This is a genomic window from Pseudomonas sp. H1_D04, from assembly GCF_054683855.1.
In genome coordinates, this window is record NZ_CP162826.1 from 6,218,059 (window position 1) to 6,274,443 (window position 56,385).

The window sequence follows — 56,385 nt, forward strand, 5'->3', positions numbered from 1 at the left end:
TGAGGCTGGCGGCGACTTCATTGCCACGGGTGGTGGAACGCTCGTTGCCCGCCGTGCCCACCCCTTTGCGAATGTAAAAGCTGTCACCGGCCGCCAGGGTGGTCTGGCCCTTGGCGGTGATGATCGTGCCGGCGTTTTCCACTTCGGTGCCGAGCAGCAAGGCATAGCCGCCCGCGTCGGTGGAGGTGGCGGCGTTGTGGGTCTGGATCAACGCACCGCGCTGCACCTCGACCTTGCCCGCCGCATCGGTGAACGTCGGTTGAGTGCCATTGGTGTCGACATAAAGGCCGCGCTGGATGAACTGGTCATCGGTGATCGTCGCGGCAGCCGCCACCAGGTTGCGCACATTGACCTGGCTGGTGCCACTGAAGACAACGCCGTTACGGTTCATGATCATCACCGTGCCCGCGCCCTGAATCTTGCCCTGGATTTCGCTGGGGCGTGCCTCAGGGTCATTGACGCGGTTGAGCACCGCCCAGGTGGACTGCTGCTGGAAATCCACCGTGGTGTTGCGCCCGACGTTGAATGTCTCCCAGTTGAGGATCGCCTTGTCGGCGGTCTGCTCAATGCTCACCGTGGTCTTGCCGCCCGCCTGGGTCTGGGTCGGCGCCTTGGCATTGGTCCAGCCCTGGGTCAGGCTGTTGTCCACCTGCAAGCCGCCCTTGCCGAGGCCATCGGGAATCGTCGAGACCTGACCGAACGCCGCCTGCCGACCGGCCGCCTGCGCCGCCTGCTGCGCCGCAATCGCCGCGACCGTGTTGTTGAGCGTGCTGATGGACCGCGCCAACTGCTGGTTGACCCGCGCCTGCTGGTTCAGCGTCGGCACCGACGGCATCTGCCCCGCATTGATCCGCGCCGCCGTCGTCGCCTGGGTCGCCCCCTTGGCCGCGAACCACGCTGGGCTGAACGCCGTCGCCGCATGGGCATTGCCCGCCACCACCAACAAGGCAATGACCTGAGCCAGAGGCTTGAGGCGCAACACAGTCTGGGCGTGCGAGCCCTGGGCATTCAGCTTGAGCGTGGGTTTGCAGCGGACCATCGGGAATCTTCCTTCTTTGTAATCGCCAGGAGCAAGACAGGCTCACGTATGAGGGTTAGGCGGTTGGCGAGGGGCGGGACTGAACTTCTGTCATGCAAAGTTCATAAAGGGCTGCTAACGCAAAAAAAATCAGCAACGGCACAGGCCGTTGCTGATCGGGGTTGCGGGTCGTTGAAAGCCTGGGTTACAGCGGACGACCGATGGCGTTGCAGACGCTGGTGTTACCGATGCCTTGAGCGCTGGAAGCGGTGGCAAAGGTGTCACGCACGGCTTTTTTCCAGTTGGCTGGCAGCGGCACGAAGCGGTTGTTGTTGATGGCGGTGTCGTTGTTGATCAGGTTGCCGTAGTGGCGGTTGAAGAACGCACGGACCTGGGTGGTCTGGGTGGCGTCGGCGTAGCACTGGCTGAAGATCACGTTAGTGAAGCCCAGGATCGGGTAGCCGCTGGATGGGTAGGCGAACGTCGCCGGGCCGCTGGCGGCGGCAGCGAATACCGGTACCCAGTTGTCCGGGTTAGTGGCGTCGATGAACGAACCATCGGCACGGGCTTCGGTTGGCGCAGGGATCTGGCCAATGGCGGTGGAAACGTTGGCAGGCGCTGGCGAAACACCGCCAATCTTGGCCACTTTGGTGGCGTCATCCAGACCGGCCAAGGTGGTCGCCGCGTAATCCGGGCTCATGTAGGTGATCGCGCCATCTTGAGCGTTCAACGCGGTCATTACGCCTTGACTGCCGGTAGCGGCCACTGCGCCAGCAGGCAAGCCTGCACCGTAGCTGGACGAAAAGGTGGTGGTCACGGCGAACGGTTGCGTCTCAGCGCACTTGGCGTTGAGGAAGCGCGTGAACAGTTCGGTGGTACCGCTGGACTCGCTGCGGTAGATCACTTTGATCGCGCCAGTGCGACCCGAACCAGTGATCTGGCTCCAGTCGGTCAAGCGGCCCGAAAACACGCCGCACAGTTGGTTGACGCTCAGATCAACCGGGTTGGCGCCAGCCTTGTTGAATGGAATGGCGACCGAAGTGGCCACCGAAGGCGCCTGGATCAACTTGCCCCAAGTCGCTTGTTTGTTGGTTTTGTAAGCCAGCAGCTCAGCAGCCGTCAGCTTGGAATCGCTGCCTGCCCAGTGCACGTTCTTGTTAGTCACGCCCGCCACGAACTTGGTGTAATCGTTGTTCAGGAAAGCCGCCTTGCCGTTGCCGCTGCCCACGCCGATGTAGGCGGCGAAGCCAGTGGTGAGGACGCCGGAGGTTTGGTACAGCGGCTGTGGCAAGGTTGCGCCGCCGCCGTTGATGTCAGCCATTGCAGCCTGGGCCGAGCACAGTGCAGCGAGGGTCATGGATACCGCGAGAACGTTGCGCTTAAACATGAAGAATCTCCTTTCGTCGTGTTTGTACGTTTGGGGTAGATGGCTCTTGCATGACGCCATGGCTTCGGTCCCAAGCCGTGATAAAGGGGTGGCCGGGGGTGAAAACCATGGAAGAGAAAGTCGCAGTTTCCGATGACAGATGTAGGAAAAAACCTCGGGAGGAAACACTTGATTTTTAAAAAGATTCTCGGGTGTTTTGGTCATGATTCTGAGCGATTTCAGCCCAGGTGACAGCGAGGTTTCAGAGGCCCTGCCGTGGAGGCGGCAGGAACCGTTGGCAGATGACGGAATGAGGAACCCGAGGTTGGGACCCGGACATCGGGATACCAAAAAAACAACTGAAAAACGCTTTGAGTGGTGGAGGACGTTCGCCCCCCAATAGAACTGGATTTCCACGCAATGGATCTGCCCCCCGACAAAACGCGGTGTCTCAGAGAGGGTGCCGTGTCAGGTTTTGGGGTGGCTTCACCACCCAGCGCGGGGCAAGCCCGCTCACCACAGTAAGCCCGCTCACGCCGTTTGATCAGGTAACGAGTTGGTTGATCTCGATGATCGGCAACAGCACCGCCATCACAATCACCAGCACCACCGCCCCCATCACCACGATCATCAGCGGCTCCAGCAGCGCGGTCATGCCCATGGCCCGGCGTTCGATATCCCGCGACAGCGTCTGCGCTGCACGTTCAAGCATCGGCGGCAGCGAGCCGGTTTTTTCGCCGCTGGCGATCAGGTGGATCAATACCGGCGGAAAGACTTTCTCCACCGCCAGCGCCGGCGCCAGGTTGACCCCTTCGCGTACCTTGGCAGTGGCGTCGTTGACGCACTGGCTCAGGCGCTCGTTGGACAAGGTTTGGCGCGCCGCCTCCAGCGCCCGCAACAGCGGCACGCCAGCACCACCGAGGATCGCCAGGGTCGAGGCAAACCGCGCCGTGTTCAGACCCAGTACAAAGCGCCCGATCAGCGGCAGGCGCAGCACGCGACTGTGCCAATTCAAGCGCGCCACCGGGTTGCGCAGGTACAAACGCCAACTCCAGAAACCGCCGACAATCCCGGCGAAACACAGCCAGCCCCACGCGCGGATAAAGTCGCTGGCGTTGAGCATCGCCAGCGTCAGCCCCGGCAGGTCCTGACGCGCCTGGGAAAACGCACTGACCACCTGGGGCACCACGTAACTGAGCAAAAAAATCACAATGCCGATGGACACCAGCCCCACCACACCGGGGTAGATAAACGCGGTGAGAATCTTGCCGCGCAGGTTGTTGCGTTCCTCGATGTAGTCCGCCAGGCGCTCCATCACCTGGGCCAAGTCACCGGACTCCTCCCCCGCCGCAATCAACGCACGGTAGATCGACGGAAAGTCCCGTGGCCGCGCCGCCAACGCATCCGCCAGGCGCATGCCGCCGCGCACATCCCCACGCACGGCCGCCAACGTCTGGGCGATGTGCTTTTTCTCGGCCTGCTCCACCGTGGCACTCAGCGCCGCCTCCAACGGCAGGCTGGCGCCGAGCAGGCTCGCCAGTTGCCGCGTGGCCCAGGCCAAGTCGTTGTCCGAGAGCTTGGGCGTGAACAGGCTACTGCCCGCCGCCGCTGGCTGGCCGCCTTCGATCTGCACCAACAAGGCCGTCAAACCCCGCCCGCGCAAGTGGGCAAACGCTGCGCTCTGGCTGTCGGCCTCCACATGCCCGACCTCGACTTTGCCGCTGGCATCCGCGGCTTCATAGCGATAGCGATTCATCAGGCGTCCCGTGTCACGCGCAGGATTTCTTCGGGGGCCGTGGCGCCGCTGCGCACCCAGCGCTCACCGTCTTCACGCATGCTGAACATCCCGGCCCGCCGCGCGGCCAGGCGCAAATCCTGCTCGCCGGCGCCCTGATGAATCAGGCTGCGTACATCGTCGTCGACGCAGAACAATTCATGGATACCGGTACGCCCGCTGTAACCGACCTGGTTGCAGTGCGAGCACCCCACCGGACGCCAGGTGCCCGGCGCGGCAGGATCTTCCTGCTTGCAATGGGGGCACAGGCGGCGCACCAACCGCTGGGCCAACACACCCAGCAATGACGACGCCAACAGGAACGGCTCGACGCCCATGTCGATCAAGCGGTTCACCGCCGACACCGCATCGTTGGTGTGCAACGTGGCGAGTACCAAGTGACCGGTGAGCGAGGCCTGCACGGCGATCTGCGCGGTCTCCAAGTCGCGGATTTCACCAATCATGATGATGTCCGGGTCCTGACGCAGAATGGCCCGCAGCGCCAGGCCGAAGGTCATGTCGATCTTGGCGTTGACCTGGATCTGGCTGATGCCCGGCAAGTCGTATTCCACCGGGTCTTCCACGGTAAGGATATTGCTGGTGCTCGCGTCCAACCGCGCCAACGCCGCGTACAGGCTGGTGGTCTTGCCACTGCCGGTGGGCCCGGTGACCAGCACAATGCCGTGGGGCTGGCGGATCAAGGTATCGAGGCGCGCGAGCAACTGCGGCTCCATGCCCAGAGTCTCCAACTGCAAACGCCCGGCCTGCTTGTCGAGCAAACGCATCACCACCCGCTCGCCATGCCCGGTGGGCACCGTCGACACTCGAATATCAATCGGCCGCCCGGCCACACGCAACGCAATGCGCCCATCCTGGGGCAGGCGTTTTTCGGCGATGTCGAGCTGGGCCATGATCTTGATCCGCGACACCAACGCGCCATGCAGCGCCTTGCGTGGCGACACCACATCGCGCAGCGTGCCGTCGACGCGGTAGCGCACCACGGAATGGGTTTCGTAGGGCTCGATATGAATATCACTGGCCTCGTCCCGCGCTGCCTGGGTGAGCAAGGCGTTGATCATGCGGATCACCGGCGCACCGTCCTGGGTGTCGAGCAGGTCGGTGATCTCGGGCATGTCCTGCATCAGGCGGTCGAGGTCGACCTCGTTTTCCGCCGCGCCCACCACGGCCGCGGCGCTGCCGGTGTCGGCGTAGGCACTGGCCAGGAGACCGTCGAGTTCGTCATCGCGTATCTGCTCAATCCGCGACTGGCCGAACTGGCGCTGCACTTCGCTGATCGACCAGCCGGGGGTTGAGGGGCAGACGGTCAGCAACATGCCGTCCTCGCCGGGGCGCAGGAGGATGCGTTGGGATTTGGCCCAGGCGTAGGGGAGCAGGCTCACAAGGTATCTTCCTGACCGAGCACGGTCCACATGTGGGAGGGGGCTTGCCCCCGATAGCGGTGGGTCAGTGTGTACATCTGTGGCTGACACACCCTCATCGGGAGCAAGCCCCCTCCCACATTCAAATCTTCATTTGGATTCATGGCCGTGCACCTACCGGTACAGCCCGAATCACCGCCCTCGGCCCCGGCTGCTGCCCGCCCCGGAATCGCCTTCTCCACCTGCTCAATCCGCGACTGGCCGAACTGGCGCTGCACTTCGCTGATCGACCAGCCGGGGGTTGAGGGGCAGACGGTCAGCAACATGCCGTCCTCGCCGGGGCGCAGGAGGATGCGTTGGGATTTGGCCCAGGCGTAGGGGAGCAGGCTCACAAGGTATCTTCCTGACCGAGCACGGTCCAAATGTGGGAGGGGGCTTGCCCCCGATAGCGGTGGGTCAGTGTGTACATCTGTGGCTGAAACACCCTCATCGGGAGCAAGCCCCCTCCCACATTCAAATCTTCATTTGGATTCATGGCCGTGCACCTACCGGTACAGCTCGAATCACCGCCCTCGGCCCCGGCTGCTGCCCGCCCGGAATCGCCTTCTCCACCTGCTCAATCCGCGACTGGCCGAACTGGCGCTGCACTTCGCTGATCGACCAGCCAGGGGTTGAGGGGCAGACGGTCAGCAACATGCCGTCCTCGCCGGGGCGCAGGAGGATGCGTTGGGATTTGGCCCAGGCGTAAGGGAGAAGGCTCACAAGGTATCTTCCTGACCGAGCACGGTCCAAATGTGGGAGGGGGCTTGCCCCCGATAGCGGTGGGTCAGTGTGTACATCTGCGGCTGACACACCCTCATCGGGAGCAAGCCCCCTCCCACATTCAGATCTTCATTTGGATTCATGGCCGTGCACCTACCGGTACAGCCCGAATCACCGCCCTCGGCCCCGGCTGCTGCCCCCCTCGGAATCGCCTTCTTCACCTGCTCAATCCGCGACTGGCCGAACTGGCGCTGCACTTCGCTGATCGACCAGCCGGGGGTTGAGGGGCAGACGGTCAGCAACATGCCGTCCTCGCCGGGGCGCAGGAGGATGCGTTGGGATTTGGCCCAGGCGTAGGGGAGCAGGCTCACAAGGTATCTTCCTGACCGAGCACGGTCCAAATGTGGGAGGGGGCTTGCCCCCGATAGCGGTGGGTCAGTGTGTACATCTGTGGCTGAAACACCCTCATCGGGAGCAAGCCCCCTCCCACATTCAAATCTTCATTTGGATTCATGGCCGTGCACCTACCGGTACAGCTCGAATCACCGCCCTCGGCCCCGGCTGCTGCCCGCCCGGAATCGCCTTCTCCACCTGCTCAATCCGCGACTGGCCGAACTGGCGCTGCACTTCGCTGATCGACCAGCCAGGGGTTGAGGGGCAGACGGTCAGCAACATGCCGTCCTCGCCGGGGCGCAGGAGGATGCGTTGGGATTTGGCCCAGGCGTAGGGGAGCAGGCTCACAAGGTATCTTCCTGACCGAGCACGGTCCAAATGTGGGAGGGGGCTTGCCCCCGATAGCGGTGGGTCAGTGTGTAAATCTGTGGCTGACACACCCTCATCGGGGGCAAGCCCCCTCCCACATTCAAATCTTCATTTGGATTCATGGCCGTGCACCTACCGGTACAGCCCGAATCACCGCCCTCGGCCCCGGCTGCTGCCCGCCCGGAATCGCCTTCTCCACCGAAGGCAACTGCGGCGCCTGCACATCCGGCATCGCCCAACTGTGTTCCGGCTGCAACCCACCCTGCGCCCGACGCATAAACTCATAGCGGTTCAAGGTAATACTGCGCCCCGCCCCACTGTCGCGAATGATGTAAGGCCGCAAAAACACCATCAGGTTGGTCTTGCTCACACTGCGCTTCTCATTGCGAAACAACGCCCCCAACCCCGGAATATCCGATAGCCACGGCACCGCGTCGTTGCTCTGGCTATAGCCATCCTGCAGCAACCCACCCAGCACCATGATCTGCCCGTCATCCAGCAGGATGCTGGTATCGATCGCGCGCTTGTTGGTCACCGTGCCCGCTGCCACCGACGCCCGGGAATCCACACTGCTGACTTCCTGATAGATATCCAGCTTCACCGTGCCGCCCTCGGAAATCTGCGGGCGCACGTTCAGCTTGAGCCCCACTTCTTCGCGCTGCACGGTCTGGAACGGGTTATTGCTGGTGCCCCCGCCGCCGGTCACATAACTGCCGGTGACAAACGGAATCGTCTGCCCCACAAAAATGCTCGCCGCTTCGTTATCCAGGGTCAGCAGGTTGGGCGTGGACAGCACGTTGGTGCCGCCCTTGCTCTTCAAGGCGCGGGCCAGCACCTTGAGGTCGAGCACCTTGCCGATTCCTGGAATATCCACGGTGCCGTTGACCAGGCCGATGTTCAGGCCCTTGGGCAACACATCAATGCTAGTGGGACTGGTGGGCGTGCCATTCACACCGCTGCCGCCGAGGTTGACGCCGCCAAACCCGCCTTTGCCCGCCAGGTTGCCGGCCTGCCATTGCACGCCGAATTCCGTGGCGTCGTCCTCGCCAACTTCGACGATCAGGCTTTCGATCACCACTTGGGCGCGGCGTTGATCGAGCATGTCGATCACTTCCCGCAGGTTGCGGTACAGCGGGTCCGGCGCGGAGATCAGCAAGGTGTTGGTGGTGGCGTCGGCCTGGATGGTTACGCCGCCGGCGCTGAACGCAGTGTCCTGATCCTTGGACGGGCTGGCGGTGGAGGGTGAATCCTGGCCATAGCTCGATTGCACGCCACTGCCGGTGGGCGTACCACTGCTGTTCTGCGCATTGCTGGCTGGGGTGGTGTTCTGGCCATTGCCGCCCATGGCGCTGAGTTTGCTGCGCGCCTCGTCGCTGACCCCGGCGTCACTCTCGCCGGTCAGCAACCCGCGCAGCGACTGGGCCAGCTTGCCCGCCTGGGCGTTGCGCAGGTACACCACGTGCATGTTGCTGGGGTTGCTTTGGGCGTTGTCGAGCTTGTAGATCAAGTTGCGCGCCAGCTCCGTGCGCTCGGGGCTGCCGGAGCGAATGATGATGGAGTTGGAACGCGGATCGCCAATCACATTAATCTTCTGGGTCTGGTCGGCCCCCTGGGTTTCCAGGAGCTCGGCGACCATGGCCGCGATATCGACAGCAATGCCGTTCTGGATCTGCACCACGTCAGTGTCGATGGCGCTGGGCGTGTCGATGCCACTGATGATCTGCGCGACCCGCGCGAGGTTTTCCGCGTAGTCGGTGATGACAATGCTGTTGTTACCGGGATAGGCGTTGATCGGGTTGTTTGGCGACACGATGGGGCGCAGCACCGGGATCAGGTTCACCGCGTTTTCGTATTGCAGGCGGAAGGTACGGGTCTGCATGCCGCTGCTGCCGGCGCTGTAGATCGGCCCGCCGAGCAACTTGGCATCGGCCTCCGGCACCACCTGGGCCACGCCGCCGACATCAACCACGCTGAACCCCTGCATGCGCAGCGCCGCCAACAGCATGTCGTAGGCCTGATGCGCGGGGACCTGGCCTTCGCTGACCAGGGTCAGGTTGCCTTTGACACGTGGGTCCACCAGGAACTGCTGACCGGTAGCACGGGACAGTGCGCGCACCACGGCCTGAATATCGGCGTCGACAAAATTGAGCTGCACCGGTTGGTCGCCCAGCGGATTACGTGCCTTGACGGTCGTCGGGGCCTGGCCTCGGGCGCTGTTGGTCACCCGGTGCTGTATGGCGGGTTTGGGGACAAGTTCGCGCTGGCGATCCAGCACGGTATCGCCGCCGCGGCGGGTCTCGGCCAACGGCTGGCCGAGTTCGCTGTCCACCAACAACGGCTTGGTGGCCTGCTGGGTGCTGCACGCACTGAGCGCCAGCAACAGCAGTGGCGCGGCCATACGAAAAGGGGGGACTGACCACTTCATGAAGCTTCCTTAGCGCCAAGCGCCTGATCCATGCGAACGGTCCCGGACACAGTGCCGGCCGAGGTGTCGACGGTGTCCGGGGCACGCTGCAAACGTGCCTCGGACACTTCCAGAGAAAAGGTTCGGGGATTGCCCAACAACCAGCCCACCACAGCGTCCGCCGGGGCGTTGTCGAAGGTCAGGCGCCAACCGCCAGCATCCAGCGCCTGCAACTGGTAATGCTCGCGCAGACCGGCGCTGTCCAAGGCCTGGCGCAGCGCAGCTTCGTCGGCGGGCCGAGGTGCTGTGACGTCCTGCAACAGCACCTGCAACGCGGCAGCCTGGGCGCGCAGCTTGGGGGTTTCGGCTTGCCAATAGTCGATCTTTTTAAGCGCGGGCTGGACCAGAATCAGCCAGGTCAACAGGCTCGCCAGCACCAGACCGGCCCCCACCAGCATGCGTTTTTCACGCAGGGCCAGGCCGTTCCAGAACACATGGGTCTGGCTGCGTACGCGGTGCCATTTATTCATCGCCGGCTCCAGGTTTTTCCGCGACCTGGGCGGGCGCAATGCTCCAGCCATGGTCGTCCCGTGTGGCGGCAAACCCTGCCTGGGCCAACACGGCTTGCCACTCGCCCTCGGCCGCCGGGCTGCGGCTGTCAGCCAGCAGTTCCAGGTGCAATCGCCCCTGCTCGAAGGTCAGGGTGTCGACGCTGCCCACCATAAACGGCAGATGGCTGCCCACCAGTTGCAGCAGGCTGGGAAAGCGCTGGCCGGGGTCGGCGGCGGCGCCAGTCTGGCGTGCAGTCAGTTGCTGACGGGCCTGCTGCAACGGGTTGAGCACCACCGGCAATTCAGGAAACGCCTGGCGTACCTGCTGGCTCATCAACGCCTTGAGCCGCTGGCCTTCATCCGCCTGGCGGGCGGCGTACAGGTTGAGGCCGACCGTCCACACGACGGCAGCCAACGCGACACAGCCCAGCGCCCTGCCCCAGCCACCGCTGGACGCTTGGCTGAGACGCGCGTGCAGGCCCCAGCTCGGCACGGCACCGGCCCAACGCTGCGCCGCGGCCACCAGCGGTACATCGAGCGCCTGCAAACCCAGCGGGTGCACCGCTGCTTGTTGCAGGCTGTCGCGGGTCAACAAATAGCCTTCATCCAACGCCGCAGCCCCTACCGGCAAGGCATAGGGCGCGGGATACAGGCCGCGCAGTTTGAGTGGCGCCTGCGCCAGGACCTGGCTGAGTCGTTCCAGCCCAGCCTTCGGCACCCAACCAACCTGCACGCGGCCATCGCTTTCGCGCGGGCCGTGAGCCACTTGCATCTGTTCCACTGGGCCGAGGATCAACGCCTGGGCCGCGCAGGCCACGGCGGCATGGGTTTTGGCGGCAGGCAGTGGCGGCAATTCGAGGCTTGTCAGCAGGCTGTCGCAGGGGTGCAGAAAGCAGTCCACCGCGTGGCGGCCCTTGCCCAATTGCGCCAGGCTCTCATGGCCTTCAGAGACCACCGTGCCACGCTCCCACCAGGCCCATTTCACCCGGCTGTCCACACTCAATTCAGCCAGCGGCGGCAAGGCAATGCGCAAGCGTTTCATACGCCCACCCGCGACCAGATCACCTGGGGCCGGCGATTTTCCGGACGGTGCAGCAGCGCATCGAGGGTCACCCGACGTTGCTCCTGCCGCGCCTGGCCTTGCAGGCGAAACCACTCGCTGGTGATGCCGACCTGCACTGAGTCCACCGCCACCTGGGGCAAGTGCAGGCGATTGACGAAATCCCCCCGGTTGATAAACCAATGCCCGCCGTCACGTTCAGCCACCAGCGCCTGGGCCTGGGACAGACTCAGTTGGGGCACCACGGCGCTGAGCACTTCGGCGCGGGCGGTGTTGCCGTTGACCCAAGTCATGTCGGGCAGCACGCTGATATAGGTCTGCATGCGCTGCAACACCGCGGCGTCGAGGCCTTCCACACCGCTCAAGTCATCCAGGCTGCGCAGCATCGGGTACTTGGCGGGCGTATCGAGTTGCGCATAGGACGCGATGACCCGCTGGCTGATACGCCGGCTCACCGCCGGGTCAACACCGATCAGGCGGCACAGGCGTTCAAAACTCTGCAGTTGCTCGGCATCCACCCGCTGGCGATTGACCAGGTTGCGCAGGTTGAACTTGCCCTGCTCGTCTTCAACCCGACCTTCGAATGTGCCGCCCTGAGCGCGGGCCCAAGGTTGGTCAAGGCGGGTCAGCACGTCTTTCTGGCGCGCCTCCCACAGCATCTGTCGGCTGCGTTCAAGCCCCCCTGCAACAGCCACTGACCCTGCGTGCGCATCTGCTCGGCTTCCAGGCTGCGGGTAAACACGGTCTGGCGCGTGAGCATGGCGCCGGCGATCACCGCGACCACGGCGGCGATCAGCAACGCGCTGATAATCGCCATGCCGCGCTGCTTCGCCGCTGGGGGCGAATACTGTTTCATGGCGCGCCTTACAACTGCCAGGAGCCAATATCGGCATTCACGCCATCGCCATCCGGCTGGCCATCGGCGCCGAGGGAGAACACATCGACTTCACCATTGGCGCCCGGGTTGAGGTAGTGATACGGGTGGCCCCACGGGTCATTCGGCAATCGGTCAAGGTAGGCGCGCCAGGTGTTGGTCTTGGCATCCGCCGGGCGTTCCACCAGCACTTTCAGGCCCTGGGTCATGTTCGGGTAAGTGCCGTGGTCGAGGCGGTAGAGTTTCAGCGCCTGCATCAAGCCGCCGATGTCCTGCCTGGCCGCCGTGGCCCGCGCCTGGTCCGGCCGGTCGAGCACCTTGGGCACCACCATCGCCGCCAGAATCCCGAGGATGACCACCACCACCATGATCTCGATCAAGGTAAAGCCACGCTGGCCGCGAGGGCCTGGCAATGGGGACGTTAGGCGCGCGATATCCATCTCGACATTCCTTGGGTTGGGTGCATTTCGTGGCGCAGTGTTGCAAGAACATATGTCAGTCGTATTGAAAATCCTCGGGAGGTTCGGTCGCCAATCGGTCAACTCGCGGCGCTAGTCTGCGGGCCTGTTTACGGGCTTTGAGAGCGCCATGTACGGCCATCGCAACGAGCAAGGATTTACCCTGATTGAAGTGCTGGTGGCGCTGGCGATCATTGCCGTGGCCATGGCCGCCGCTGTGCGTGTGGCCGGATTGATGACCCAGAGCAACGGGCTGCTGCGGGATAAGTCGATGGCGTTGCTGGCGGCCCAAAGTCGCCTGGCAGAGGTGCGCCTGGAGGGCGGCCTGCGCAGCGGCAAGAAGACCTTCGAGTGCGACCAGGGCCGCTTGAAGCTGCGGTGCGAACAGACCGTCAGCGCCGATGGCCCGCTCTTTCAAATCAGCGTGTTGGTGCTCGACGCCAGCCGTGAGGCGCCGCCCCTGGCGCGGCTCGCCACCCAGGTCATGGCCGAGTGAGGCGCGGCAACGCAGGGGCATCCGGCAACTTATCGAGGTTGACGCGCAGCTTCTCGCCACCGCGCTCAATCTCCACGCCATCGCCTTCGATAGCCGTCAGCCGCACGCCAGGGCTGAGGCGTTCACCCAAAAGAAAACTGCGCGGCGGGCCGTCGTTGAGGCTGAGGATCGCCACCGCACCGCGCGCGCCAGCGAGTACGCCAGTGACCTTGACCTGCAACGCCGTCGGCGCATTGGCAAACCATTGCAGCGCCGGGTTATCGCTGCGTGCCGCCAGAGCCTGCGGGGTGGCCTGGGGCGTGTGGGATTCGGCGGACGTGAGTAGCAGCGGCGTCCACACCACCCCGCCAGCCAAAGCCGCCAGCAACGCACCGATCTGCACGCCCTGGGCGGGTGAAAATCGCAGGGAAAAAGCCATGAGTGGGACCTCCTGTTTGTCCGTGTCTCCAGCGTACAGGCCAATTCGCACGTTTTTATTTCACAACCTCGCCAGTTCAGCAGGTGCCCTACGATGAAACAGCACGGCTTCACCCTGATCGAGCTAATGGTGGTGCTGGTAATCATCGGCATCGCCAGCGCGGCCATCAGCCTGAGCATCAAGCCTGACCCGCTGCACCTGCTGCGCAAAGACGCCGAGCGCCTGAGCCAATTGCTGCAAGTGGCCCAGGCCGAAGCCCGCGCCGACGGCCGCCCGATTACCTGGCGCGCCGATGCCAAGGGGTTTCGCTTCAACCGTCGCCGTGATGACGGGATGGGCACGGAGGCGTTCCAGAGCGATGCCCAATTGCGCCCACGCTTATGGGAGAGCACGCCGATGCAAATCAACATCGAACCCCGGCAAACCCTGGTGCTCGATGCCGAGTGGATCAACCCACCCGTGCGTGTGGTGCTGTCCGACGGGCAACACAGCCTAAGCCTGCAACGCGATGCCGCCGGTTTGATGCGCGTGGTGAGCCAGCCATGAGTTCATCGCAGAAAGGCTTCACCCTGATCGAAGTGATGGTGGCGATCATGTTGATGGCGGTGGTCAGCCTGATCGCCTGGCGCGGCCTCGACAGCGTGACCCGCGCTGATCATCACCTGCAGGCGAGCACGGAACAGACTGAGGCGTTGTTGCGAGTGCTGAACCAGCTGCAGCGGGACATCAGCCTCAGGGCCAGCGTCGAACTGACCGCACCGACAGACGACGCCGACGGACTGGCCGCGGTGACGGTGCGCAGCTCTGACAGCAAGGGGTTTGAGTTGGACGTGATTCGTCGTGCACCGGTCGCTGGGGATGGGCTGCAACGGGTGCGCTGGTGGCTCAAGGGCGACAACCTGTATCGCGCGGCGGCGCCTGCGCGGGATCGGTTTCCGTTGCCGGCGGCCAAGGATGGCGTGGTGGTGTTGACGGGGGTGAGCGATTTGCAGGTGCGGGTGTGGGAGACGGATAAGGGCTGGCGGCAGTTGAGTGGGAATCGGCGGGGGGATCCTTTGGGGTTGGAGGTTAGGCTGGTCAGGCAGACCGCTCAGGGGGTTGAGCGGTATCGGCAGGTTTTGGGGCCTTTGCGGGTGGGGGAGTGATTGGGGGCATATCCGTTATTTGGGTGATGGCCGCTTAGGGTTCCGCCCTTACGGCGGCTCACTTTGGAAAAGCCCCAAAGTAAGCAAAGGGCTCTTGCCCCAACACTCGGCACCTCGCCTAGGCTCGGTGTGCCCGCACTCCGGCTTGAATCCGTGGGCCGCCGCGATGGGCCATCCATGGCCCAGCGCGGCTAACCCGGCGTCCTGCCGGGTTACCCACGGATTCAAGCCTGCGTTCGGCCAGCGTGTTTGACGGGGCGCCTGAGATCAAGATCAAAAGCGCAGATCAAAAGACCGCTGACTTCGTCAGCGAAAAGGATGTAAGAGCCAAATCAAAAGCAGATCTAAAGCAGATCTAAAGCAGATCTAAAGCAGATCTAAAGCAGATCTAAAGCAGATCTAAAGCAGAGCAAAAGCAGAGCAAAAGCAGAGCAAAAGCAGAGCAAAAGCAGAGCAAAAGCAGAGCAAAAGCAGAGCAAAAGCAGAGCAAAAGCAGAGCAAAAGCAGAGCAAAAGCGGGACAGCAGGCTAGAACCTATCTGTCTGATCTATGGAGATCAAACTGTGGGAGGGGGCTTGCTCCCGATAGCAGTGGGTCAGTCACAACTGCATCAACTGACACACCCTCATCGGGAGCAAGCCCCCTCCCACATTTGGAATGCGTTCGGCTTAAGAACCCGGTCGGCTCTAAGGCCGCCGCGCTCTTGCTTTTGATCTGAAATCGCCCCGTCAACCACGATGGCCGGAATCCGACGTTGATTTGGGGGGTAAACCGGCAGGGATGCCGGTTTAGCCGCCCTGCGCCATGGATGGCGCGTGGCGGCGGCCCCCCAAATCAATGTCGGATTACGGGCATGCCGAGCCTAGGCGAGGCACCGAGTGGTGGGGCGAAGGCCTTTTGGTTACTTTTGTGCCTTTACAAAAGTGACCCGCTGTAAGAGCGGAACCACAAGCAGCCGTTACCTAAATAACGGATATGTACACCCACAACCCTCAACTCAACAAAACAACCCCCCCAGGCAACTCCGTACACTTAGCCCCATAAGCATCCCGTATCAACAACGCCACGCCCGCCAACTGCTGCAAACTAAACCGCGCCTGCACCCGCCGCTGCCCCAGTTCCTTGTTAAGCAACACCAACATCCCAGGCCGATAGCGGTTGATCTCATCCACCACCGTCGCCAACGTCGCGTTGTCAAACACCAGCACCTGCTCACGCCAGGCCACCACCGACTGCGTATCCACGGTGATCACGTCACTGACCCCGGCAGCGCCGTAGCTCATTTGCCGACCACGGCCCAAACTCACGCTGTTGCCGCCCACGTCCACCGACAGCGACCCTTCGATACAGGTGACACACACCCTGTGATCGGTATGACGCACATTGAACCGCGCCTGCGCCGCACTGACCCAGCCCTCCCCGGCCTGGACCTTGAGCGGCTGCGCGATATGGGCGACGACCTCGACCTCGCCTTCGAGCAATTCAATCCCCTGACCCACCCGGCTGATGCGCGTCTGGGTATTGAGTTCCAGGCTCACGCCGTCACTCAACAGCACTTGGCGCTGCTCGCCGACCTCAGTGCGATAGTCCGCCGTCAGCCCGGAAAACCCGCCCGGCACGCCGACGCGCACCATCACCACCGCCGCCGACGCGGCAATCGCGGCCCCCAGAAATGCGCGACGCCCGAACTGACGCGGCGCAGACGGTTGCTCAAGCGCCGGTGCCAATTGCTGCCACAACCCCTTCGCCTGCTCAAACGCCTGGGCATGCTCCGCGCTCTGGGCGCACCAGGCTTTGAGGGCCTTGGCATCGGCCACGGTGGCGCGGCCCGAGGTCAGCAGGAGCAGCCAGTCGCGGGCTTCATCGTGCAAGGGGCTGGCGGCGGATTGCCGGGCGATGGAGAGGCTAAAAATGTTCAAGCGCGCACATACTCACGGTTTTATCAGGGACTCAACACTAAGACGGTTTTCCGGCGCCGGGACCGAACCGCTGGATCACTTTTCTTTCCAGACGTTTGGCGCAATGACCCAGTGCGGCCTTGATTTCCTTCTCGACCATGCGCGTGGAAATGCCGAAGCGCTGGGAGATTTCCAGGTGCGGCGCCTCTTCCAGGCGGGCGGCGATCAGGATCTTGCGTCGGCGCGAGGGCAGTTCATACAGGGCTTTGACCAGGGACTGGATTTCACGTTGACCGCCCACCACCCGCGACGGGTCCTGGGCTTCGTCGGCGCTTTGCAGCAGTTCTTCCACTTCGCTGCCGGTCAGCAAACGGGCGTCGGCCTCGCGGCGGTCGGCAGCGATGTTCAGGGCCATGCGGTACAGGTAAGCATTGGGTTGCGCCAGGTTCGGCGGCATCTCCATGCGGTCGACTCGCAGGTAGGTTTCGTGCAACACGTCATTGGCCAGGTCCTCCGAGCCCAGACGCTTGCGCAAACGCACCTTGAAATCTTCGTAAGAGGCCAGGAACAAGCTGACCATCGTGCTGTGCCCGGTATTTTTCATCCGCCCGAGGCTCCTTTTACGGCTGTGCATTCCATGCGTGTTCCTGTGGTGTCGGGCATCAAGAGCAAAGTCACCGGTTGACGCAGTGAACTCGGCGCCGGGCGTTCCACCCGTGCAGCGCCCAAGCTGCGGACCAGTGCTTCATCGCGTTGTTCATCGCCGGTGGAGCTGACCAGCCGGCTGTGTTCGATCATGCCGTCGCGGTTGACCCACACCTGCACCAGCGCACGAAAACTGCCGGGCCGAGTCAGGGGCGAACGGCACAGGCTGGTCTCGATGGCCTGCTGCAAGGCCGTGGCGTAGCTGTTATTGATCCGCGCAGCACTGCGGGCCGCCGCACCATGCGCCGGGGGCGGTTGGCTGACCTCGGGCAACTGCAAGGTAAACGCATCGCTGCGTGCATAACGTGCCATCAGGCCGCTCCCTGTCAGCAACATCGCCAGAGCCTCCTGCGCCGTGAAGCGACCGCGCACGGCGAGGGAGCGTCGGCCCTGCGTCAACTCGCGGTCCACGAGCACCGCTATCCCCGTCGCGCGGCTATAGGCCTGCAGGGCGTGTTCAAGGTCTTGCGCGGGCAGGTTCAGCAGCAACAGCGGCGACTGCGCTCGCGCAACCCCGCCGCCGGCCAGCAGCAACAGCAAGACCAGGGCGCATACGGCGCGCCTCCAGGCTCCCTGTTCACCCCCTGCGTAGCATCGCTGCACGGCCGACGCGCCCTAGAAAACCGTCATCCTGAGGCCCGTTTATGAACCTGATGTTACGGTGATAGCAAAAAAAACATCACGGTGACGAGAAGCCCGCTGCACTAGACTCTCAAGCCATACCGGCCCACTCCTTCGGGCCTGCCAGGAGGCCATGATGAAGCTGCTCCCGACCCTCGCCAGCCTGTTGCTGTGCGCCGCCCTGCCCTTACTCGCCCACGCCGACAATGCGCCAGGCGGTTGCACCGAGGTCACGGTGGATGGGTACAAGGCGCCGGACTACGGCTGCCTGGGCCAACAAATGGGCAATGACACGAATGCAACCAAGGCGGCGAAGAAAAACCGTGAGGCGCAGCATCTTTCTATCGAGCAGCGGCCGCCGAACGCCGTGGGCTTATCCACCCCGGCGGCAACCAGCGTGCGCATGGGCAATACGTTTGGTACGTCGGTCAAGCCGCAACGGCCGTGAGCCTTTTGACGAAATTTTCATCTTTGCCCCCCTATGATCGGCCACCTCGTTGGGGAGTAACCGGCTTCTGACCCCGTTGGAAGCGTTCGTATCAACATATTCGGCAACCTGCCTTGGTGCGAACACCGTTTTTCGGTTGGTGAGACCAGCGACACATCCATGCCTAAAGTCGGGCGCGTGGTTGTGTCGTTGTGTCCTATAGCCCGACTGGAAGCCTCACCGTGAACCCCATTTCCCTGATTCTTCTCGCCCTGGCCATGTCCACGGACGCCTTCGCGGCGGCCATCGGCAAAGGCTCCAGCCTGCACAAACCGCGTTTGACCGAAGCCCTGCGTGCCGGTGTGATTTTTGGTGTGATCGAAGCCATCACCCCGATGATCGGCTGGGCGATCGGCCACGTGGCCACCCGTTGGGTGGAAAGCTGGGACCACTGGATCGCTTTCACCCTGCTGGTCGGTTTGGGCCTGCACATGATCTGGAACGGGCTCAAGGCCGATGACGAAGAAGCCGAGAAACCGACCCAGCACTCGTTCATGATCCTCGCCGTCACGGCGTTTGCCACCAGCATCGATGCGATGGCAGTGGGTGTTGGCCTGGCGTTCGTCGACGTGAATATCCTGGTGGCCTCCGCCGCGATTGGCCTGGCGACCATGACCATGGTGACCATCGGCATGATGCTCGGGCGGGTGCTGGGCACCGTGGTGGGCAAGCGTGCCGAGATGGTCGGCGGCGTGGTGTTGATGCTGGTGGGTGCGACGATTCTTTACGAGCATCTCTCGGTCTGACGTGCACACATAACAAATGTGGGAGGTGGCTTGCCACCGATGGCGGTGGGTCAGTCAATGATGCTGTGACTGTACTACCGTTATCGGGGGCAAGCCCCCTCCCACAGGGGTTCTACGGTGGCTTGGAGGTCGGGTTTTCAGGCCGCATGGCTTTCCTTCTTCAAACTCTCCATATCGATCACGAACCGATACTTCACATCGCCCTTGAGCATCCGCTCATACGCTTCGTTGATGCCTTGGATGTCGATCATCTCCACGTCCGAGACAATCCCGTGCTTGGCGCAGAAGTCGAGCATGTCCTGGGTCTCCTGGATCCCACCGATCAGCGAACCAGCCAGGCTGCGGCGCTTGAAAATCAGGTTGAACACGGTCGGCGACGGGTGCGGGCTGTCGGGGGCGCCGACCAGGGTCATGGTGCCGTCGCGCTTGAGCAGGTTAAGGAACGCATCGAGGTTATGCGGCGCGGCGACGGTGTTGAGGATGAAGTCCAGGCTGTTGGCGACCTTGGCCATTTCGTCTGGGTTCTTCGACACCACCACGTGGTCGGCGCCCAGGCGCAGGCCGTCTTCGCGTTTGTTGGGTGAGGTGGTGAACAGCGTGACCTCAGCGCCCATGGCGTGGGCGATCTTCACCGCCATGTGGCCGAGGCCGCCGAGGCCGACCACACCGACCTTCTTGCCGGGCCCGACCTTCCAGTGATGCAGCGGCGAATACGTGGTGATGCCCGCACACAACAACGGCGCCACGGCGGCCAGGTTGGAATCGTCGTGGGAGATACGCAGCACGAACTTTTCCTTGACCACGATGCTGTCCGAGTAGCCGCCAAAGGTATTTTCACCGCCGAACACCGGGCCGTTGTAGGTGCCGGTAAAACCGCTCTCGCAGTATTGCTCTTCGCCCTCGGCGCAAGAGGCGCAGTGCTGGCAACTGTCGACCATGCAGCCGACACCGGCCAAGTCGCCAACCTTGAATTTGCTCACATTGCCACCCACCGCCGTCACGCGGCCGACGATTTCATGGCCGGGTACCGAGGGGTACAGGGTGTTGTTCCACTCGTTGCGCACGGTGTGCAGGTCGGAGTGGCACACGCCGCAATACAGGATGTCGATCTGTACATCGTCAGCCCCTGGCGCGCGGCGCTCGAAGGTAAAGGGCTTGAGGACATCCTTGGCGTTCTGGGCGGCGTAGCTGTAAGTCTTGGCCATTTCGTTCACCTGTGTGATCTGACGGTAGAGGTCAGTGGACCAGCATAGACGCTGAACCGTTCAACCAAGCACACCCATACAAGCCCTTCGTCAGGTTTACGGCAATAGTGAGCTAGAGTCTTCTCGCCCCCTCAATCAGGAGTTTTCCATGAGCACATTCGTTGCCAAAGACGGTACCCAGATCTACTTCAAGGACTGGGGCAGCGGTAAGCCCGTGCTGTTCAGCCACGGCTGGCCGCTGGATGCCGACATGTGGGAATACCAGATGGAATACCTGAGCAGCCGTGGTTACCGCACCATCGCGTTCGACCGCCGTGGCTTTGGCCGTTCGGACCAGCCGTGGACCGGCAACGACTACGACACCTTCGCCGATGACATCGCGCAGTTGATCGAACACCTGGACCTCAAGGAGGTGACCCTGGTGGGCTTCTCCATGGGCGGTGGCGATGTTGCGCGCTACATCGCACGCCACGGCAGTGCCCGGGTTGCCGGCCTGGTGCTGCTGGGTGCAGTGACGCCGATCTTCGGCCAGAAGCCCGATTACCCACAGGGCGTGCCGACCGATGTGTTCGACGGTATCAAGGCCGGTTTGCTGAAAGACCGTGCGCAGTTCATCGCTGATTTCAACACGCCGTTCTTCGGCATCAACAAGGGCCAGACCGTTTCCGAAGGTACGCTGACCCAGACCCTGCAAATCGCGATGCTGGCGTCCCTCAAGTCGACCGTGGATTGCGTCACGGCCTTCTCCGAAACCGACTTCCGCCCGGACATGGCCAAGATTGACGTGCCGACCCTGGTGATCCATGGCGATGGCGACCAGATCGTGCCGTTCGAAACCACCGGTAAAGTGGCCGCCGAGATGATCAAGGGCGCCGAATTGAAGGTCTACAAAGATGCGCCCCACGGGTTTGCCGTGACCCACGCCCAGGCGTTGAACGAAGACTTGCTGGCGTTCCTGAAGCGCTGAAACCGCTCTCCTTATTTAGCCGGGCTTGCCCGGCTTTTTTTATTCAGGCAAAACGCTGACCGAGCACAAAACGCCCCGGCCCGGCGATCAGCACGCTGGTAAAGAGGATCAGCAGCAACCACCCAAACTGCCCTTCAAACAACGTCCACTCTGGATGCACGACCACCATGGCGATCAACAGCACCGCCAGGATGGGCAGGCATGCCAGGCGCACCAGCACGCCGGCAAGGATCAGCAACGGGCACAGCACTTCGGCAAAAATCGCCAGCAGCAGCGTGACGTGTGCGCCGAGGTGAAACGGGTCTTCGATCAGCTTCAGTTGTTCGCTGTAATTGAGCAATTTGGGCAAGCCGTGTACCCACAGCAGGAACAACGCCCCGCTCGCCCGCAGAAACAACAGCCCCAGATCCTGATGTCTTGATTCGTTCATAGGTGTTCCCTGTTGGTTGACACATCGATTGTGTCCACAGAGCGCCCCTCAAGATTGCAAGCCTGTGCTGACCTTTACTCCCCCGTCCCCGCAAACCCCGCGACGATTTCATCGATGACTACCCGCACCCGCGCGGTGTGGCGCAGGTCGGCGTGGGTCACCAGCCACACGTCATAAGGCAACGGCCGCGTGCGCTCGGGCCATAGGCGAACCAGGCCGTCACGCTCGCCGGTGTACACCGGGATCTCGCCGATACCGAGCCCGGCGGCAATGGAGCGGCGCACCAGCAGGCTGGAACTCAACGCCGCGACAATGCGCCCACGGCCCAAGGGTTCGGACACCAGGGTCAGGTCTTTGTGGGTTTGCAGATAGGGTTGGTAGACCACCAGGTCGTGGCCTTCAAACAGGCTGCCGGGCTCGGGAATCCCGTGGCGATCGACGTAAGCCTGGGAAGCAAACAACCCCAGCGGCCATCGAGCGATGCGACGGGCTATCAGGTCGGGGCTGTCGGGACGGGTGTTGCGCACGGCAATGTCGGTTTCACGTTTGGCCAGGCTCAGGAACTGGGTCGATGCGTCCAACTGCACGCGCACATCCGGGTGCTGGGCGTGGAGGCGCGCAATCGCAGGGATCATAAAGTCGATGGCCAGGGAATCGGTGGTGCTGACCCGTACGGTGCCGGTCAGGCGGTCATCCAGGCCTTGGATCTGCCGCTCCAGGTCCAGGGCCGAACGCTCCATTTTTTCCACCGAGTGCAACGCGGCTTCGCCCACGGCGGTCAAGGCGTAGCCCTCGGAGGTGCGCAGGAACAGCGTCGCGCTCAAGGACTTTTCCAGGGCGTTGACCCGCCGCCCAACGGTGGCCTGGTCCACCCCCAGCACCCGTGCAGCGCCGCGCAGTGTGGACTCGCGGCATACCGCCAGAAATACCCGTGCGTCATCCCAATTCATGCGTACTCCTTATGCTGCATATCTGCATCACTGCGCCGTGTAATCGCTGCATTATTGCACCGATGTTCCTCGATATGCTGGGCGCCAGAGAAAAATACTCAGGACCGCCACCATGCAAGACACTCAAGCACGCAGCACCGTCTGGCTGCCCATCTTCGCCGGCCTGTGCGCCAGCCTGGTCAGCATCGGCCTAGCGCGGTTTGCCTACACGCCGTTGATTCCATCGCTGATCCAGGCCCACTGGTTCAGCGCCAATGACGTGGTGTACCTCGGCGCCGCCAACCTAGTGGGTTACCTGATCGGCGCGCTGATAGGCCGCCCCCTCGCCCAACGCAGCTCCAACAAAAGCGCCCTGCGTCTGATGATGGTGGCGGTGACCCTGGCGTTCTTTGCCTGTGGTTTTCCGTTGTCGGTGACGTGGTTCTTCGGCTGGCGTCTGCTGTCGGGCATTGCCGGTGGTGCGATCATGGTGCTGGTGGCCGCGACCGTGTTGCCCCATGTACCGGCCGCACGCCGAGGCCTGGCCAGTGGCGCGATCTTCCTGGGCATCGGTTTGGGGATTGCCGGTTCGGGCACACTGGTCCCACCGCTGCTGAGCCTGGGTTTGCAGCAGACCTGGTTCGGTCTCGGTCTGTTGGCGGTGGTGCTGACGGCCGCCAGTTGGTTCGCCTGGCCCAACGGCACGCAGCATGAAGCACCGCAACCGGCGGGCAGCACGTTGCCGACCCCTGCTGGCGTGTACCTGCTGTTTGCCCAATACGCCTTTATGGCGGCGGGCCTGGTGCCGGCGATGGTGTTCCTGGTGGATTACGTGGCCCGCGGCCTGGGTGCCGGGGCGCATATCGGCGCGATGATCTGGGTGATGTACGGCCTGGGTTCGATCGTGGGGCCCGTCACTTATGGGTTCCTGGCAGACAAGCTCGGCGCACGCTTGAGCATCCGTGTGGTGCTGCTGGTGCAGGCGATTGCCGTTGGTTTGTTGCCGTTCGCCGGCTCGTTTACGGCCCTGGCGGTACTGGCGGTCATCCTCGGCTCCTTCCCGCCGGGCATCGTGCCGCTGGCACTGGCGCGGGTGCACGAACTGATCCCCAATCATCACCAACAGCAGGTCGCCTGGAGCCGTGCCACGGTGTCCTTTGCCACCTTTCAGGCGGTCGCGGGCTTTGCTTACTCAGCCCTGTTCAATGCGAGCGGCGGCCAGCATGCGCTGTTGTTCATGATCGCGGCCGGGGCGATAGTGGTCGCCCTTGCACTGGAACTGGTCATGCTTTTGCTGAACCGCCGGCCGCCCGACGCGGTCCCACCCCATACGCTCATCGCTGCAGGTAACTTCAAATGATGCTCCCTAACGACATGACCCTGATCGAAATCACCACGCCCGGTGGCCCAGAGGTGCTCCAACCGCGCCAGGCGCAAGTGCCCGTGGCCGGTCCCGGCGAGATCCTGATCCGCGTGCACGCCGCCGGGGTGAATCGCCCCGACGCCCTGCAACGTGCGGGCAAATACCCGATGAAGCCCGGCATGAGCCCGATTCCGGGTTTGGAAGTGGCCGGTGAAGTGGTGGCGCTGGGCGACGGCGTGACCGCGTTCAGCCTGGGCGACAAGGTGTGCGCCCTGACCAATGGCGGCGGTTATGCGCAGTTTTGCGCGGTGCCCGCTGGCCAGGCTTTGCCGATCCCCGAGGGCATGGACTGGCTTCAAGCCGCCGCCGTACCGGAAACCTTCTTCACTGTGTGGGCCAACCTGTTCGGCCTCGGCGATGCGCACACCGGCCAACGCGTGCTGATCCACGGCGGCACCAGCGGCATCGGTACGACCGCGTTGATGCTGTGCCGCGAATTCGGCATCCAGGCTTTCGCCACCGCCGGCAGCGCCGACAAATGCGCGGCCATTGCGAAGCTGGGCGCCACGCCGATCAATTACCGCGAGCAGGACTTCGCCGACGTCATTGCCCAACAGACTGACGGCCAGGGTGTGGATGTAATCCTAGACATCATGGGAGCCTCGTATCTCAACAACAATCTCAAGGCCCTGGCCATGGACGGCCACTTGGTAATGCTGGGTTTCCTCGGCGGCGCCAAGGCCAACGACGTCGACCTGCTGACCATCCTCGGCAAACGCGCGGTGATTACCGGTTCGCTGTTGCGCGCGCGCAGCAAGGATGAAAAAGCCGCGATTGCCGAACAGTTGCGTGAATACATTTGGCCGGTACTGGAAGCCGGGCGCTGCTTGCCGATCATCGATAAGGTGTACGAATACACCGACGCGGCCCAGGCCCATGCGCGGATGGAAGGTGGGGATCATATTGGCAAGATTGTCTTGCGGGTCGCGTAACCAGCAGGCACTAGATAGCAAATGTGGGAGGGGGCTTGCCCCCGATTGCAGTGGGTCAGTCAATGCTGCTGTGACTGTCCCGCCGCCATCGGGGGCAAGCCCCCTCCCACATTGGTTGCATGACTACCCGAGGGTTGCGCGCGCGCAGCAAGGATGAAAAAGCCGCGATTGCCGAACAGTTGCGTGAATACATTTGGCCGGTACTGGAAGCCGGGCGCTGCTTGCCGATCATCGACAAGGTGTACGAATACACCGACGCGGCCCAGGCCCATGCGCGGATGGAAGGTGGGGATCATATTGGCAAGATTGTCTTGCGGGTCGCGTAACCAGCAGGCATTAGATAGCAAATGTGGAAGGGGCTTGCCCCCGATTGCAGTGGGTCAGTCAATGATGCTGTGACTGTCCTGCCGCCATCGGGGGCAAGCCCCTCCCACATTGGTTGCATGACTACCCGAGGTACGTGGGGTAGTCGATATACCCTTCCTCACCCCCACCATACATCCCCTCTTCCCGCAGTGGATTCAGCGGCCACCCGTTGAATATCCGCTGCGGCAGATCCGGGTTGGCGATAAACGGCCGACCAAACGCGATCAAATCCGCCAGCCCTGCTTCCACCAGTTTCGCGCCGCGTCCAGCGGTGTAGCGCCCGGCATAGACAATGCGGCCACTGAAGGTGCTGCGCACGGCTTCACGGAAGCTGTCGGGCAAGATGGGCGCGTTGTCCCAGTCGGCTTCGGCGATGGAGACATAAGCAATGCCCGACGCTTGCAGCACTTTGATCGCTTCGATGTAGGTGTGGTGCGGGTCTTCTTCCACCAGGCCGATGTACACACGGTCTTCGTCGGTGCCGCTGAACAACGGTGAAAAACGCACGCCAAGGCGTTCCGGGCCGACCACGGCGCTGACCGCTTCGACGATCTCACGCAGAAAGCGCAGACGGTTTTCCAGTGAGCCACCGTACTCATCGTCGCGGGTGTTGGAATGGGCCGAGATGAACTGGTTGACCAGGTAACCATTGGCCGAATGGATTTCCACCCCGTCGAACCCTGCGTCCAGGGCATTGCGCGCAGCCTGGGCGTAGTGCCCGACCAGTTGCTTGACCTCAGCAGTGCTCAACGCACGCGGCACGGGTGGTTGCACCAGTTCGCCGGTGCCAGGCCCGGTGGCGATAAAAGCTTTGGCTTGCAAGGCCGCCAGCGCAGATGGCGCCACGGGTGCTGCGCCGTCGGGCTGCAAAGCGTTATGGGACACGCGCCCCACGTGCCACAGTTGCGCGAAGATCACCCCGCCGTCGGCATGCACCGCGTCCGTGACTTTGCGCCAGCCGTCGATTTGCGCCGGGCTGTAGATGCCCGGCGTCCAGGCATAGCCCTGGCCACGGGGTTCAATCTGCGTGCCTTCGCTGACCATGAATCCGGCGCTGGCACGCTGACGGTAATACTCAGCCATCAGATCGGTGGCGATATCGCCGGGCTGGGCGCTGCGTTGGCGGGTCAGCGGCGGCAGCACGACACGGTTAGTCAGGGTGTGATTGCCCAGTTTTACCGGGGTACTTAAAACGTTGTCAGTCATGGGTTTTTCCAAATTTTGGGCGCACGAAAGCATTGGCGACTCTAAAGAGTCGCCAACGAATCGAGCGGTTGATTAAGTTAAGCGGTGAGTTTCAGCAGGGCCTTGGCGACATCGCTGGAACTGCCGGGGTTCTGCCCGGTGACCAGCAAGCCATCAACGATAACGAAGGATGCCCAGTCGGCGCCCTTCTCATACTTGCCACCCAATTTCTTGAATTCATCTTCAATCAGGAAAGGCACCACCTTTGTCAGGCCTACGGCGTCTTCCTCAGAGTTGGAGAAACCGGTCACGCGACGGCCTTTGATCAACGGCTCACCGTTGACCGCCTTGACGTGACGCAGCGCGCCCGGTGCGTGGCAGACAAAACCAATCGGCTTGCCGGCACGCTCAAAGGATTCGATCAGCGCGATGGACACCGGCGATTCCGCCAAGTCCCACAGCGGGCCGTGGCCGCCTGGGTAAAACACCGTGTCGAAGGCGTCCACGTTGACCGTGTCCAGCTTGACGGTGTTGGCCAGCGCCTGCTGCGCCGCCGAGTCGGCCGCGAAGCGATGGGTCTGCTCGGTTTGCGCATCCGGCTCGTCGCTGACCGGGTCCAACGGCGGCTGGCCACCGGCTGGGGATGCCAGTACCACGTCGGCGCCGGCGTCCTTGAACGCGTAATACGGAGCGGCAAACTCTTCGAGCCAGAAGCCGGTCTTGCGGCCGGTGTCGCCAAGCTGGTCGTGAGAGGTCAGTACCATTAATACTTTCATTTTCCAGTGCCTCGATCAGTGAATGTCAGTGTGTTCAGGGTGACCCAACAACTGTCGGGTCAGCAGCAACGCCTCATCAAACGGCGCGGATGTAAGGGTGATCTTGCTCATGACACTGCTTCCCAGCCACAACGCATACAGCTGCTGGGCCAAGTCCTGTGGGCGGTGTTGAAGCCGCAATGAGCCGTCTTCAACGCCGCGCTGCAGCGCCACGGCGAGTAATGCAATAGTGCGCGAAGTGCCGCGTTGCAGGGCCAAACGCATCGGCTCTGAAAGGTCAGACACCTCCGCACCCAGTTTGACGGCAAGGCATTTGCCCGCTTCTGTGCAGCCGGTCTGATTGGCGATCCAGGCGTCCCAATAGCGCATCAACTTGGCGTGCTGGGATAAACCCGGTTGGTCGAACAGTTGCTGCATGCCGTGCACGTAGTGGTCGAAGTAGGTATCGAGCAACACAACACCGAAGCCATCTTTAGAGGTGAAGTAGTGATAGAACGACCCCTTGGGCACCTCGGCCGCTTGAAGGATTTCGTTCAGGCCCACCGCAGAAAATCCCTTGCGGCCGACAAGCACTTGCGCCGCATCCAGAATGGTCTGTCGTGTATTTTTGGTTTCGCTGCTCATGCTTGACTCCAACCGATTAGACCAGTCGTCTAGTTCGTTGAGGCAATGTTAGGGGCCGATTCGAACCCTCACAATGTCAGATACGCAAGGATTCCGGACATCGCCCGAGGCGGGTTGCCGTTTACCCGGCACGCGCCGACAATCCACCCTCCCGCGCCCCTTGGAGAATGAAGATGCACAGCGTTGCGCTGATGGTTTACCCGAACTTTCAATCCCTGAGCCTCAGCCTGGGCTCGGTGTTCGAGTGCGCGAACCTGTTGCGGGGCGAGCCCGCCTATGAATTTCACCTGGTGTCAGAGCGTGGCGGCGCGGTGATGACCTCCCAGGGTTTTTCGGTGAACACCTCGCCGATTCGGCCCGAGGGCTATGACACCCTGATCGTGAGCGGCTACCTGGAATTCCGCCTGCCGGAGGCCAACCTGCTGGAGTTGGTCAAGGCCGCTTCGGCGCAATCACGCCGAGTGGCCTCGTTGTGTATGGGCATCTTTGTGCTGGCCGAAGCCGGATTGCTGGAGGGCAAGCGCACCACCACTCATTGGATTCACGCCCCGGCGTTTCGCAAGCGCTACCCGGATATCCATCTGGAGGAAGACAAACTGTTTGTGGTGGACGGCCAAGTGTGGACCGGCGCCGGCATGAGCGCCGGTGTGGACATGGCGTTGGCCATGGTGGAGAACGACCTGGGCAGCGACCTCGCCCGGCGCATTGCACGCAAACTGGTGATCGCCCAGCGCCGCGGCAGTGAGCAGTCGCAATTGTCGGCGTTGCTGGAACTGGACCCCAAGTCCGACCGCGTGCAACTGGCCCTGGCCTACGCCCGCGAGAACCTCACCCATGACCTGTCCGTGGAAGCGCTGGCGGATGTTGCCCGTTTGAGTCCACGCCAGTTCAGCCGGGTGTTCCGCGAAGAAACCGGACAAACCCCGGCCAAGGCCATCGAAGCCCTGCGCGTGGAAGCGGCGCGGGCGATGATGGAAACCAGTCGTCACCCGGTTGAAGTGGTGGCCCGCGAAACCGGCTTCGGTGATCGCGAGCGCATGCGTCAGGCGTTTCTACGGGCGTTCGGGCAACCGCCCCAAGCGATGCAGCAGGCGTTTAATGCAGCGCCGCACGCGTAATCAAATAGCTCACCAACTGCGGCTCATCGTCCAGCTCGATGGTCTGCACCGGGCGCGGCAGGTTGTCCAGCACCGCGCGCCAGAACGCCTGGGACACTTCGTCCTGGTCATAAAACCGCACCAACCAATCCGATACGCCGCTGCACAGCACCTGGGTGGCGATGGCGCGGCCGATGCCTTTGCGGCGATAGCGCTTGAGAATAAACAGGTCGGCCAGTTCCAGGGCGTCGATGCCAGGCAACTCACTGCCTTCGATCAGCAGAAAGCCGGCGATATAGCCGTCGACCAGCAACAGGTTGGCGCTCCACTGCGGGTCTTGCCAGTAGCGCGTCAGGTGTTCGTCATGGATATAGAAACGGCCGTCCGCCTCGACATCTTCCTGCTCCCAGTCCGACGACTCATAGGCGTAGTACTGGTAAAGATTGCGGATCAACTCGGATGCTTCAGGGCCGGTCTGGATCAGTTCCACTGTAGTTTCAGGCATTAGGCTCTCGATCAAAAAACGCAGGGCGCCATTGTTCACAAAACCTCGGCGCAGTCCAATAGCGCCGCGAACCTTTCTACTTGCTGAACCGATTGCAAATAGCCGTTGGCCCTGCCGAAGCGCTGAAATATTTCGAATAGACTTCGCCGAAATCTCCCTTTTCTGAAGGACACGTATTTTGACGAACGTCTGTTCCGCCGGCCTGGATGTGGGCTTTGCGTCCCTGGATTACCTGCAGATTTTTATCCTCGGTGTGATCCAGGGTTTTACCGAACTGCTGCCGGTCTCCTCCACCGCCCATATGCGCGTAGTGCCCGCCCTGCTCGGCTGGCAGGATCCCGGCTCGGCCTTTTCGGCGGCTATGCAATTGGCCGCACTGGCGGCGGTGGTCAGTTATTTCTGGCGCGATGTGCGCCAGGTGACCACGGGCAGCATCGGGGCGGTGCGCCGGGGCGACTACAACGACCGTTGGTTCAAGCTTGCGGTGGCAATCGTGCTGGCGACGATCCCTATTGGCATCGCCGGCCTGGCATTGTCGTCGACGTTGAACGCCTGCAACTCGCCATTGCGCGGTTTGATGGTGATCGGCATTTCCTGCCTGGTGATGGCGGTGTTACTGGCGGCGGCCGAGCTGCGTGCCCGGCATACCCGCGAGATGAGCGAGATGCGCCTGCGCGATGCGCTGATCGTCGGTGTGGCGCAGATTGGCGCGTTGATTCCTGGGGTGTCGCGTTCCGGCTCGACCCTCACTGCGGCGCTGTTCCTCAACTTCAAACGTGAAGAAGCCGCGCGGTTTTCCTTCCTGCTGGGCCTGCCGGCCATTGCCCTGGCCGGTTTGAAAGAACTGTGGGTGCTGCTGCGCGCCGACCTGCCGGCCCACGCCTGGCCACACCTGTTGTTTGGCCTGGTGGTGGCGAGCGTCTCGGCGTTTTTTGCAATCTGGGGCCTGATGAAGTTTTTGGAGCGGTTCTCCACCTGGCCGTTCGTAATCTACCGGGCGCTGCTGGGGGTGTTCCTGATTGTGGCGGTGAGTACCGGGTTATTGGCCGGGTAAGGCGGTGTGCGCTTAAGGAATGAGCGGGCTTCGGTGGGGAGATTGCTTCTGTGGTGGGGTTGCTTCTGAGATGGGTTGCTTCTGTGGTGAGCTTGCTTCTGAGATGAGTTGCTGTTGCTTCTGTGGTGAGCGGGCTTGCCCCGCGCTGGGCTGCGAAGCGGCCCCATTGAGAACACCGCGTTTCTTCAGGTAAATCCCGGTGGCAGGTTTTGGGGCCGCTTCGCAGCCCAGCGCGGGGCAAGCCCGCTCACCACAAAGAACATGCCCACTCTCGTAATGCAGCCTTCAGCCCCGGCTTTGGCAATCGCTCCAAACCTGGCGAATCAACCCCTGCAGCTTCAACGCCTCGGCCCAGCGTGAGCTTGCTTCTGTGGTGAGCGGGCTTCTGTGGTGAGCGGGCTTGCCCCGCGCTGGGCTGCGAAGCGGCCCCATTGAGAACACCGCGTTTCTTCAGATAAATCACGGGGGCAGGTTTTGGGGCCGCTTCGCAGCCCAGCGCGGGGCAAGCCCGCTCACTACAAAGAACATGCCCACGCTCGTACTGCAGCCCTCAGACCCGGCTTTGGCAATCGCTCCAAACCTGGCGAATCATCCTCTGCAGCTTCAACGCCTCGGCCCAACGATCACTTATTTCACGCCCGTCCGCACCGGTAATCGCATACGGCGGCGGGCCCAGTTCGCAGGTGAACGACAGACTCTGCCCTGTGTCCGGGCGAGCCAACCAGTCTTCAATACCGTAGCGCCACCAGCCGGTAAACCGTTCGACCCAGGCTTGATGCTGGGGGAACTCCATTGAGACCTGAACCTGCTCGCTGCTGGCCACGCGCCCATGAAAGCCCCAACTGTGACGCAGGATCGTGCGGATCTGTTCATCGTCCTCCACCGCGCCCGGTTCGGGCAATTCGCGTCCGACCACGTAGTGGGACAGGTCGGCCAGCAACTTCAAGTCGGGCATTTGCGCCAGCAGGTCGAGGGTGAACAGCAGGTCGTTGGTCAGGCGATAACGGTGGGTTTCCAGCAGTACCGGGAAATCCACCTGCTCGGCCAGGCGCTGCCAACCTTCGACCAGCCGCGCCGCGTCGGCCTGGGTGCGCGGGCGTACGTCGGCTTGCAGGGTGAGGTGGTGGCAGCCGTAGCGGCTGATCACATCCAGTGCAGCGGCCAGGTCGTCCACCGACTGAGGGAAAAGCTGGCCTTCGATCTGTAAGCCCCGCGCCGTGGCCGCGGCGTGCAGGCGTGTCACCGCGGCGGGCTTCCAGTAGTGATCGGTGATGCCGTCGAAGCCGGCAGCGGCGATTCGATCCAACTGCGCTTCAAGCGGGCCGGGCTCGGTTTGCATGGCCCACAGGGATTGGAACACTAGGAATCGGCGCATATCAGCTCCGCAGCAATTGTTTAAGGGACAGTTCAGGGTCCGCCAGGCTGGACGGGTTGAGCACAGTGTGCGCGGTGATCAGGCGCTCACACAGCTTGATGTCCTTGGCGACGCTGTTGCCGGGCGCCCAGCCGCACGCACCTTGCAACCGCACGTCAGCATCGAGGTAGAACAGCAACAGGCCGCCGGCTGGCAAGACGCGACTGATCATATGCGGGGTGATCACGCCCACGGTCTGCAAGCCCCAGTCGTACTGGTCGGACCAGAAGCCGGGGATCGCCTCAAAGGGGACCTCGCGCCCCAGCATATTGAGTGCGGCATGCCGCCCCTGAGCCTCGGCGTTGCGCCAGGTTTCCTGGCGTTGGTACTCGCCGCCGAGGCGAAACTCGCAAACGTCACCTGCCGCGTAGATGCCCGGCGCACTGGTGCGTAAATGCGCGTCAACGCGAATGCCCTGCCCCACCTCCAGCCCCGCCGCCACGGCCAGCTCGATGTTCGGTTGCATGCCGATGCCGACCACCACCAGGTCACACGGCAGCACCTGCCCGTCGACCAGTTGCACGGCATCGCCATGGATGGATTCCAGCGCCACGTTCAAGCGCACGTCCACGCCTTGCTGGCGGTGCAGATCCAGCAGCGCCTGGCTGATCACCGGCGGCAACACGCGGCCGGCCAGGCGCGGCCCAGCTTCGAGCACCGTGACTTCGCAGTCCATGCCTCGGGCAGTCGCGGCCACTTCCAGGCCGATAAAGCCGCCGCCGACAATCACCAGTTTCACGCCGGGCTGCAACGCGGATTTCAGTGCCAGCGCTTCATCGTGGGTGCGCAGGTACAGCACGTTGGCCTGTTCCTGGCGCAGACGCCGCGCCCTGCCCCCGGTAGCCAGCAACAGGCCGGCGTAGGACAGCCACTGGCCGTCGGCCAATTGCAGACGCTGTTGAAGCGGGTCCAATTGGCTGACGGGGTTACCCGCGATATGTTCGATGCCCAACTCGGCCAGCCGGGCGCTGTCGCACAGGCTGCATCCCGCCAGGTCCATGCTGCCCTGCAACAACCCCTTGGACAGGGGCGGCCGCTCGTAGGGCAAGTGCGGCTCGTCGCCGATCAGGATCAGGCGTGCGGTATAACCCTCTTCGCGCAGGGTCAGCGCCGCACGGCCACCAGCATGGCCGGCGCCGACGATGATCAAGGGTGCGTTCATGATCACGCCGTGACAGCGAGCAGTACCCGCCCCGCTTCGACCCGCACCGGGTAGGTCTTGAGATTGACGCACACCGGTGCGCCCATGGCCTTGCCGGTGCGGTAATCGAAGCGTCCGTTGTGCTTGGGGCATTCGATGATGTGGTCCATCACCAGGCCATCGGCGAGGTGGATTTTCTCGTGGGTGCACAGGCCTGCTGTGGCGAAAAACTCATTGTCCGCCGAGCGGTAAACCGCGTAGGTGTGCGGCCCGTGATCGAAGCGCAGCACATCTTCTTCGTCTATTTCGCCCACGGCGCAGACGTCGATCCATTGATCGTTCATGGCGTTTTCTCTTGTTATAGATGAGATTCAGCTGGCGGCGGCTTCGGCATGCATTGGGGCGCGGGCAGTCGGTTCCGCACTCGGGCCAATCGGCCTCTGGATGAAATACGTCGGGTCGCTGCGCTGCTTCAGGATCGTCGGAATGATCTCCCTGTACGCCTCGAAAATAGTGGCGTATGGCGGTGGGCAGTCATTGCGGATTTCCTCGTGCAACTGCGCAAGGGCGTGGTACGGCACCATCGGGTACATGTGATGTTCGAGGTGGTAGTTCATGTCCATGTAGAGAAAGCGCAGCACGCGGTTCATGTAGATGGTGCGGCAGTTGCTGCGGTGGTCGAGCACGTCTTCGGCCAGGCCCACATGCTGGGTGAGGCCAAACAGGTAGCCGAGCCAGGCGCCGTAGATACTCGGCAGCCCAACCAGCATCAGCGGCAACCAGCTGTGCAGGTACAACGCGGTGCCGATGACCACCGCATAAATGCCGACCCAGATCCGCGCGGCGCGGAACACCTTGGGCCATTCGGACTCGGGGATAAAGTCCGCTTCCTGGGCACTCATCTGGCCGGCCGCATGGCGCGCCACCCCGCTGAAGGTCTTCCAGGCCAGCGGCAAATTGAACAGGCTCAGAAACATCATCAAGAAGCTCGGCGGGCGCGGTTCGACAATCTCTGGATCGCGGCCAACCACAATGGTGTCGGTGTGGTGCCGGGCATGACTCCAGCGCCATACGTGGGGTTCGAAGATGCACATGAAACTCGCGACCTGGTACAGCACGTCGTTCATCCAGCGGGTCTTGAACGCGGTGCCGTGGCCGGTTTCATGCCAGCGCGGGTTGGACGCGGTGCCGTAGAGCACCCCATAGGCGAGGAAAAACGGCACGCAGGCCCAAGTGCCCCAGAACCAGTAGCCGCCGAAGCCGGTGGCGAACAGCGCGCTCACCCAGAGGGCGGTGTCGCGCAAGGCCGGGCCGTCGCGGCGCTGCATCAGTTCTTTCATGCGTTTACGGGAAATCGGCGATTGGTACCAACTGGCCGAGACCAGGCCTTTTTCAGCGGCGCGGGCGGCTTCGGGGCCGGTGAGGCTGTAGTCGCGCCGAGCGCTATGAACGGTGTGTTCGGGCATTGTTATTGTTCTCCGCAAGCGGTGGTTTCAGGTGCTTTGCGAAACCAACGATAGAGCGCAGCTAAATCACCCTCAAGGCCTTGAATCCATTCCCTATCAAGCTATCATCCAGGCCCAGCGGGGCTTGATAGTTTTCTATCAAGACGCTCAAGGGGGCTGTCATGAACAACAATAAACGCCCAACCATCGCCACCGTCGCCGCCCAGGCGGGCCTAAGTGTGGCCACGGTCGACCGGGTATTGAACGCACGCGCGCCGGTTAATCCGCAGACCGCCGAACAGGTGTTCCAGGCCGCCGAAGCCGTGGGCTACTTTGCTGCGCGGCTGATCGGCCAACGCATCCGCGAACGCCGGCCCACTTATCGCTTCGGCATCCTGTTGCTGGGCACCGCCCAGGCGTTCTATGCCAACTTGGCGCAGGCGATTGCCGCTGCCGCCGAGCATCACGGCACCGCCAACCTGACCTGCCAATTCGACTACATCAACGACCGCACACCCAGCGCCATCGTCACGCAGATCGAACAACTCGCCGTGCAGTGTGATGCCCTGGCGGTGGTCAGCTTTGCCCACCCGCTGATCAATGCTTGCCTGGCGCAGATCCGCGAAGCTGGCGTGCCGGTGGTCGCCCTGCTCTCGGATATCCACGAGCACGCCTTGGAACCTTATGTCGGCCAGGACAACCACGTGGTCGGACGCACCATGGGCTGGTTGCTCGCCCGCACCTGTGGCGCACGCAAAGGCAGCGTCGGGATTTTACTGGGCGGCCACCGGTTTCTTGGGCATCAGGCACGGGTCGAGGGCCTGCACAGCTACCTGGCCGAACACGCACCTGGGCTCAAGCCACTTGAACCACTGATCAACCTGGACAACTGCGACATCACCGAAGAAGCCACCCTCGATCTGCTCACCCGCCACAGCGACCTGCGCGGCCTGTGCGTGGTGGGCGGCGGCGGCGACGGTATCATCAGCGCCCTGGCGCAGTTGCCCAAGCGCCCGCCGTTGTGCTGCATTTTGCAGGAGTCCACGGAGCTTTCTCGCCAGGCGCTGCGCCAGGGGTTGGTTGATGTGGTGATGGACTCGCAGCCACGGCAGACGGCGGTGGCACTGGTGGAGTTGTTGGTGCAGTTGCAAAGTGCCGAGGGGTTTGATCCGGCGCGGCATCGGGTGCATATAGCGCCGCAGATTGTGACTTCCGAAAATATGTGTGACTGAAGCGATTGCCCGGAACAGGCCTAGGTCTCTACACACCTTCCAGTGGATGCGGAGTCTATGGCAAACGCGCTGTTGTGGTGAGCGGGCTTGCCCCGCGCTGGGCTGCGAAGCGGCCCCCATTGAGAACACCGCATTTCTTCAAGTAAATCCCGGTGCAGGTTTTGGGGCTGCTGCGCAGCCAGCGCGGGGCAAGCCCGCTCACCACAAAGAATGTGCCCGCTCTCGTAATGCCGCCTTCAGACCCGGGTTTGGCAATCGTTCCAAACCTGGCGAATCAACCCCTGCAGCTTCAACGCCTCGGCCCAGCTTGAGCTTGCTTCTGTGGTGAGCTTGCCTCTGTGGTGAGCTTGCCCCCGTGGTGAGCTTGCCCCCGTGGTGAGCTTGCCTCTGTGGTGAGCGGGCTTGCCCCGCGCTGGGCTGCGAAGCGGCCCCAAAACCTTCACCTCGATTGTTCCTGGCACTCTGCGGTGACCTTAGTGGGGCAAGCCCGCTCACCACAGAGTTAGGTGTCAGCGGTTAAGCGTTGTGTAGCGCAAGTGCAATCGTCGCCCCCCCGCCCACACTTAGTCCTCATATGCCTCGGAAATCCCCGGCGCTCAGCCCGAATCGGCTCATTTTGTTGTATAGCCCACCCCGCGATACGTTCAGCTGTTTCGCGGCCAGGCGGATGTTGCCGCCGGTGCTTTTGAGTGCGGTGACGATGGCGTGCATTTCGTGGCTGCTCAGGTCCTGGGCGGGTTGCGGTTCATAGGTTCGGGCCAACGGGCGAGGCTTGGTTTCCAAGGGCAGATCGGCCGGCTGGATCCACTCGCTCATGGCCAGGTTGGTCGCCCGTTCGATGGCGTTTTCCAACTCCCGCACATTGCCTGGCCAGCCGTGGGCCGAGAGCACCGCCAACGCATCCGGCGAAAAACCCTGCACCGATTTACGCAACGAGCGCGCACAGCGCGTGAGGAAGTGCCGCGCCAGTATCGGGATGTCTTCACGGCGCATGCGCAGCGGCGGCACGGTCAGGTTCAGCACATTGAGGCGGTAGTAGAGGTCTTCGCGGAATGCGCCCTCGGCCACCGCCTGGCTGAGGTTGCGGTGGGTGGCGGCGATGATGCGCACATCCACTGGCCGTGCGCTTTTTGCCCCGACCCGTGCAATTTCACCTTCCTGCAACACCCGCAGCAAGCTGACCTGGGCGTCGAAGGACATGTCGCCGATCTCATCCAGGAAAATAGTGCCGCCATCCGCCAATTCAAACTTGCCCGCCGAGCCGCCACGGGCCGAGCCGGTGAACGCGCCTTCGACATGGCCGAACAGTTCACTCTGCACCAGATCCCGTGGAATCGCGCCGCAGTTGACCGCCACAAACGGGCCATTGCAGCGTTCGCTGGCGTTGTGAATCGCCTGGGCGAACAACTCCTTGCCGGTGCCGCTTTCCCCCAGGATCAGCGTGGTGGCATCACTGCGACTGGCGATGCGCGCCAAGTGCAGCGCGTCCTGGATGGCCCGCGACGTGCCCTGAATGGTGTCGAACGTGTAGCGCGCCTGGCTGCCGACAAGACGCCGAGTAATTTCGCGGATGCGCCGGTTCTCGCGCAGCGACACGATCACCCCGCCCTGTTCAAGCGGACACACCGAGACCAGGCACGCCAGTTGGCTGCGGTCGTGCAGGTGGAAGGTGCAATCAAGGTCGCGCACCGGCTCACCCAACGCGTCGCTTAATTCACTGCGGCCCAGACGCTGGAAGGGGCTGCCCACCAACTCCGGTCCCACCTGGAACAACTGCCGGGCGTAGCGGTTGAGCGCCTTGATGCAGCCGCGCTCGTCCAGCACCACCAGGCCCTCGTTAAGGACTTCGAGTACGGCCTGTTGTTCTTGCAGCAATGCGTGCAGGGCCATCTGCCGTGACACCGCTTCAGCGGCGGCTTGCACGGTGCCCAGGGTATGGAAATGAAACCATCCGGGTTCGGCGGTCAGCGTGAGCATCGCCAAGGTCTGGCCCTGGGCATTCTTGATCGGCGCGGCGGCGCAGTGCATGCGGCGCTGGCGCAGGCCGACAGCGAAGTTTTCTTCGGCCAGCACGTACACGAGGCGGTCTTCGGCAAGGGCGAGGCCGGTGCAGTTGGTGCCCTGTACCGACTCCGACAGGCGACTGCCCACGGGCGTGATGTCCAGTCCGCAGAAATACAGGGTGGTGCCTTCGGCATCGGTGAGGTTGATATGCCCGCGCGGGTTGTAGGCCAGCAGGCCATGCATGACCTGGGCAGCCGCCGCGATCAACACGCGGTGGCTGGCCAGGGTGGCGGCCAGGATGTGAGGGTCGACGAAACGGTACTGGCTGTCGGCAGGATCGATACCTGCCTCGACGCTGCGGCGCCAGGAATCCCAGATCATCTGGCGGACGTCGGCCGGGCGTTCGACCCAATGCTCCTGGCAACCCCGCCACGCCCGCTCCAATGCATCGACCGGGCCGTCATTCAGCGCAGCAGGCCCGAGCGCTGTCAGGTAGTCGAGGTCTTGTACGCTGAACGCCATGCTCATCACGTTTATCCATGTTCATGTTTTTGACATGCCAGTATAGACATGTCATCAAAATGAACACTTTTTGTTTAATAAGTCCGTTTAATCCCTTAACTATCAACACCTTATAAATTGGCACAGCCTTTGCTCCTACCCCTTTGCCCATCAGGACTGTCCTGAGGCCAACAACAAGAAGGGGTCACCACATGAGTACACAGAACATTCGCCTGGGCTTGATCGGCGCTGGTCGCATGGGCAGCTTTCACGGCCTGACTGCCGCGCGACATATCCCCGGTGCCAGCCTCGCCGCCATTGCCGACCCCACCCCAGGCCAAGCCGCACGCCTGGCAGCGGAGCTGGGTGTGGACAAGGTCTACACCGACCCGCAACAGCTGCTTGACGACCCGAACATCGACGGCGTGCTGATCGCCGCCCCTGCCCGCAGCCACGCCGACCTGGTAATCAGCGCCGCCCTTGCCGGCAAAGGGATCTTCTGCGAAAAACCCATGGCCATCACCCTGGATGAGGCCGACCGCGCCATCGCTGCCGCCGCCGATGCCCGCGTGCCCTTGCAGGTCGGCTTCAACCGCCGCTTCGCCAAGAGCTTTCGCACCGCGCACCTCGACGTGCTGGCCGGCCGTATCGGCACCCCACAACTGCTACGCTCGCTGACTCGTGACCCGGCGCTGAACAACCCAGCCAACTCGCCACAATGGGTAATCTTCCTCGAAACCCTGATCCACGACTTCGACACACTGCGCTACCTCAACCCCGGTGCCGAGGCGGTAGCAGTACAGGTGATGGCTGACGCCCTGATCGCACCGGAATTCAAAAGCAGAGGCTTTCTCGACACCGCAGTGGTCACGATCCGCTTCGATAACGGTGCGATTGCCACCGCCGAAGCCAACTTCCAGGCCGTGTATGGCTACGATGTGCGCGGCGAAGTCTTCGGCAGCGCCGGCATGCTGACCATGGGCGGTGTGCAGGAATCCGACCTGGTGCGCTACCTGGCCCAAGGCATTCAGGCCGACACCCAGCGCATGGACACCGACCTGCTGCGCGATGCTTACATTGCCGAACTCAACCACTTCGTCGACTGCCTGCGCACTGGCGCCAAACCCCTGGCCAGCGGCGAAGATGCGCGCGCGGCCCTGGCGATTGCTCGTGCGTGCATCACGTCGTACGAGCAAGGCAAGGCGGTGGCCGTATGATCCCGTTCAAGCTGGCGATCAGCGCTGAGATGGTGTTCCTCGACCTGCCCTTCGTCGAGCGCGTCAAACGCATTCATGCACTGGGCTTCAGCGCCGAAATCTGGGACTGGACCAACAAGGACATCAACGCCCTGGTGGCCACCGGTGCCGATTTCACCTCGATGACTGGCTACATCAGCGGTACCCTCACCGACCCCGATGGCATCCGCCAATTGCTCGACAGCGCCCGGGAATCCTTGGGCATCGCCGAACGCCTGAATTGTCCCAGTCTGAACCTGCACGGTACCGGCCTGGGCGAAGGCGGCCTGCCAGTGCAGCCCGCGAGCCAGACCACCGGCCGCATGTGGCTGAGCGCCTGCAAGACCCTGGAGAAAATTGCACGCCTGGGTGAAGACGCTGGCCGCGTGTTCCTGCTGGAAAACCTCAACACCGAAGTCGACCACCCTGGCGTTCCGTTCGCCCGGGCCGAGGACACGCTGGCGCTGATCGAAGCCGTGGGCAGCCCGCACGTCAAGATGAACCTGGACCTCTACCACGCACAAATCGGCGAAGGAAACCTGATCGAACTGATTCAGCGCGCAGGCAGCGCCATCGGTGAAATCCAGGTAGCCGACGTGCCCGGACGTAAAGAGCCTGGCACGGGAGAAATCTACTACCCGGCCATCGCCAGGGCCTTGCACGACATAGGCTACAGTGGCGTCGTCGGCCTGGAAGGCTGGGCCAGCGGCGACAGCGAGTTAGCCCTGGAACGCTTCCGTCAAGCGTTCACCCTATAACAATAAAAGGACCCCTCTCATGCATCGTTATTCATTGATCGTTGCCACGCTGTTGCTGTTGGTCAGCCCATGGTCCTTCGCCGATTACCGTATTGGCGTGAGCATTGCCAGGGTCGACGATAACTTCATGACCTACGTGCGCAACGGCTTGGACAGTGCCGCCAAACAGCACGGCGTACAGATCCAGTTCGAAGACGCCCAGGGCGACGTGGTGCGCCAGCTCAATCAGGTCGAAGGTTTTCTCAATCAGAAAGTCGACGCGGTCATCGTACTGCCGGTGGACACCTCCGCCACCGCCAACATGACGCGCGCGGCAGTGGCGGCCAAGACACCTCTGGTGTACGTCAACCGCCACCCGGATGAACGCACGCTGCCCAAGGGCGTGGTAACAGTGGCCTCCAACGACATTGAGGCCGGGCAATTGCAGATGCGCTACCTGGCGGAAAAACTCGGCGGCAAGGGCACCGTGGCGATCATCATGGGCGACCTTGCGCAGAACGCCACCCACGACCGTACTGAAGGCGCCAAGCAGGTGCTCAAGGAGTTTCCGGGCATGAAGGTGGTGGAGCAGCAAAGCGCCGAATGGCAACGCAGCAAAAGCATGGACCTAACCAGCAACTGGCTGCTGGCGGGCACGCAGTTCGATGCCATCGTGGCCAACAACGATGAAATGGCGATTGGCGCGGCCATGGCGTTGCAGCAATCGGGCAAGGCCAAGGGCGAAGTGGCGATTGTCGGTATCGACGGTTTGCCGGACGGGCTGGCGGCGGTCAAGCGGGGGATGCTGGCGGCGTCGGTGTTCCAGGACCCCAAGGCCCAGGCGAGCAAGGCCGTGGAGTCGGCAATCAAGATGATCAAGGGTGAGCCGATTGAGTCGGAGGTGTGGGTGCCGTTCGAACTCATCAAACCTGAACAGGTGGCGGTGTTCGAACAGCGCTACAAATAAAATCGAAGATAAGGACATCCAAGTGTGGGAGGGGCTTGCCCCCGATAGCATTAGGTCAGTTGATACATCCGTGACTGATCCACCGCTATCGGGGGCAAGCCCCCTCCCACACTTGGATCTCAATCAGTCCAGGTCGCTCGCGTCATGCCGCTCGGCCAACTGTTCCTGGGGTTCGCCAGACACCCGATTCACCCGCCGGCCACGCTGCACCGCCGGCCGTGCATCAATCGCATCGGCCCAGCGCTGCACATGCTTGTACTCATGCACCGACAAAAATTCCGCAGCTCCATACAAGCGGCCTTTGACCAACCCGCCGTACCACGGCCAGATCGCAATGTCGGCAATGGTGTATTCATCACCGGCAATGTACTCACTCACCGCCAGGCGCTTATCCAGCACGTCCAGCTGACGCTTGGCCTCCATGGCGAAGCGGTTGATCGGGTATTCCATCTTGCTCGGCGCGTACGCGTAGAAATGCCCGAAGCCACCGCCCAGGTAGGGCGCGCTGCCCATCTGCCAGAACAACCATGACAAACACTCCGCACGGGCCACAGGCTCGGTGGGGAAGAACGCGCCGAACTTCTCGGCCAGGTAGTGCAGGATCGCGCCGGACTCGAACACACGAATCGGCGTGGGGCCGCTGTGGTCCATCAAGGCGGGGATCTTGGAGTTCGGGTTCACGCCGACAAAGCCGCTGCCAAACTGATCGCCGTCGCCGATCTTGATCAGCCAGGCGTCGTATTCCGCACCGCTGTGCCCCAGGGCCAGCAACTCTTCGAGCAGGATAGTGACCTTCTGCCCGTTGGGCGTGGCCAGGGAGTACAACTGCAACGGGTGCTTGCCGATGGGCAGTTCTTTGTCGTGGGTCGCACCGGCGATGGGCCGGTTGATGCTGGCGAAGGTGCCGCCGCTTTCGGTGTCCCAGGTCCAGACTTTCGGGGGTACATATTCGGTCATGCTTACGGCTCCAGAAGCGTTTGCGATCAGCGAAGCGCTTGAGACTAAACCAAAGACGGGTGGTGCGTCACACTCCCCGCCGCAGCGTGCCGGGGCACTTGCACTCGCAGCGCGATCAACAAGGCCGCCAGCAGCATCAAGCAGCCCGCGCCCAGAAACACCCCGTCGATGCCGGTGGCACTGAACATCGCGCCCCCGCCCGCCGCACCCGCCGCGATGGCCGATTGCACCGAAGCGACCACCATGCCACCGGCACTTTCGGCCTGATCCGGCACCGCACGCGCCACCCAGTTCGACCACGCCACCGGCACCCCGCCAAAGGCCATGCCCCACAGCGCCAGGAGCAATGCCTGACCCGGCAGTGACGCGGGCAGCAACACCAGGGCCAACGCAGCGACGCCCACCAGGACCGGCATCAACACCAGGGTTCCCCGCGGGTTGCGCACCAGCAACCACCCGGCCAGCAGCGTACCGACAAAATTCGCCGCGCCAAACCCCAGCAGCATCAACGCCAGCCCTTGGGTGCCGACCCCGGTGGCGCTTTCCAGAAACGGGCGAATGTAGGTAAACAGCGCGAAGTGCCCGGTGTGCACCAGCACGCAGCCGAACATGCCGATGGCAATGCCGGGGCGCAGTAGCACATCAAGCACGGTGCGCAGGCGCGCGGTGCCGCTGGGTGCCAGGCGCGGCAGCGTGAACAGCTGGAAGGCCAGGGTCACTACGCCGACGGCGGCCGCAGCCACAAATGCACTGCGCCAGCCATACAGGTCCCCCAGGTAGCTGCCCAATGGCACCGCGACCACGGTACCCACCGCAATGCCGCTGAAGATGATCGACAAGGCACGTGGCAGCAACGCCGCCGGTACCAGGCGCATCGCAACGGCCGCCGCCATGCTCCAGAAACCGCCGAGGGCAATGCCCAGCAGGATGCGCATCAACAACAGCACCAGGAGGCTGGACGAGAACGCCACCAGCAGGTTGGACGCAATCATCAGCGTGGAGAACCCCAGCAGCACCAGGCGCCGGTCAATGCCGCGCGTCAAGCCAGGTACCAGCAAACCGGCGAACAACGCCACCACCGCCGTGACCGTGACCGCTTGCCCGGCCAACGCTTCCGACACGCCCAAGTCCAAGGCCATCGGCGTCAGCAGGCTGGCCGGCAGGTACTCCGCCGTGAGCAGGCCGAACACGCCCATCGCCAGGGAAAACACCGCCATCCAGGCCGGCGTGGTCGGTTCTGCCCTGCCATCGACAGGGGCATGGGACACACAATCATTCATCACAAGACATCCTCAGGCATTTACGTGATGGCCAGTCTAGGTTTGCCCATCAGGATGATCTATGATTCAAACCCTTGAGTTCTTGACCGAAACCCCGAATATGCCAGTCGACAACGCATTCAACCTGTCCTCCGAGCTGATCAATGAGCTGCTGCGCAGCATGCGCCTGCGCGGCGTGCAGTACCGGCGCATCCAGGCCGGGCCGGTGTTCGGCATCAGCTTTGCGGCCAAGCCAGGCCATGCGTATTTCCATTTTCTGGCCGCCGGCTGCGCGACCCTGCGCCTGCACGACGGCAGCCTCTTTGAGTTGTCGGCTGGCAATGCGGTGTTTATCGCCCACGGTGGCGCCCATGCGCTGCTGTCCAAACCGGATGACCCCGTGCAAGACATCGCCAGCTTCGACGCTGCACCGCTGGGCGATACCGTGTGCGCGGTGAATGCCTCGCCCTTTGCTCCCTCCAGCACCCTGCTGTTCAGCGCCTGCATGGAGTTCGAGCTCGACAGCATCCAGGGCCTCGGCAACCTGATGCCGGCCTTGATGCTGATCGACGCCGGCGGCCAGCGTTACCCCGGCTTGATGCCGATCCTGGCAGTGATGGAACGCGAAGTCTCCAGCGCCCGCGTCGGTTATGCCGGCATCCTTGCGCGCCTGGCCGATGTGGTGGCGGCGATGATCGTGCGGGGCTGGGTCGAGTGCGCCTGCGCCAATGCGTCGGGCCTCGCGGCCGCGTTGCGCGACACCCGCCTGGCCGGCGCCCTGCTCGCCCTGCACCAGCAACCGGGGCGCGACTGGAGCGTGGCCGAACTGGCGGCGCACTGTCATACCTCACGCTCGGTGTTCGCGGATCGTTTCCAGGCGACCCTGGGGGTACCGCCGCTGCGTTACGTGACCGAGCTGCGCATGCGCCTCGCCAGCCAGTGGCTGACCCTGGAGCGGCTGCCCATCGAAGAAGTGGCGTACCGCCTCGGCTATACCTCCCAGGCGGCCTTCAGTCGCGCCTACAAACGCATCACCGGGCAACCGCCGGGCGCCAGCCGCCAAGGCTTCAGGAGCCCGGCATGAACGCCGGGCTGGAAGACATCCTCGCCGACCACCTGAACGTGGTGTTCTGCGGCATCAACCCCGGCAAGGGTTCCGCCGCCCTCGGCCTGCACTTCGCCAACCGCAGCAACCGCTTCTGGCGCACCTTGCATCTGGCCGGGTTCACCCCCCACGAAATCCGCCCGGAACACGGCCGCACGCTGTTGCACTACCACTGCGGCCTGACCACGTTGGTGGAACGCCCCACGGCCAGCGCGGACGAATTGGCACGGCATGAGTTCACCCAGGCCGCGACGGGCTTCGAACAGAAGATCCGCCACTGCGCGCCGCGCTTCGTAGCGTTCCTGGGCAAGCCCGGCTACAGCGCATTGAGCGGCCAGCGCGAGATCGCCTGGGGCTTGCAGCCAACGGTGTTGGGCGGTGCGTCAGTGTGGGTGCTGCCCAACCCCAGCGGACGCAACCTGGCGTTCAGCCTGGAGCAGTTGGTGCAGGCGTATCAACAATTGCGCCGGGCGACCGAGTGCCCTTAATCTCTTGAGCTCATCACCCTGTTAGCAATGGAGGCTTCATGAAACTGGTCGGCATGCTGGACTCGCCTTACGTACGCCGCGTGGCAATTTCCCTGGATCTGTACGGGGTGAGTTTTGTGCATGAACCCTTGTCCGTGTTCAGCACCTTCAACGAATTTGCGCAGATCAATCCGGTGGTCAAGGCCCCTACCCTGGTGCTGGACGATGGCACGGTATTGATGGATTCCAGCCTGATCCTGGATTACCTCGAAGCCTTGGCCCCGTCGGACAAAAAGCTGCTGCCCCTGCAACCTGCGGCACTTGCCAAAGACTTGCACGTTCTGGGACTGGCGCTGGCGGCCTGTGAGAAGAGCGTGCAGATCGTCTATGAGCACAACCTGCGCCCGGCCGAGAAACTGCATGCGCCGTGGCTTGAGCGCGTGACCGGCCAATTGCTCGCGGCTTATGCGTTGCTGGACAAGCAGCTGGGCGACAGCGAAGCACTGACCCAGGCGTCGATTACGGCGGCGGTGGCGTGGTCGTTCAGCCAGTTCACCGTGGCGTCGGTGGTCAAGGCGGATGCATTTCCCAACCTGGCCCGGCATACCGAACTGCTGGAGCAGCATCCGGCGTTCAAGCGTTACCCCATCGCCTAAGCACCGCAGTTCAAATGTGGGAGGGGCTTGCCCCCGATAAGGGTGGGTCAGTCATAGAAGTACTGCCTGAACCACCGCTATCGGGGGCAAGCCCCCTCCCACATTGGTCTGTGTTGTCTGAGAGAGGGTGTTCGGCTCAGACCCAACCGCCATCCACAATAAAGTTCTGCGCCGAACACATCGCCGAGGCATCCGAGGCGAGAAACAACGCCATATTGGCGATGTGTTCCGGCAGGACGCTGCCGGGCAGGCACTGGCTGCGGGCGATCAGTTCCTTGGCCGCATCGTCCACCCACATCGCCAGTTGCTTCTCGGTCATGACCCACCCCGGCACCAACGTGTTGACGCGGATATGGTGAGGCCCCAACTCCCGCGCCAACCCCCGGGTCATGCCGTGGGCAGCGGCCTTGCTGGCGGCGTACACCGGGTAGCCGGCGGAAGCCATCATCCAGCCGACCGAGCCGAGGTTGATGATCGCGCCGCCGCCGGCAGCTTTCATCATCGGCACCACGGCCTTGGCCGCAAAGAAGGCGTGCTTGAGGTTGACTGAGATCAGCTTGTCGAAGGTGTCCGAGTCGACCTCTTCCAGGGTGTGACGCACGTCGTTGGCGGCGTTGTTCACCAACACGGTGATCGGCCCCAACGAATGCTCGAAACGCTCGATGGCGGCCTTGTAGGCGATTTCATCGGTGATGTCGCAGCACACGAATTCCACCGTATGCCCCTTCGAGCTCAACAACGCGGTCAGCCGATCGCCCTGGCTTTGCGCGCGATCCACAAAGCCGACCTTGGCGCCTTGCGCGGCAAAGGCCCGCACCATGAACTCACCGATGCCCGAAGCACCACCAGACACCAGCACGGTTTTGCCTTCAAGGTCCGGATAAACAGCCTGCGCAGTACTCATATAACGGTTGCCTCGATCAATTAGTCTTATTTTATTTTACGAAATTGGCGTTAAAGGCTATAAATTCGCTGTAACACCAACAAAATATCGCTATTAGTAGAACTATTCCACTCAAAACAACAAAAGGAAGTTCGACCATGAAGCACCCTCGATACCTGCTGTCTGGCCTGGCGCTGTCCATGATGATCGCCAGCGGCGGCGCCCAGGCGGCCGGCCTGAGCAGCGAGCAAAAACCTTTCGGTAAAACCAACGACGGCACCGCCGTCGAACAATACATTTTGCGCAACAGCCACGGCATGCAAGCCACGGTGATTACCTACGGCGGCGTCTTGCAGTCGCTGAAAGTGCCGGACAAACACGGCAAGGTCGACGATGTGGTGCTGGGCTTTGACGACGTGCAAGGCTATCAGAGCGGTACGGCATTCTTTGGCGCGACCATCGGCCGCTTTGGCAACCGCCTCGCCGGTGGCGCCTTTGAACTCGACGGCAAGCGCTTCCAGGTGCCGCTCAACGATGGCCCCAACTCGCTGCATGGCGGTGCCCAGGGCTTCGACAAGCAGGTGTGGAAGGCCGAGACGGTCAAGGACAAGGACTCAGTCGGCGTGAAGCTGAGCTACCTGTCCAAGGACGGCGAGATGGGTTTCCCCGGTAATCTGAAAACCGAGGTCACATACCGCCTCAACGACAAGAACGAACTGCACATCGACTACACCGCCACCACCGATAAACCTACGGTGCTCAACCTCACCAATCACAGCTACTTCAACCTCGCCGGTGCAGGCAATGGCGACATTCTCAAGCAAGTCGCGACCTTGCACGCCAGTCATTACACGCCAGTGAATGCCACCCTGATTCCGACCGGCGAACTGGCGCCCGTCAAGGGTACGCCGATGGACTTCCTGAAACCGACGCCGATCGGCCAGCACATCAAGGAGGATCATCCGCAGCTCAAATTTGCCGAGCCAAAGCAAGGTGGGTTTGACTTCAACTGGGCGCTGGACACCAAGGGGGACGTGAAGCAACTCGCCGCCGAGGTGCATGACCCAGAGTCAGGCCGGCGTTTGCAGCTCTACACCAGCGAACCGGGCGTGCAGTTCTATACCAGCAACTTCCTTGATGGTTCGGTGAAGGGTAAAGGCGGCAAGACTTACCTGCACTGGAGTGGTTTCACCTTGGAGACCCAGCACTATCCGGATGCACCTAACCAACCAAACTTCGCCTCAACTCGCCTGAACCCAGGACAGACCTACACCCAGAACACCGTATTCAAATTCTCCGCCGATTAAAACTGTGGGAGGGGCTTGCTCCCGATTGCAGTGTGTCAGCTACATATTCATTACCTGACCCACTGCTATCGGGAGCAAGCCCCCTCCCACATTTTGGGCTTCACATGGCGAGGGTTCAGCGTTGTTTCATGCGGTCGATGACCACCGCCAGTAGCAGGATCAAACCGCAGATCACGTATTGATGAACCCAGGACAAACTTACAACCACAACACCGTGTTCAAATTCTCCGCCGATTAAAACTGTGGGAGGTGGCTTGCTCCCGATGGCGGTGTGTCAGCTACATATTCATTACCTGACCCACTGCTATCGGGAGCAAGCCCCCTCCCACATTTTGGGCTTCACATGGCGAGGGTTCAGCGTTGTTTCATACGGTCGATGACCACCGCCAACAACAGGATCGAACCGCGGATTACGTATTGATGAACCCAGGACAAACTTACAACCAGAACACCGTATTCAAATTCTCCGCCGATTAAAACTGTGGGAGGGGGCTTGCTCCCGATGGCGGTGTGTCAGCTACATATTCATTACCTGACCCACTGCTATCGGGAGCAAGCCCCCTCCCACATTTTGAGCTTCACGTGGCGAGGGTTCAGCGTTGTTTCATGCGATCGATGACCACCGCCAACAACAGGATCGAACCGCAGATCACGTATTGATGAACCCAGGACAAACTTACAGCCAGAACACCGTGTTCAAATTCTCCGCCGATTAAAACTGTGGGAGGGGGCTTGCTCCCGATGGCAGTGTGTCAGAGACAAATGTGCAGACTGACACTCCGCTATCGGGAGCAAGCCCCCTCCCACATTTGGCCTTCATAGGGTTTGGATCAGCGCTGTTTCATGCGGTCGATGACCACCGCCAGTAGCAGGATCGAACCGCGGATTACGTATTGATAAAACGTGTCGATGTTCTTCAGGTTCATCGCGTTCTCGATGATCGCCAAAATCAACACTCCCGCGATCACATGGCGGATCATGCCAATCCCACCACTCAACGACACCCCGCCCAGTACACAGGCCGAGATCACCGTCAGCTCAAAACCCTGCCCGATCATCGGCTGGCCCGAGGTCATGCGCGAGGCGAGGATCACCCCAGCCAGCGCGCCGATCAGACCGTGCACGGCGAAGATCAGGATCTTGGTGCGGTCAACGTTCACCCCTGCCAGCAACGCCGCTTCCGGGTTGCCGCCGATGGCCATGGTGTTGCGTCCGTAGGTGGTGTAGTTCAGCAGCCAGCCGAAAAACACAAAGCACACGATGGTGATCAAAATCGGCACCGGCACGCCGAACAACTGGCCGTTGCCGAACACAAAGAACTGCTCCTGGGACACGCCAACCGCCTTGCCGTCGGCAAAGATGTAGGCCAGGCCGCGCACGATCTGCATCGTGGCCAAGGTGGTGATCAACGCATTGACCCGCAGCTTGGCGATGACGATGCCGTTGATCAGCCCGACGATCAGGCCCATCAGCAGCGCGGCGCCGATGCCGAGCATGACGCTCTCGGTGTCGCGCATCACAATCGCCGCCACCACGCCGGCGCAGGCGATCACCGAGCCCACCGACAAGTCGAAGTGCCCCGACGCCAGGCAGAACAGCATGGTGCACGCGGCGATGCCCACGGTGGAAATCGCCAGGCCCAGGCCGCGCATGTTCAGCGGTGAGAGGAAGTTGTCGATCAGCAAGGCGCACAGCACAAAGATGCTCACCGCCGCCAACAGCATCGCCCAGTTGTCGAGCAGTGCGCGCAGGTCGAAGGGTTTGCGTGCGGTGGGCAACGCGTTGTTTTGAGTGTTCATGGTCGTCTCTCAGTTCGTCACGCGGCGCGGCAGGGCCAGCTGCAGCAGGTTGGATTCGGTGGCGTTTTCACGGGTTTGTTCACCGCGCAGGGCGCCTTCGCATAGCACCAGGATGCGGTCGGAAATACCCATGACTTCCATCAAGTCGCTGGACACTACGATCACCGCAATGCCGCTGGCCGCCAGGTTATGGATGATCTGGTAGATCTCCGACTTGGCGCCGATGTCGATGCCCCGCGTCGGTTCATCCAACAGCAAGACCTTCATCGGCATCGACAGCCAGCGCCCCAAAATGGCCTTCTGCTGATTGCCGCCGGACAGGTACATGATTTTCTGTTGCGCATCCGGGGTTTTGACTTTCATCGCCTTGATTTGCTGGTCGGCGTTGCCTTTTTCCCAGGGCTCGCGCAGCAACCAGCCGAACGAAGAATGGGCACCACGGGCGCTGATATTGATGTTCTCGGCGACGCTGGAAAGCGGAATGATCCCTTCCTTTTTGCGGTCTTCCGGACACAGCAACACACCGGCGGCGATGGCGTCGCGCGGGGAACGCAGTTGCAGCGCCGCTCCACAGAGTTCAAGGCTGCCAGCGCTGCTGCGTTCCAACCCGCTGAGCAAACGAAACAGCTCCGTGCGCCCTGCCCCGACCAGCCCGAACAAGCCAAGAATCTCGCCCTTGCGCACGTCGAAACTGATCGGCTCACGCAGGCCAGGCCCCAGCAACCCGTCGACCTTGAGTGCGACCTCGCCATGCTCTCGCGGGCGGTAGTCGTAAATATCCTGAATGTCGCGACCGACCATGCAGGTCACCAACTGGTCGTGGCTGAGCGCACTCATATCATCAAAAGTGCGCACGTAACGCCCGTCTTTGAACACCGTCACGGCATTGCAAATCCGGAACACCTCTTCCATGCGGTGCGACACGTACAGCACCACTTTGCCCTCATCCCGCAGGCGCGTGATGATCGCCATCAAACGGTCGATCTCCCGCGCCGACAGGCTGCTGGTCGGTTCGTCGAACGCGATCACATGGGCGCCACGGGACAGCGCCTTGGCGATTTCCACCAGTTGGCGCTGGCCCAGGGACAAGCGCCCGAGCTTTTCTTCAGGATCGATTTCATCGGCCAGACCCTTAAGGCACGCCAGGGCCTGCTTGCGCAGCAGGCTCCGGTTGACCACGCCGAAGCGCGACGGCAGGTGCCCAAGGAAAAGGTTCTCGGCCACGGTCATTTCCGGCACCAGGTGCAGCTCCTGGTGGATCACCGCGACGCCGCTGGCGATGCTGTCCGCAGCGCATTTGAACGCCATGGTCTGCTCGCCGATCTGCACCGTGCCGCTGCTGGGAATGTAGGCGCCGCCGAGGATTTTCAGCAGCGTCGACTTGCCCGCGCCGTTCTCGCCCATCAAGGCATGCACCTGCCCCGGCTGGGCGCTGAAGCTGATGCCGTCCAGCGCCTTGACCCCGGGAAAGGTTTTGCCGATACCCTCAAACCGCAGGGCCGCCGCACTCATTTCCACAGCCCGATCTTGGTCAGTTCTTCCTGGAAGTTGGCGCGGGTGATCAGGGTGACTTCATCCATCGCGGTGTACTTCGGTGGCTCGGTACCTTTGGTGACCCACTCGTACATCATCAGCGCCGTGTTGTAGCCCTCGATATGCGGGCTTGGCAGCATGGAGCCGAAGAAGCCGCTGTCGGCCTTTTTCAGTTCGCCGATGGCGTCGGTGCCATTGATGCCGATGCCAATCACGTTGGCCGCTTTGAAGCCTGCGCTTTCGGTAGCGCGCACGCCGCCGAGCACGGTGTTGTCGTTCATGCCGCCGATGATCAGGTTTTTCGCACCGCTGGGCAGTTTGACCAGCGCCGAGTTGGTGGCGTCCATGCTGCCGGGGACATCGAGGGTTTTCAGTGCGGCGGTGAGGATGTGGTCTTTCGGAATGCCGGCTTCTTCAAGGGATTTGATCGAGCCGTCGGTGCGTTTTTTACCGGTGTCGAGTTCGTTGAAGGTGTTAATCACCGCGTAGGTGTCCTTCCAGTCCCAGCCACGTTTTTTCGCTTCGGCGGCCATGGCGGCGCCTTGTTTCTGGCCGACTTCAAAAGCGGCCATGCCCAGGTACGGCACGTCCTCCATGAAGTTGCCTTTGGCATCGACGAAGCGGTCATCCACGGCCATGACTTTCAAGCCATTGAGCTTGGCCTTGGCCACGATGGCTGGGCCGAGGGACACGTCCGGCGGGCAGATCACAAAACCCTTGGCACCGTTGGCAGCCAGGCTGTCGATGGCGGAAAGGGTTTTCTCACCATCGGGCACGGCAATTTTGATCACGGTGAAACCGTGTTCCTTGCCGGCTTTTTCGGCGAAGGCCCATTCAGTCTGGAACCAGGGTTCTTCGGCTTGTTTAACCAGGAAGCCGATCTTCACTTCTTCGGCGGATGCGAGGCTGCTGAGGCTGCTTAAAGCAACGGCGGCGGCAAGGACGCGTAGGGCTTTTTTCATGAACGACACCTCTTGTTGTTGTTTTTGAGTCTTGGGGTTTAACCGGCAAAGCGATGGCACGGTTTGCCAGGGACATCGACTTCGATAGCCAGCACCGCACCATCCAGAGGGTGATCCAACGGGCTGGCGGCACTGGTGATGTACAGCGTGGTGAGGTTGGGCCCACCGAATACACAACTGGTGGGACGGCTGACGGGCAGTTCGATGATGCGATCCACCTCGCCATCAGGCGTCAGGCGAAGCAGGCAACTGCCGTCCCAACGGGCATTCCAGATGTAGCCTTCGGCATCCATCGCCGAGCCATCCGGCCCGCCGCGTGCGTGTGGACCGAACCACACCTGTGCCGGTTCGAGCTGACCGTCGGGCTGGATGACATGCCGATAGAGCGTGCCATCCATGCTGTCGCCAAAATGCACCTGGCTGCCGTCCTCACTCCACAGCAACGTGTTGGGAATGCCCAGGCCGCTCAGCAGAGGCGCGACCTGCCCATCGGCATCAATGCGAAACAAGCCACCTGAACGCCGCGTAATCGGCAGGTCTTCGCCCTGCTCACCGATGTTGTTCTGCATGGTGCCCAGCCACAGCCGGCCTTGGGCATCGCAGCGCGCTTCATTGCCACGGTTGCCCGGTTGCGGGTCGGCCACGCACAGCAGGGTCAAGGCTTCGGTGACCAGGTCCAGGCGGTAGACACCGCTGCTCAAGGTCACCAACGCATCGCCGCTTTCACACGGGATAAAGGCCGAGACATGCTCGGGCAACTGCCAGATCTGCAATTGCCCACCCATCAGGCCCAAGGCCTGTTTGCCGGCGATATTGACCCAATACAGCGCCTGGGTGGGCGCGTCCCAGAATGGGCCTTCGCCCAATTGCGCACGGTGTGCAGTGACGGCCTTACACGACATGAAACCTCCGGATTCCTTACAGCGAATCGCGCGATGGCGTGCCATCGACCAAGCGCTGGATACGCAACGGGTTAGCGTTTTTCAACGCGTCGGGCAGCAGGCTATCAGGGTAGTTCTGGAAGCACACCGGGCGCAGGAAACGGTCGATGGCCAAGGTGCCGACCGACGTGCCACGGGCATCGGACGTGGCCGGGTACGGGCCGCCATGCACCATCGAGTCGCAGACTTCCACGCCGGTCGGGTAGCCGTTGAGCAGGATGCGCCCAACCTTCTGTTCCAGCAGCGGCGTGAGCTCGGCGAACTGTTGAAAATCCGCCGGCTCGCCAATGATCGTGGCCGTCAGTTGACCGTGCAGGCCGTGCAACGCCGCGCTGAGTTGGGCTTGATCAGCCACTTCGATAAACACCGTGGTGGGGCCGAAGACTTCTTCTTGCAGCACTTCATCACCATCGAGCAACAGGCGCACGTCGGCCTTGAACAGCTGCGGTTGCGCCTGATTACCGGCCTGGCTGCTGCCGGCCAAATGCTGAATGCCAGGGTGTGACAGGAGTTTTTCCAGGCCCTTGCCATAGCTGCTCAAGGTACCGGCGTTGAGCATGGTTTGCGCCGGTTGTTCGCCGATCAATTGCGCCACCTGTTGGGTGAACGCGGTGAATTCCGGCGATGCAATACCGATCACCAGGCCGGGGTTGGTGCAGAACTGGCCGCAGCCTTGTACGACCGACGCGGTGAGGTCACGGGCGACGGTCTCGGCCCGCGCCTGCAAGGCCTGGGGCAAGACAATCACCGGGTTGATGCTCGACATTTCGGCAAACACCGGGATCGGTTGCGGGCGCGCCGCGGCCATATCGCAGAGGGCACGACCGCCCTTGAGCGAGCCGGTAAAGCCCACCGCCTGGATCGCCGGGTGCTTGACCAGCGCCTCACCGACGCCACCGCCGAAGATCATGTTGAACACGCCAGCCGGCATCTCGGTGGCCTCGGCCGCGCGGATGATTGCATTGGCCACCTGTTCAGCCGTCGCCATGTGGCCGCTGTGGGCTTTGAACACCACCGGGCAACCGGCCGCCAGCGCGGCGGCGGTGTCGCCGCCTGCCGTGGAGAATGCCAGGGGGAAATTGCTCGCACCGAACACCGCCACCGGGCCGAGGCCGATGCGGTATTGACGCAGGTCCGGACGCGGCAGTGGTTGGCGATCCGGCAGGGCTTTGTCGATGCGGGCACCGTAGAAATCACCGCGACGCAACACCGTGGCAAACAGGCGCATCTGCCCGCTGGTACGCCCGCGCTCGCCCTTGATACGGGCGGCAGGCAATGCGGTTTCGCGGCAGACCAACTCAACGAAGTTATCGCTCAGCGCATCCAACTCATCGGCGATCGCATCCAGGAACTGCGCGCGACGTGCGGCGCTCAAGGCCCGGTACGCCGGATAAGCCTGCGCGGCGGCGTGGGCGGCGGCGTCGACTTCCTGCGGCGTGGCCTGGTAGAAATCCTGGGGCAAGGCTTCGCCGGTGGTGGCGTCGACGCTTTGCAGCTTCACACTGCCGTTGGCGCTGCGCTGGCCGCCGATAAAGTTGTGGCCGAGAAACTGGGTCATGTGGGTCTCCTTAAAGGGTGATGACATTGCCGGGTTCGAACGCTGCATCGACGCTGCCGACACTGTTGATCAACGGCGCGCCGAACTCAGCCTGGCTGATCTCGAACACATCCCCCGGTTGGGTACGTATACCGTCGGCGAATGACAAGGTGGCGGTGCCGAAGAAATGAATGTGCACATCGCCCGGCTTGAGGAATTGGCTGTATTTGAAGTGGTGGTATTCGAGGTTTTCCAGGCTGTGGCACATATTGGCCTCGCCACTGAGGAATTCGTTCCGCCAGATTTCCTCGCCGTTACGCAGGATGCGGCTGGTGCCGGCCAGGTGCTGGGGCAATTCGCCGACACGCAGTTCCGGGCCGTAGCTGCAACTGCGCAGCTTGGAATGGGCCAGGTACAGGTAGTTCTTGCGCTCCATCACATGGTCGGAAAACTCGTTGCCCACCGCGAAACCCAGGCGGTAGGGTTTACCGTCGTGGCCGATCACGTAGAGGCCGCCGATCTCCGGTTCTTCACCAGCATCTTCGGCAAACGGTGGCACCGGGAAGGCTTGGCCTGGGCGCACCACAATGCTGCCGTCGCCCTTGTAGAACCACTCCGGCTGCACGCCGGCCTCACCGGCGGCGGGCTTGCCGCCCACCACGCCCCACTTGAAGATGCGCATGGTGTCGGTCAGGGCGCTGTCGTCACCGCCCTGGTGCATTTTGTCCCGCGCCGAGGCGCTGCCCAAGTGGGTCAGGCCGGTGCCGCTGATCAGCATGTGGGCCGGGTCCGGGTGATCCAGAGGCGGCAGGATTTTTTGTTCGGCCAGCAAGGCGGCGTAGTCGTGGCTGTCGCCCAGGCCGAGGCTGTCCACCTGCTGCTGCAACTTGACGCCCGCTTCGATGGCGGCCAAGGCTAGCTCACGCACGCTATGGGCGCTGCGCACTTCACGCAGTTGCTTGCCTTCCACTACGCCAACGCGGCGCTCGCCATTATTGAGTTCGAACTGCACTAAACGCATGAAGGTTCTCCTAGATTAAGTACGTGTGGCGCCACGGGCGCTGGCGGCGAACTGGTCGACGGGCAGCACGTGCTTGCGCTCAAGCAGGCGATAGACCACGCCGGTCAGCACCAGCCCGAACACCATCACACCGGACAGGAAGTACAAGCCCGAGGCCAGGTTGCCGGTGTATTCCTTGAGCGCACCAATCACGAACGGGCCGATATAGCCGCCGAGGTTGCCCACGGAGTTGATCAAGGCAATGCCGGCCGCCGCACTGGCGCCGGCGAAGAAGCGGCCCGGCAAGGTCCAGAACACCGCCGTACAAGAGAACATCGCGAACGCTGCCAGGCACAGCGCGGCCATTTGCAGCACCGGCACACTCAGCCAGGCGCTGAAGAACAGGCCGATCGCACCCAGCACATAGAGCACGGCGAGGTGCCCGTAACGATCATTCAGGCGGTCGGAACTGCGCGGGATAATCAGCAAACCGATGATGCCGAAGATATACGGCACCGCCGATATAAAGCCGGTGGTGAGGTCGCTGCCCCCGAACTGCTTGATCAACGTGGGCAGCCACAAGCCCAGGCCGTAGATGCTCAGGGTCACCGGCAGGTAGAACAGCGCCAGCAGCAACACGCGCTTGTCTTTGAGCGCATGCAATGGATTGCCGTGGCGGGTCTGACCGTAGGCTTGCAGGTCTTTGTTCAGTTCGTCGGTCAACCAGGTTTTTTCGGCGTCGGTCATCCACTTGACCTGCTTGGGACCATCCGGCAGGTAACGCAGCACCGGCCAGGTCAGCAGGATCGCCGGGGTGCCGATCACGATAAACAGCCACTGCCAGCCGTGCAGGCCGAGGATGCCGTCCATACCCAGCAGGCCGCCG

At 62.4% G+C, this 56,385-nt stretch carries 51 protein-coding genes and 7 pseudogenes (2 of these 58 cut by a window edge); 19 read left to right on the top strand and 39 right to left on the bottom strand.

The features are described 5' to 3' along the window. The 13 genes and pseudogenes from AB4N82_RS28565 to gspG form a co-directional block, all read right to left on the bottom strand. Positions 1-1,039, bottom strand: the start of a protein-coding gene (locus tag AB4N82_RS28565; RefSeq protein ID WP_122763655.1) for a filamentous haemagglutinin family protein. It extends 11,477 nt beyond the left edge of the window; 1,039 of the gene's 12,516 nt are visible here — the first part of the coding sequence; the start codon lies at positions 1,037-1,039; the stop codon falls past the left edge of the window. 184 nt (positions 1,040-1,223) lie between these two features. Beyond that, the gene (locus tag AB4N82_RS28570; RefSeq protein ID WP_122763656.1) at positions 1,224-2,405 is read right to left on the bottom strand and encodes a substrate-binding domain-containing protein; all 1,182 of its coding nucleotides are present in this window, start codon (positions 2,403-2,405) and stop codon (positions 1,224-1,226) included. Between the two features lie 523 nt (positions 2,406-2,928). Next, positions 2,929-4,140: a type II secretion system inner membrane protein GspF gene (gene gspF, locus AB4N82_RS28575; RefSeq protein ID WP_095185996.1), complete on the bottom strand. Its 1,212-nt coding sequence runs from the start codon at positions 4,138-4,140 to the stop codon at positions 2,929-2,931. Further along, positions 4,140-5,558 carry a type II secretion system ATPase GspE gene (gene gspE, locus AB4N82_RS28580; RefSeq protein ID WP_032885400.1) on the bottom strand — a complete coding sequence of 473 codons (1,419 nt, stop codon included), beginning with the start codon at positions 5,556-5,558 and terminating at the stop codon, positions 4,140-4,142. The genes gspF and gspE overlap by 1 nt, the downstream gene beginning before the upstream one ends. A 218-nt stretch (positions 5,559-5,776) precedes the next feature. After that, a pseudogene (locus AB4N82_RS28585) lies at positions 5,777-5,929 on the bottom strand (type II secretion system protein GspE); the annotation flags it as partial. 217 nt (positions 5,930-6,146) lie between these two features. Next, a pseudogene (locus AB4N82_RS28590) lies at positions 6,147-6,299 on the bottom strand (type II secretion system protein GspE); the annotation flags it as partial. A gap of 226 nt (positions 6,300-6,525) precedes the next feature. Beyond that, positions 6,526-6,670: pseudogene (locus AB4N82_RS28595) on the bottom strand (type II secretion system protein GspE); the annotation flags it as partial. 217 nt (positions 6,671-6,887) lie between these two features. Continuing rightward, positions 6,888-7,040, bottom strand: a pseudogene (locus AB4N82_RS28600) (type II secretion system protein GspE); the annotation flags it as partial. A gap of 139 nt (positions 7,041-7,179) precedes the next feature. Beyond that, positions 7,180-9,486 carry a type II secretion system secretin GspD gene (gene gspD, locus AB4N82_RS28605; protein WP_122755896.1) on the bottom strand — a complete coding sequence of 769 codons (2,307 nt, stop codon included), beginning with the start codon at positions 9,484-9,486 and terminating at the stop codon, positions 7,180-7,182. Then, a complete protein-coding gene (gene gspM, locus AB4N82_RS28610; RefSeq protein WP_122681462.1) occupies positions 9,483-9,995 on the bottom strand; it encodes a type II secretion system protein GspM in 513 nt (170 codons plus the stop codon). Before gspM ends, gspD begins: the two co-directional genes overlap by 4 nt. After that, positions 9,988-11,058, bottom strand: a complete 1,071-nt coding sequence (gene gspL, locus AB4N82_RS28615) for a type II secretion system protein GspL (RefSeq protein WP_460104040.1) — start codon at positions 11,056-11,058, stop codon at positions 9,988-9,990. The genes gspM and gspL overlap by 8 nt, the downstream gene beginning before the upstream one ends. Beyond that, positions 11,055-11,932 (bottom strand): annotated as a pseudogene (gspK, locus tag AB4N82_RS28620) (type II secretion system minor pseudopilin GspK). Before gspK ends, gspL begins: the two are co-directional and overlap by 4 nt. Before the next feature lie 8 nt (positions 11,933-11,940). Beyond that, the gene (gene gspG, locus AB4N82_RS28625; RefSeq protein WP_032885405.1) at positions 11,941-12,390 is read right to left on the bottom strand and encodes a type II secretion system major pseudopilin GspG; all 450 of its coding nucleotides are present in this window, start codon (positions 12,388-12,390) and stop codon (positions 11,941-11,943) included. Between the two features lie 148 nt (positions 12,391-12,538). Here gspG and gspI point away from each other — a divergent pair, with 148 nt between their 5' ends. Beyond that, complete coding sequence (gene gspI / locus AB4N82_RS28630) at positions 12,539-12,904, top strand: type II secretion system minor pseudopilin GspI (RefSeq protein ID WP_032885406.1); 366 nt, start codon at positions 12,539-12,541, stop codon at positions 12,902-12,904. Here the strand turns inward: gspI and AB4N82_RS28635 are convergent. After that, the gene (locus AB4N82_RS28635) at positions 12,891-13,322 is read right to left on the bottom strand and encodes a type II secretion system protein N (RefSeq protein ID WP_032885407.1); all 432 of its coding nucleotides are present in this window, start codon (positions 13,320-13,322) and stop codon (positions 12,891-12,893) included. The genes gspI and AB4N82_RS28635 overlap by 14 nt on opposite strands. 93 nt (positions 13,323-13,415) lie before the next feature. Between AB4N82_RS28635 and gspH the strand changes: the two genes are divergently transcribed. Next, positions 13,416-13,868, top strand: a complete 453-nt coding sequence (gene gspH / locus AB4N82_RS28640; RefSeq protein WP_122763599.1) for a type II secretion system minor pseudopilin GspH — start codon at positions 13,416-13,418, stop codon at positions 13,866-13,868. After that, positions 13,865-14,467, top strand: a complete 603-nt coding sequence (locus AB4N82_RS28645) for a type II secretion system protein GspJ (protein ID WP_122681458.1) — start codon at positions 13,865-13,867, stop codon at positions 14,465-14,467. Before gspH ends, AB4N82_RS28645 begins: the two co-directional genes overlap by 4 nt. Positions 14,468-15,459: 992 nt before the next feature. Here the strand turns inward: AB4N82_RS28645 and AB4N82_RS28650 are convergent. From AB4N82_RS28650 to AB4N82_RS28660, 3 genes are read right to left on the bottom strand one after another with little or no spacing between them, the layout of a single operon-like run. Further along, on the bottom strand, positions 15,460-16,386 hold the full coding sequence (locus AB4N82_RS28650) for a FecR family protein (RefSeq protein WP_122752921.1): 927 nt from the start codon (positions 16,384-16,386) through the stop codon (positions 15,460-15,462). Positions 16,387-16,423: 37 nt separating this feature from the next. Next, positions 16,424-16,969, bottom strand: a complete 546-nt coding sequence (locus AB4N82_RS28655; protein WP_032888437.1) for an RNA polymerase sigma factor — start codon at positions 16,967-16,969, stop codon at positions 16,424-16,426. Next, a complete protein-coding gene (locus AB4N82_RS28660; protein ID WP_032888435.1) occupies positions 16,966-17,610 on the bottom strand; it encodes a secretin and TonB N-terminal domain-containing protein in 645 nt (214 codons plus the stop codon). The genes AB4N82_RS28655 and AB4N82_RS28660 overlap by 4 nt, the downstream gene beginning before the upstream one ends. 217 nt (positions 17,611-17,827) lie before the next feature. Between AB4N82_RS28660 and AB4N82_RS28665 the strand changes: the two genes are divergently transcribed. Continuing rightward, the gene (locus AB4N82_RS28665) at positions 17,828-18,139 is read left to right on the top strand and encodes a hypothetical protein (RefSeq protein ID WP_122763600.1); all 312 of its coding nucleotides are present in this window, start codon (positions 17,828-17,830) and stop codon (positions 18,137-18,139) included. A gap of 221 nt (positions 18,140-18,360) precedes the next feature. After that, positions 18,361-18,924 carry a manganese efflux pump MntP gene (mntP, locus tag AB4N82_RS28670; protein WP_032888431.1) on the top strand — a complete coding sequence of 188 codons (564 nt, stop codon included), beginning with the start codon at positions 18,361-18,363 and terminating at the stop codon, positions 18,922-18,924. Positions 18,925-19,061: 137 nt separating this feature from the next. Here the strand turns inward: mntP and AB4N82_RS28675 are convergent, their stop codons facing one another. Then, a complete protein-coding gene (locus AB4N82_RS28675) occupies positions 19,062-20,129 on the bottom strand; it encodes a zinc-binding dehydrogenase (RefSeq protein WP_122681477.1) in 1,068 nt (355 codons plus the stop codon). A 148-nt stretch (positions 20,130-20,277) separates the two neighbouring features. Between AB4N82_RS28675 and AB4N82_RS28680 the strand changes: the two genes are divergently transcribed. Then, positions 20,278-21,096, top strand: a complete 819-nt coding sequence (locus AB4N82_RS28680) for an alpha/beta fold hydrolase (RefSeq protein WP_032888427.1) — start codon at positions 20,278-20,280, stop codon at positions 21,094-21,096. A 43-nt stretch (positions 21,097-21,139) separates the two neighbouring features. Here AB4N82_RS28680 and AB4N82_RS28685 read toward each other — a convergent pair whose 3' ends face one another. Together AB4N82_RS28685 and AB4N82_RS28690 are read right to left on the bottom strand one after the other, a co-directional pair. After that, entirely contained in the window at positions 21,140-21,526 is a 387-nt protein-coding gene (locus AB4N82_RS28685; protein ID WP_095186008.1) for a DoxX family protein, read from the bottom strand. Positions 21,527-21,600: 74 nt separating this feature from the next. After that, the gene (locus AB4N82_RS28690; protein WP_122763601.1) at positions 21,601-22,476 is read right to left on the bottom strand and encodes a LysR family transcriptional regulator; all 876 of its coding nucleotides are present in this window, start codon (positions 22,474-22,476) and stop codon (positions 21,601-21,603) included. 112 nt (positions 22,477-22,588) lie between these two features. Here AB4N82_RS28690 and AB4N82_RS28695 point away from each other — a divergent pair, with 112 nt between their 5' ends. From AB4N82_RS28695 to AB4N82_RS28705, 3 genes and pseudogenes are all read left to right on the top strand, one after another. Further along, positions 22,589-23,815: a YbfB/YjiJ family MFS transporter gene (locus tag AB4N82_RS28695; RefSeq protein WP_122763602.1), complete on the top strand. Its 1,227-nt coding sequence runs from the start codon at positions 22,589-22,591 to the stop codon at positions 23,813-23,815. Further along, positions 23,812-24,810, top strand: coding sequence for an NAD(P)H-quinone oxidoreductase (locus AB4N82_RS28700; RefSeq protein WP_122763603.1), 999 nt, complete (start codon positions 23,812-23,814; stop codon positions 24,808-24,810). The genes AB4N82_RS28695 and AB4N82_RS28700 overlap by 4 nt, the downstream gene beginning before the upstream one ends. 134 nt (positions 24,811-24,944) lie before the next feature. After that, positions 24,945-25,136, top strand: a pseudogene (locus AB4N82_RS28705) (zinc-binding dehydrogenase); the annotation flags it as partial. Positions 25,137-25,257: 121 nt separating this feature from the next. On the opposite strand, the gene AB4N82_RS28710 reads toward AB4N82_RS28705, so the two are convergent. The 3 genes and pseudogenes from AB4N82_RS28710 to AB4N82_RS28720 form a co-directional block, all read right to left on the bottom strand. Beyond that, positions 25,258-26,382 carry an alkene reductase gene (locus AB4N82_RS28710; RefSeq protein ID WP_122763604.1) on the bottom strand — a complete coding sequence of 375 codons (1,125 nt, stop codon included), beginning with the start codon at positions 26,380-26,382 and terminating at the stop codon, positions 25,258-25,260. Positions 26,383-26,459: 77 nt separating this feature from the next. Further along, the gene (locus tag AB4N82_RS28715; protein WP_032888414.1) at positions 26,460-27,137 is read right to left on the bottom strand and encodes a type 1 glutamine amidotransferase domain-containing protein; all 678 of its coding nucleotides are present in this window, start codon (positions 27,135-27,137) and stop codon (positions 26,460-26,462) included. Then, positions 27,134-27,761, bottom strand: a pseudogene (locus tag AB4N82_RS28720) (TetR/AcrR family transcriptional regulator). Before AB4N82_RS28720 ends, AB4N82_RS28715 begins: the two are co-directional and overlap by 4 nt. A 173-nt stretch (positions 27,762-27,934) precedes the next feature. On the opposite strand from AB4N82_RS28720, the gene AB4N82_RS28725 reads away from it, so the two are divergent. After that, positions 27,935-28,879, top strand: coding sequence for a GlxA family transcriptional regulator (locus tag AB4N82_RS28725; RefSeq protein ID WP_032888410.1), 945 nt, complete (start codon positions 27,935-27,937; stop codon positions 28,877-28,879). Here AB4N82_RS28725 and AB4N82_RS28730 read toward each other — a convergent pair. Further along, entirely contained in the window at positions 28,857-29,363 is a 507-nt protein-coding gene (locus AB4N82_RS28730; protein WP_032888441.1) for a GNAT family N-acetyltransferase, read from the bottom strand. The genes AB4N82_RS28725 and AB4N82_RS28730 overlap by 23 nt on opposite strands. A 178-nt stretch (positions 29,364-29,541) precedes the next feature. Between AB4N82_RS28730 and AB4N82_RS28735 the strand changes: the two genes are divergently transcribed. Next, complete coding sequence (locus AB4N82_RS28735) at positions 29,542-30,417, top strand: undecaprenyl-diphosphate phosphatase (protein ID WP_122763606.1); 876 nt, start codon at positions 29,542-29,544, stop codon at positions 30,415-30,417. Positions 30,418-30,967: 550 nt separating this feature from the next. On the opposite strand, the gene AB4N82_RS28740 is transcribed toward AB4N82_RS28735, so the two are convergent. The 4 genes from AB4N82_RS28740 to AB4N82_RS28755 are packed head-to-tail and all read right to left on the bottom strand — an operon-like array spanning position 30,968 to position 34,438. Continuing rightward, positions 30,968-31,792: a sugar phosphate isomerase/epimerase family protein gene (locus AB4N82_RS28740; RefSeq protein WP_122763607.1), complete on the bottom strand. Its 825-nt coding sequence runs from the start codon at positions 31,790-31,792 to the stop codon at positions 30,968-30,970. A 1-nt stretch (position 31,793) separates the two neighbouring features. Further along, positions 31,794-32,993: an NAD(P)/FAD-dependent oxidoreductase gene (locus AB4N82_RS28745; protein ID WP_122763608.1), complete on the bottom strand. Its 1,200-nt coding sequence runs from the start codon at positions 32,991-32,993 to the stop codon at positions 31,794-31,796. 2 nt (positions 32,994-32,995) lie between these two features. Next, entirely contained in the window at positions 32,996-33,316 is a 321-nt protein-coding gene (locus AB4N82_RS28750) for a MocE family 2Fe-2S type ferredoxin (protein ID WP_032888397.1), read from the bottom strand. A gap of 27 nt (positions 33,317-33,343) precedes the next feature. Further along, positions 33,344-34,438 carry a fatty acid desaturase family protein gene (locus tag AB4N82_RS28755; RefSeq protein WP_095186016.1) on the bottom strand — a complete coding sequence of 365 codons (1,095 nt, stop codon included), beginning with the start codon at positions 34,436-34,438 and terminating at the stop codon, positions 33,344-33,346. A 161-nt stretch (positions 34,439-34,599) separates the two neighbouring features. Between AB4N82_RS28755 and AB4N82_RS28760 the strand changes: the two genes are divergently transcribed. Next, on the top strand, positions 34,600-35,649 hold the full coding sequence (locus tag AB4N82_RS28760) for a LacI family DNA-binding transcriptional regulator (RefSeq protein WP_122763609.1): 1,050 nt from the start codon (positions 34,600-34,602) through the stop codon (positions 35,647-35,649). 570 nt (positions 35,650-36,219) lie between these two features. Here the strand turns inward: AB4N82_RS28760 and AB4N82_RS28765 are convergent. Then, on the bottom strand, positions 36,220-38,181 hold the full coding sequence (locus AB4N82_RS28765; protein WP_032888392.1) for a sigma-54 interaction domain-containing protein: 1,962 nt from the start codon (positions 38,179-38,181) through the stop codon (positions 36,220-36,222). A 185-nt stretch (positions 38,182-38,366) separates the two neighbouring features. Between AB4N82_RS28765 and AB4N82_RS28770 the strand changes: the two genes are divergently transcribed. Genes AB4N82_RS28770 through AB4N82_RS28780 form a run of 3 tightly spaced genes read left to right on the top strand, consistent with a single transcriptional unit; the run spans position 38,367 to position 41,093 of the window. Next, the gene (locus tag AB4N82_RS28770; RefSeq protein WP_122763610.1) at positions 38,367-39,371 is read left to right on the top strand and encodes a Gfo/Idh/MocA family oxidoreductase; all 1,005 of its coding nucleotides are present in this window, start codon (positions 38,367-38,369) and stop codon (positions 39,369-39,371) included. Then, complete coding sequence (locus AB4N82_RS28775; RefSeq protein ID WP_122763611.1) at positions 39,368-40,147, top strand: TIM barrel protein; 780 nt, start codon at positions 39,368-39,370, stop codon at positions 40,145-40,147. The genes AB4N82_RS28770 and AB4N82_RS28775 overlap by 4 nt, the downstream gene beginning before the upstream one ends. Before the next feature lie 19 nt (positions 40,148-40,166). After that, a complete protein-coding gene (locus tag AB4N82_RS28780; RefSeq protein ID WP_032888387.1) occupies positions 40,167-41,093 on the top strand; it encodes a sugar ABC transporter substrate-binding protein in 927 nt (308 codons plus the stop codon). A 123-nt stretch (positions 41,094-41,216) separates the two neighbouring features. On the opposite strand, the gene yghU is transcribed toward AB4N82_RS28780, so the two are convergent. After that, complete coding sequence (gene yghU / locus AB4N82_RS28785; protein ID WP_122763612.1) at positions 41,217-42,050, bottom strand: glutathione-dependent disulfide-bond oxidoreductase; 834 nt, start codon at positions 42,048-42,050, stop codon at positions 41,217-41,219. Between the two features lie 44 nt (positions 42,051-42,094). After that, on the bottom strand, positions 42,095-43,330 hold the full coding sequence (locus tag AB4N82_RS28790; RefSeq protein ID WP_095186022.1) for an MFS transporter: 1,236 nt from the start codon (positions 43,328-43,330) through the stop codon (positions 42,095-42,097). 100 nt (positions 43,331-43,430) lie between these two features. Here AB4N82_RS28790 and AB4N82_RS28795 point away from each other — a divergent pair, with 100 nt between their 5' ends. The 3 genes from AB4N82_RS28795 to AB4N82_RS28805 are packed head-to-tail and all read left to right on the top strand — an operon-like array spanning position 43,431 to position 45,537. Further along, positions 43,431-44,393 (top strand): AraC family transcriptional regulator, encoded by a 963-nt coding sequence (locus AB4N82_RS28795; RefSeq protein WP_032888402.1) that lies wholly within the window; start codon positions 43,431-43,433, stop codon positions 44,391-44,393. Then, on the top strand, positions 44,390-44,902 hold the full coding sequence (mug, locus tag AB4N82_RS28800; protein ID WP_095186023.1) for a G/U mismatch-specific DNA glycosylase: 513 nt from the start codon (positions 44,390-44,392) through the stop codon (positions 44,900-44,902). The genes AB4N82_RS28795 and mug overlap by 4 nt, the downstream gene beginning before the upstream one ends. Positions 44,903-44,940: 38 nt before the next feature. After that, positions 44,941-45,537 carry a glutathione S-transferase gene (locus tag AB4N82_RS28805; protein ID WP_122763613.1) on the top strand — a complete coding sequence of 199 codons (597 nt, stop codon included), beginning with the start codon at positions 44,941-44,943 and terminating at the stop codon, positions 45,535-45,537. A 136-nt stretch (positions 45,538-45,673) separates the two neighbouring features. Here the strand turns inward: AB4N82_RS28805 and AB4N82_RS28810 are convergent, their stop codons facing one another. Continuing rightward, entirely contained in the window at positions 45,674-46,441 is a 768-nt protein-coding gene (locus AB4N82_RS28810; protein ID WP_122763614.1) for an SDR family NAD(P)-dependent oxidoreductase, read from the bottom strand. Between the two features lie 137 nt (positions 46,442-46,578). On the opposite strand from AB4N82_RS28810, the gene AB4N82_RS28815 reads away from it, so the two are divergent. Beyond that, positions 46,579-47,727, top strand: coding sequence for an aldose epimerase family protein (locus AB4N82_RS28815; protein ID WP_122763615.1), 1,149 nt, complete (start codon positions 46,579-46,581; stop codon positions 47,725-47,727). 830 nt (positions 47,728-48,557) lie between these two features. Here AB4N82_RS28815 and araH read toward each other — a convergent pair. The 7 genes in view from araH to AB4N82_RS28850 are tightly spaced (at most 38 nt apart) and all read right to left on the bottom strand, a layout consistent with a single transcriptional unit that may run on beyond the window. Further along, positions 48,558-49,526, bottom strand: coding sequence for an L-arabinose ABC transporter permease AraH (gene araH / locus AB4N82_RS28820; RefSeq protein ID WP_122681215.1), 969 nt, complete (start codon positions 49,524-49,526; stop codon positions 48,558-48,560). A gap of 9 nt (positions 49,527-49,535) precedes the next feature. Continuing rightward, entirely contained in the window at positions 49,536-51,038 is a 1,503-nt protein-coding gene (gene araG / locus AB4N82_RS28825; protein ID WP_427584521.1) for an L-arabinose ABC transporter ATP-binding protein AraG, read from the bottom strand. Further along, positions 51,035-52,021: a substrate-binding domain-containing protein gene (locus AB4N82_RS28830; protein ID WP_095186531.1), complete on the bottom strand. Its 987-nt coding sequence runs from the start codon at positions 52,019-52,021 to the stop codon at positions 51,035-51,037. Before AB4N82_RS28830 ends, araG begins: the two co-directional genes overlap by 4 nt. A 38-nt stretch (positions 52,022-52,059) precedes the next feature. Then, the gene (locus AB4N82_RS28835) at positions 52,060-52,923 is read right to left on the bottom strand and encodes an SMP-30/gluconolactonase/LRE family protein (RefSeq protein ID WP_122764080.1); all 864 of its coding nucleotides are present in this window, start codon (positions 52,921-52,923) and stop codon (positions 52,060-52,062) included. Positions 52,924-52,939: 16 nt separating this feature from the next. Then, entirely contained in the window at positions 52,940-54,520 is a 1,581-nt protein-coding gene (locus AB4N82_RS28840) for an aldehyde dehydrogenase (NADP(+)) (RefSeq protein WP_122764079.1), read from the bottom strand. Between the two features lie 10 nt (positions 54,521-54,530). Continuing rightward, a complete protein-coding gene (gene araD1 / locus AB4N82_RS28845; protein WP_460104057.1) occupies positions 54,531-55,520 on the bottom strand; it encodes an AraD1 family protein in 990 nt (329 codons plus the stop codon). Positions 55,521-55,535: 15 nt separating this feature from the next. Beyond that, positions 55,536-56,385 carry the 3' portion of an MFS transporter gene (locus AB4N82_RS28850; RefSeq protein ID WP_032885423.1) on the bottom strand. The gene runs 473 nt beyond the window's last position, so 850 of the gene's 1,323 nt are visible here — the last part of the coding sequence; the start codon falls outside the window, past its right edge; its stop codon occupies positions 55,536-55,538.

Coding starts and splice junctions, on each gene's coding strand:
- AB4N82_RS28765 (WP_032888392.1), bottom strand. CDS start 38,181: ATGAGCATGGCGTTCAGCGTACAAGACCTCGACTACCTGACAGCGCTC.
- AB4N82_RS28795 (WP_032888402.1), top strand. CDS start 43,431: ATGCCAGTCGACAACGCATTCAACCTGTCCTCCGAGCTGATCAATGAG.
- araG (WP_427584521.1), bottom strand. CDS start 51,038: ATGAGTGCGGCGGCCCTGCGGTTTGAGGGTATCGGCAAAACCTTTCCC.
- AB4N82_RS28745 (WP_122763608.1), bottom strand. CDS start 32,993: ATGAACGCACCCTTGATCATCGTCGGCGCCGGCCATGCTGGTGGCCGT.
- AB4N82_RS28760 (WP_122763609.1), top strand. CDS start 34,600: ATGAACAACAATAAACGCCCAACCATCGCCACCGTCGCCGCCCAGGCG.
- araD1 (WP_460104057.1), bottom strand. CDS start 55,520: ATGCGTTTAGTGCAGTTCGAACTCAATAATGGCGAGCGCCGCGTTGGC.
- AB4N82_RS28635 (WP_032885407.1), bottom strand. CDS start 13,322: ATGGCTTTTTCCCTGCGATTTTCACCCGCCCAGGGCGTGCAGATCGGT.
- mug (WP_095186023.1), top strand. CDS start 44,390: ATGAACGCCGGGCTGGAAGACATCCTCGCCGACCACCTGAACGTGGTG.
- AB4N82_RS28570 (WP_122763656.1), bottom strand. CDS start 2,405: ATGTTTAAGCGCAACGTTCTCGCGGTATCCATGACCCTCGCTGCACTG.
- AB4N82_RS28700 (WP_122763603.1), top strand. CDS start 23,812: ATGATGCTCCCTAACGACATGACCCTGATCGAAATCACCACGCCCGGT.
- gspI (WP_032885406.1), top strand. CDS start 12,539: ATGTACGGCCATCGCAACGAGCAAGGATTTACCCTGATTGAAGTGCTG.
- AB4N82_RS28675 (WP_122681477.1), bottom strand. CDS start 20,129: ATGGCCAAGACTTACAGCTACGCCGCCCAGAACGCCAAGGATGTCCTC.
- AB4N82_RS28755 (WP_095186016.1), bottom strand. CDS start 34,438: ATGCCCGAACACACCGTTCATAGCGCTCGGCGCGACTACAGCCTCACC.
- AB4N82_RS28730 (WP_032888441.1), bottom strand. CDS start 29,363: ATGCCTGAAACTACAGTGGAACTGATCCAGACCGGCCCTGAAGCATCC.
- gspF (WP_095185996.1), bottom strand. CDS start 4,140: ATGAATCGCTATCGCTATGAAGCCGCGGATGCCAGCGGCAAAGTCGAG.
- AB4N82_RS28790 (WP_095186022.1), bottom strand. CDS start 43,330: ATGAATGATTGTGTGTCCCATGCCCCTGTCGATGGCAGGGCAGAACCG.
- gspH (WP_122763599.1), top strand. CDS start 13,416: ATGAAACAGCACGGCTTCACCCTGATCGAGCTAATGGTGGTGCTGGTA.
- AB4N82_RS28750 (WP_032888397.1), bottom strand. CDS start 33,316: ATGAACGATCAATGGATCGACGTCTGCGCCGTGGGCGAAATAGACGAA.
- AB4N82_RS28710 (WP_122763604.1), bottom strand. CDS start 26,382: ATGACTGACAACGTTTTAAGTACCCCGGTAAAACTGGGCAATCACACC.
- AB4N82_RS28835 (WP_122764080.1), bottom strand. CDS start 52,923: ATGTCGTGTAAGGCCGTCACTGCACACCGTGCGCAATTGGGCGAAGGC.
- AB4N82_RS28770 (WP_122763610.1), top strand. CDS start 38,367: ATGAGTACACAGAACATTCGCCTGGGCTTGATCGGCGCTGGTCGCATG.
- AB4N82_RS28665 (WP_122763600.1), top strand. CDS start 17,828: ATGAAGCTGCTCCCGACCCTCGCCAGCCTGTTGCTGTGCGCCGCCCTG.
- AB4N82_RS28715 (WP_032888414.1), bottom strand. CDS start 27,137: ATGAAAGTATTAATGGTACTGACCTCTCACGACCAGCTTGGCGACACC.
- AB4N82_RS28645 (WP_122681458.1), top strand. CDS start 13,865: ATGAGTTCATCGCAGAAAGGCTTCACCCTGATCGAAGTGATGGTGGCG.
- AB4N82_RS28815 (WP_122763615.1), top strand. CDS start 46,579: ATGAAGCACCCTCGATACCTGCTGTCTGGCCTGGCGCTGTCCATGATG.
- gspM (WP_122681462.1), bottom strand. CDS start 9,995: ATGAATAAATGGCACCGCGTACGCAGCCAGACCCATGTGTTCTGGAAC.
- AB4N82_RS28775 (WP_122763611.1), top strand. CDS start 39,368: ATGATCCCGTTCAAGCTGGCGATCAGCGCTGAGATGGTGTTCCTCGAC.
- AB4N82_RS28840 (WP_122764079.1), bottom strand. CDS start 54,520: ATGACCCAGTTTCTCGGCCACAACTTTATCGGCGGCCAGCGCAGCGCC.
- gspL (WP_460104040.1), bottom strand. CDS start 11,058: ATGAAACGCTTGCGCATTGCCTTGCCGCCGCTGGCTGAATTGAGTGTG.
- gspG (WP_032885405.1), bottom strand. CDS start 12,390: ATGGATATCGCGCGCCTAACGTCCCCATTGCCAGGCCCTCGCGGCCAG.
- AB4N82_RS28805 (WP_122763613.1), top strand. CDS start 44,941: ATGAAACTGGTCGGCATGCTGGACTCGCCTTACGTACGCCGCGTGGCA.
- araH (WP_122681215.1), bottom strand. CDS start 49,526: ATGAACACTCAAAACAACGCGTTGCCCACCGCACGCAAACCCTTCGAC.
- gspD (WP_122755896.1), bottom strand. CDS start 9,486: ATGAAGTGGTCAGTCCCCCCTTTTCGTATGGCCGCGCCACTGCTGTTG.
- yghU (WP_122763612.1), bottom strand. CDS start 42,050: ATGACCGAATATGTACCCCCGAAAGTCTGGACCTGGGACACCGAAAGC.
- AB4N82_RS28780 (WP_032888387.1), top strand. CDS start 40,167: ATGCATCGTTATTCATTGATCGTTGCCACGCTGTTGCTGTTGGTCAGC.
- AB4N82_RS28655 (WP_032888437.1), bottom strand. CDS start 16,969: ATGAAAAATACCGGGCACAGCACGATGGTCAGCTTGTTCCTGGCCTCT.
- AB4N82_RS28690 (WP_122763601.1), bottom strand. CDS start 22,476: ATGAATTGGGATGACGCACGGGTATTTCTGGCGGTATGCCGCGAGTCC.
- AB4N82_RS28810 (WP_122763614.1), bottom strand. CDS start 46,441: ATGAGTACTGCGCAGGCTGTTTATCCGGACCTTGAAGGCAAAACCGTG.
- AB4N82_RS28725 (WP_032888410.1), top strand. CDS start 27,935: ATGCACAGCGTTGCGCTGATGGTTTACCCGAACTTTCAATCCCTGAGC.
- AB4N82_RS28685 (WP_095186008.1), bottom strand. CDS start 21,526: ATGAACGAATCAAGACATCAGGATCTGGGGCTGTTGTTTCTGCGGGCG.
- AB4N82_RS28830 (WP_095186531.1), bottom strand. CDS start 52,021: ATGAAAAAAGCCCTACGCGTCCTTGCCGCCGCCGTTGCTTTAAGCAGC.
- AB4N82_RS28695 (WP_122763602.1), top strand. CDS start 22,589: ATGCAAGACACTCAAGCACGCAGCACCGTCTGGCTGCCCATCTTCGCC.
- AB4N82_RS28740 (WP_122763607.1), bottom strand. CDS start 31,792: ATGCGCCGATTCCTAGTGTTCCAATCCCTGTGGGCCATGCAAACCGAG.
- AB4N82_RS28680 (WP_032888427.1), top strand. CDS start 20,278: ATGAGCACATTCGTTGCCAAAGACGGTACCCAGATCTACTTCAAGGAC.